General features: G+C 65.0%; 49 protein-coding genes (1 of these 49 running past the window's edge). 28 read left to right on the top strand and 21 right to left on the bottom strand.

Annotated features, from left to right (window positions below; genetic code table 11):
• The 4 genes from G6R19_RS08895 to G6R19_RS08880 form a co-directional block, all read left to right on the top strand.
• On the top strand, window positions 1–1,040 hold the 3' portion of the coding sequence (locus tag G6R19_RS08895) for an ROK family transcriptional regulator (protein ID WP_163164213.1). 151 nt of this gene lie to the left of the window's left edge; 1,040 of the gene's 1,191 nt are visible here — the last part of the coding sequence; the start codon falls outside the window, past its left edge; its stop codon occupies window positions 1,038–1,040.
• Between the two features lie 132 nt (window positions 1,041–1,172).
• Window positions 1,173–2,735, top strand: a complete 1,563-nt coding sequence (mmsA, locus tag G6R19_RS08890) for a multiple monosaccharide ABC transporter ATP-binding protein (RefSeq protein WP_163164212.1) — start codon at window positions 1,173–1,175, stop codon at window positions 2,733–2,735.
• A 43-nt stretch (window positions 2,736–2,778) separates the two neighbouring features.
• Window positions 2,779–4,068, top strand: coding sequence for a multiple monosaccharide ABC transporter permease (gene mmsB / locus G6R19_RS08885; RefSeq protein ID WP_163164211.1), 1,290 nt, complete (start codon window positions 2,779–2,781; stop codon window positions 4,066–4,068).
• Window positions 4,069–4,118: 50 nt separating this feature from the next.
• The gene (locus G6R19_RS08880) at window positions 4,119–5,216 is read left to right on the top strand and encodes a sugar-binding protein (protein ID WP_163164210.1); all 1,098 of its coding nucleotides are present in this window, start codon (window positions 4,119–4,121) and stop codon (window positions 5,214–5,216) included.
• Window positions 5,217–5,294: 78 nt separating this feature from the next.
• On the opposite strand, the gene G6R19_RS08875 is transcribed toward G6R19_RS08880, so the two are convergent.
• On the bottom strand, window positions 5,295–6,791 hold the full coding sequence (locus tag G6R19_RS08875; RefSeq protein WP_240341817.1) for a polysaccharide lyase family 1 protein: 1,497 nt from the start codon (window positions 6,789–6,791) through the stop codon (window positions 5,295–5,297).
• A gap of 231 nt (window positions 6,792–7,022) precedes the next feature.
• On the opposite strand from G6R19_RS08875, the gene G6R19_RS08870 reads away from it, so the two are divergent.
• The 5 genes from G6R19_RS08870 (at window position 7,023) to G6R19_RS08850 (ending at window position 13,059) form a co-directional block, all read left to right on the top strand.
• Entirely contained in the window at window positions 7,023–8,117 is a 1,095-nt protein-coding gene (locus tag G6R19_RS08870; protein WP_163164209.1) for a Gfo/Idh/MocA family oxidoreductase, read from the top strand.
• Window positions 8,118–8,586: 469 nt separating this feature from the next.
• Complete coding sequence (locus G6R19_RS08865) at window positions 8,587–9,246, top strand: hypothetical protein (RefSeq protein ID WP_240341816.1); 660 nt, start codon at window positions 8,587–8,589, stop codon at window positions 9,244–9,246.
• Window positions 9,247–9,335: 89 nt separating this feature from the next.
• The gene (locus G6R19_RS08860) at window positions 9,336–11,000 is read left to right on the top strand and encodes a hypothetical protein (protein ID WP_163164207.1); all 1,665 of its coding nucleotides are present in this window, start codon (window positions 9,336–9,338) and stop codon (window positions 10,998–11,000) included.
• Window positions 11,001–11,293: 293 nt separating this feature from the next.
• Window positions 11,294–12,517: a serine/threonine-protein kinase gene (locus G6R19_RS08855; RefSeq protein WP_163164206.1), complete on the top strand. Its 1,224-nt coding sequence runs from the start codon at window positions 11,294–11,296 to the stop codon at window positions 12,515–12,517.
• A 41-nt stretch (window positions 12,518–12,558) separates the two neighbouring features.
• Window positions 12,559–13,059, top strand: coding sequence for a hypothetical protein (locus tag G6R19_RS08850; protein WP_240341815.1), 501 nt, complete (start codon window positions 12,559–12,561; stop codon window positions 13,057–13,059).
• A 146-nt stretch (window positions 13,060–13,205) separates the two neighbouring features.
• On the opposite strand, the gene G6R19_RS08845 is transcribed toward G6R19_RS08850, so the two are convergent.
• Window positions 13,206–15,425 (bottom strand): NADP-dependent isocitrate dehydrogenase, encoded by a 2,220-nt coding sequence (locus tag G6R19_RS08845; RefSeq protein ID WP_163164204.1) that lies wholly within the window; start codon window positions 15,423–15,425, stop codon window positions 13,206–13,208.
• 331 nt (window positions 15,426–15,756) lie between these two features.
• Between G6R19_RS08845 and G6R19_RS08840 the strand changes: the two genes are divergently transcribed.
• Window positions 15,757–16,740 (top strand): hypothetical protein, encoded by a 984-nt coding sequence (locus G6R19_RS08840; protein ID WP_163164203.1) that lies wholly within the window; start codon window positions 15,757–15,759, stop codon window positions 16,738–16,740.
• A complete protein-coding gene (locus G6R19_RS08835) occupies window positions 16,724–16,939 on the top strand; it encodes a hypothetical protein (RefSeq protein WP_163164202.1) in 216 nt (71 codons plus the stop codon). Before G6R19_RS08840 ends, G6R19_RS08835 begins: the two co-directional genes overlap by 17 nt.
• Window positions 16,940–17,277: 338 nt before the next feature.
• Here G6R19_RS08835 and purH read toward each other — a convergent pair whose 3' ends face one another.
• Window positions 17,278–18,963 carry a bifunctional phosphoribosylaminoimidazolecarboxamide formyltransferase/IMP cyclohydrolase gene (gene purH, locus G6R19_RS08830; RefSeq protein ID WP_163164201.1) on the bottom strand — a complete coding sequence of 562 codons (1,686 nt, stop codon included), beginning with the start codon at window positions 18,961–18,963 and terminating at the stop codon, window positions 17,278–17,280.
• A gap of 141 nt (window positions 18,964–19,104) precedes the next feature.
• On the opposite strand from purH, the gene G6R19_RS08825 reads away from it, so the two are divergent.
• A complete protein-coding gene (locus G6R19_RS08825; RefSeq protein WP_163164200.1) occupies window positions 19,105–20,457 on the top strand; it encodes an MFS transporter in 1,353 nt (450 codons plus the stop codon).
• Between the two features lie 77 nt (window positions 20,458–20,534).
• On the opposite strand, the gene G6R19_RS20390 is transcribed toward G6R19_RS08825, so the two are convergent.
• The gene (locus G6R19_RS20390; RefSeq protein WP_240341814.1) at window positions 20,535–21,083 is read right to left on the bottom strand and encodes a DUF559 domain-containing protein; all 549 of its coding nucleotides are present in this window, start codon (window positions 21,081–21,083) and stop codon (window positions 20,535–20,537) included.
• Window positions 21,084–21,621: 538 nt separating this feature from the next.
• Complete coding sequence (gene purN / locus G6R19_RS08815) at window positions 21,622–22,200, bottom strand: phosphoribosylglycinamide formyltransferase (RefSeq protein WP_163164199.1); 579 nt, start codon at window positions 22,198–22,200, stop codon at window positions 21,622–21,624.
• A 39-nt stretch (window positions 22,201–22,239) separates the two neighbouring features.
• On the opposite strand from purN, the gene G6R19_RS08810 reads away from it, so the two are divergent.
• On the top strand, window positions 22,240–22,671 hold the full coding sequence (locus G6R19_RS08810) for a hypothetical protein (RefSeq protein WP_163164198.1): 432 nt from the start codon (window positions 22,240–22,242) through the stop codon (window positions 22,669–22,671).
• 36 nt (window positions 22,672–22,707) lie between these two features.
• On the opposite strand, the gene G6R19_RS08805 is transcribed toward G6R19_RS08810, so the two are convergent.
• On the bottom strand, window positions 22,708–24,018 hold the full coding sequence (locus G6R19_RS08805) for a DUF6350 family protein (RefSeq protein ID WP_163164197.1): 1,311 nt from the start codon (window positions 24,016–24,018) through the stop codon (window positions 22,708–22,710).
• Window positions 24,019–24,169: 151 nt separating this feature from the next.
• Here G6R19_RS08805 and G6R19_RS08800 point away from each other — a divergent pair, with 151 nt between their 5' ends.
• Window positions 24,170–24,631 (top strand): DUF4383 domain-containing protein, encoded by a 462-nt coding sequence (locus G6R19_RS08800; protein ID WP_163164196.1) that lies wholly within the window; start codon window positions 24,170–24,172, stop codon window positions 24,629–24,631.
• Window positions 24,632–24,917: 286 nt separating this feature from the next.
• Here the strand turns inward: G6R19_RS08800 and G6R19_RS08795 are convergent, their stop codons facing one another.
• The 6 genes from G6R19_RS08795 to G6R19_RS08770 all read right to left on the bottom strand — a co-directional run bounded on the left by G6R19_RS08795 (window position 24,918) and on the right by G6R19_RS08770 (window position 32,427).
• A complete protein-coding gene (locus G6R19_RS08795; RefSeq protein WP_163164195.1) occupies window positions 24,918–25,835 on the bottom strand; it encodes a PRC and DUF2382 domain-containing protein in 918 nt (305 codons plus the stop codon).
• 230 nt (window positions 25,836–26,065) lie between these two features.
• On the bottom strand, window positions 26,066–27,517 hold the full coding sequence (locus G6R19_RS08790) for an L-fucose/L-arabinose isomerase family protein (protein ID WP_163164194.1): 1,452 nt from the start codon (window positions 27,515–27,517) through the stop codon (window positions 26,066–26,068).
• 90 nt (window positions 27,518–27,607) lie between these two features.
• On the bottom strand, window positions 27,608–28,666 hold the full coding sequence (gene rhaS, locus G6R19_RS08785; protein WP_163164193.1) for a rhamnose ABC transporter substrate-binding protein: 1,059 nt from the start codon (window positions 28,664–28,666) through the stop codon (window positions 27,608–27,610).
• A 74-nt stretch (window positions 28,667–28,740) separates the two neighbouring features.
• On the bottom strand, window positions 28,741–29,859 hold the full coding sequence (locus G6R19_RS08780; protein WP_163164192.1) for an ABC transporter permease: 1,119 nt from the start codon (window positions 29,857–29,859) through the stop codon (window positions 28,741–28,743).
• Complete coding sequence (locus G6R19_RS08775; RefSeq protein ID WP_163164191.1) at window positions 29,852–30,901, bottom strand: ABC transporter permease; 1,050 nt, start codon at window positions 30,899–30,901, stop codon at window positions 29,852–29,854. Before G6R19_RS08775 ends, G6R19_RS08780 begins: the two co-directional genes overlap by 8 nt.
• Window positions 30,898–32,427, bottom strand: coding sequence for a sugar ABC transporter ATP-binding protein (locus G6R19_RS08770; protein WP_163164190.1), 1,530 nt, complete (start codon window positions 32,425–32,427; stop codon window positions 30,898–30,900). Before G6R19_RS08770 ends, G6R19_RS08775 begins: the two co-directional genes overlap by 4 nt.
• Window positions 32,428–32,686: 259 nt before the next feature.
• Between G6R19_RS08770 and G6R19_RS08765 the strand changes: the two genes are divergently transcribed.
• The gene (locus tag G6R19_RS08765) at window positions 32,687–33,877 is read left to right on the top strand and encodes a glycosyltransferase family 1 protein (protein ID WP_240341813.1); all 1,191 of its coding nucleotides are present in this window, start codon (window positions 32,687–32,689) and stop codon (window positions 33,875–33,877) included.
• Window positions 33,874–35,253 carry a UDP-glucose/GDP-mannose dehydrogenase family protein gene (locus G6R19_RS08760; protein WP_163164189.1) on the top strand — a complete coding sequence of 460 codons (1,380 nt, stop codon included), beginning with the start codon at window positions 33,874–33,876 and terminating at the stop codon, window positions 35,251–35,253. The genes G6R19_RS08765 and G6R19_RS08760 overlap by 4 nt, the downstream gene beginning before the upstream one ends.
• Window positions 35,254–35,302: 49 nt before the next feature.
• Here the strand turns inward: G6R19_RS08760 and G6R19_RS08755 are convergent, their stop codons facing one another.
• Entirely contained in the window at window positions 35,303–36,169 is an 867-nt protein-coding gene (locus tag G6R19_RS08755) for an HAD family hydrolase (RefSeq protein WP_163164188.1), read from the bottom strand.
• A gap of 235 nt (window positions 36,170–36,404) precedes the next feature.
• Between G6R19_RS08755 and G6R19_RS08750 the strand changes: the two genes are divergently transcribed.
• Window positions 36,405–36,674 carry a GlsB/YeaQ/YmgE family stress response membrane protein gene (locus G6R19_RS08750; RefSeq protein WP_163164187.1) on the top strand — a complete coding sequence of 90 codons (270 nt, stop codon included), beginning with the start codon at window positions 36,405–36,407 and terminating at the stop codon, window positions 36,672–36,674.
• A gap of 176 nt (window positions 36,675–36,850) precedes the next feature.
• Window positions 36,851–39,004 (top strand): EAL domain-containing protein, encoded by a 2,154-nt coding sequence (locus tag G6R19_RS08745; protein ID WP_163164186.1) that lies wholly within the window; start codon window positions 36,851–36,853, stop codon window positions 39,002–39,004.
• Window positions 39,005–39,027: 23 nt separating this feature from the next.
• Here the strand turns inward: G6R19_RS08745 and G6R19_RS08740 are convergent, their stop codons facing one another.
• Window positions 39,028–39,474: a hypothetical protein gene (locus G6R19_RS08740; RefSeq protein ID WP_163164185.1), complete on the bottom strand. Its 447-nt coding sequence runs from the start codon at window positions 39,472–39,474 to the stop codon at window positions 39,028–39,030.
• 245 nt (window positions 39,475–39,719) lie between these two features.
• Here G6R19_RS08740 and G6R19_RS08735 point away from each other — a divergent pair, with 245 nt between their 5' ends.
• Window positions 39,720–40,271, top strand: a complete 552-nt coding sequence (locus G6R19_RS08735; RefSeq protein ID WP_163164184.1) for a dihydrofolate reductase family protein — start codon at window positions 39,720–39,722, stop codon at window positions 40,269–40,271.
• On the opposite strand, the gene mmuM is transcribed toward G6R19_RS08735, so the two are convergent.
• Entirely contained in the window at window positions 40,268–41,248 is a 981-nt protein-coding gene (gene mmuM, locus G6R19_RS08730) for a homocysteine S-methyltransferase (RefSeq protein WP_163164626.1), read from the bottom strand. The genes G6R19_RS08735 and mmuM overlap by 4 nt on opposite strands.
• Before the next feature lie 99 nt (window positions 41,249–41,347).
• Here mmuM and G6R19_RS08725 point away from each other — a divergent pair, with 99 nt between their 5' ends.
• The 3 genes from G6R19_RS08725 (at window position 41,348) to G6R19_RS08715 (ending at window position 43,481) form a co-directional block, all read left to right on the top strand.
• On the top strand, window positions 41,348–41,797 hold the full coding sequence (locus G6R19_RS08725) for a hypothetical protein (protein WP_163164183.1): 450 nt from the start codon (window positions 41,348–41,350) through the stop codon (window positions 41,795–41,797).
• On the top strand, window positions 41,794–42,546 hold the full coding sequence (locus G6R19_RS08720; RefSeq protein ID WP_163164182.1) for a cyclase family protein: 753 nt from the start codon (window positions 41,794–41,796) through the stop codon (window positions 42,544–42,546). Before G6R19_RS08725 ends, G6R19_RS08720 begins: the two co-directional genes overlap by 4 nt.
• 167 nt (window positions 42,547–42,713) lie before the next feature.
• Window positions 42,714–43,481, top strand: a complete 768-nt coding sequence (locus tag G6R19_RS08715) for an IclR family transcriptional regulator (RefSeq protein ID WP_163164181.1) — start codon at window positions 42,714–42,716, stop codon at window positions 43,479–43,481.
• Here the strand turns inward: G6R19_RS08715 and G6R19_RS08710 are convergent.
• The 3 genes from G6R19_RS08710 to G6R19_RS08700 form a co-directional block, all read right to left on the bottom strand.
• Window positions 43,478–44,239, bottom strand: coding sequence for an IclR family transcriptional regulator C-terminal domain-containing protein (locus tag G6R19_RS08710; protein ID WP_163164624.1), 762 nt, complete (start codon window positions 44,237–44,239; stop codon window positions 43,478–43,480). The two genes, G6R19_RS08715 and G6R19_RS08710, sit on opposite strands and share 4 nt — an antisense overlap.
• A gap of 199 nt (window positions 44,240–44,438) precedes the next feature.
• Window positions 44,439–45,878 carry an amino acid permease gene (locus tag G6R19_RS08705; protein ID WP_163164180.1) on the bottom strand — a complete coding sequence of 480 codons (1,440 nt, stop codon included), beginning with the start codon at window positions 45,876–45,878 and terminating at the stop codon, window positions 44,439–44,441.
• Window positions 45,879–46,111: 233 nt separating this feature from the next.
• The gene (locus G6R19_RS08700) at window positions 46,112–49,081 is read right to left on the bottom strand and encodes a BTAD domain-containing putative transcriptional regulator (protein ID WP_163164179.1); all 2,970 of its coding nucleotides are present in this window, start codon (window positions 49,079–49,081) and stop codon (window positions 46,112–46,114) included.
• Window positions 49,082–49,320: 239 nt separating this feature from the next.
• Between G6R19_RS08700 and G6R19_RS08695 the strand changes: the two genes are divergently transcribed.
• On the top strand, window positions 49,321–49,848 hold the full coding sequence (locus G6R19_RS08695) for a hypothetical protein (RefSeq protein WP_163164178.1): 528 nt from the start codon (window positions 49,321–49,323) through the stop codon (window positions 49,846–49,848).
• A gap of 3 nt (window positions 49,849–49,851) precedes the next feature.
• Here the strand turns inward: G6R19_RS08695 and G6R19_RS08690 are convergent, their stop codons facing one another.
• Window positions 49,852–51,264 carry a PLP-dependent aminotransferase family protein gene (locus G6R19_RS08690; RefSeq protein ID WP_163164177.1) on the bottom strand — a complete coding sequence of 471 codons (1,413 nt, stop codon included), beginning with the start codon at window positions 51,262–51,264 and terminating at the stop codon, window positions 49,852–49,854.
• On the opposite strand from G6R19_RS08690, the gene G6R19_RS08685 reads away from it, so the two are divergent.
• On the top strand, window positions 51,263–52,243 hold the full coding sequence (locus G6R19_RS08685) for a DMT family transporter (protein WP_163164176.1): 981 nt from the start codon (window positions 51,263–51,265) through the stop codon (window positions 52,241–52,243). The genes G6R19_RS08690 and G6R19_RS08685 overlap by 2 nt on opposite strands.
• A 4-nt stretch (window positions 52,244–52,247) precedes the next feature.
• Complete coding sequence (locus G6R19_RS08680) at window positions 52,248–52,865, top strand: FMN-binding negative transcriptional regulator (protein WP_163164175.1); 618 nt, start codon at window positions 52,248–52,250, stop codon at window positions 52,863–52,865.
• Between the two features lie 108 nt (window positions 52,866–52,973).
• Here the strand turns inward: G6R19_RS08680 and G6R19_RS08675 are convergent, their stop codons facing one another.
• The gene (locus tag G6R19_RS08675; protein ID WP_163164174.1) at window positions 52,974–53,798 is read right to left on the bottom strand and encodes an SDR family NAD(P)-dependent oxidoreductase; all 825 of its coding nucleotides are present in this window, start codon (window positions 53,796–53,798) and stop codon (window positions 52,974–52,976) included.
• 144 nt (window positions 53,799–53,942) lie between these two features.
• Between G6R19_RS08675 and G6R19_RS08670 the strand changes: the two genes are divergently transcribed.
• On the top strand, window positions 53,943–54,326 hold the full coding sequence (locus G6R19_RS08670; protein ID WP_163164173.1) for a TfoX/Sxy family protein: 384 nt from the start codon (window positions 53,943–53,945) through the stop codon (window positions 54,324–54,326).
• A 10-nt stretch (window positions 54,327–54,336) separates the two neighbouring features.
• Here G6R19_RS08670 and G6R19_RS08665 read toward each other — a convergent pair whose 3' ends face one another.
• Window positions 54,337–54,981 (bottom strand): LysE family translocator, encoded by a 645-nt coding sequence (locus tag G6R19_RS08665; RefSeq protein WP_163164172.1) that lies wholly within the window; start codon window positions 54,979–54,981, stop codon window positions 54,337–54,339.
• A 141-nt stretch (window positions 54,982–55,122) separates the two neighbouring features.
• Between G6R19_RS08665 and G6R19_RS08660 the strand changes: the two genes are divergently transcribed.
• Window positions 55,123–56,706 (top strand): alkaline phosphatase D family protein, encoded by a 1,584-nt coding sequence (locus G6R19_RS08660; RefSeq protein WP_163164171.1) that lies wholly within the window; start codon window positions 55,123–55,125, stop codon window positions 56,704–56,706.
• Window positions 56,707–56,970: 264 nt separating this feature from the next.
• A partial coding sequence (locus tag G6R19_RS08655; protein ID WP_163164622.1) for a transposase occupies window positions 56,971–57,296 on the top strand: 326 nt, incomplete at its 3' end.

The following is a 57,296-nucleotide window of genomic DNA, read 5'->3' as shown; positions in this document are numbered from 1 at the left end:
CCGCAACGGTCTCCAACATCGTGAAGATCATGCTTGATTCAGGCCTGGCATCCACAGAGCCGATCACCAGTTCCGGCCGGCGGGCGCTCAACGTCAGGCTCAACAGCAATGGCGCAGTGGCAGTCGGGATTGACTTTGGCCGCCGGCATCTTCGGGTGGTCCTGGCCTCGCTGAGCTATCACGTCATTGCCGAGGAATCCGTCACGCTGCCGCTGGGCCACCAGGCCGAGGAGGGGATCCAGGCGGCAGTGGTCCTGCTCGAGAAACTCCTGGACGAAAACGGAATTGCTCGCACCGCAGTGGTGGGCGCCGGCGTCGGAATCCCAGGACCGATTGACCGGCGCACCGGCACTGTGGCCCAAGGGGCCATCCTCCCCGAATGGGTGGGCATCAGCATCCTCCAGCACATGGAGGAAAGGCTCAAAATCCCCGTCTTCGTTGACAATGACGCCAACCTCGGCGCCTGGTCCGAGGTGACATGGGGGCAGCACACCGGCGTCAGCAACCTGCTGTTCCTCAAGATCGGATCCGGCATTGGTGCGGGCCTGATCCTCAATGGGGCACCCTATTACGGCAACGTGGGGATCACGGGCGAAATAGGCCATGCCACCATCCATGAACAGGGACTCGTGTGCCGCTGCGGCAACCGCGGCTGCCTGGAGACGATCGCTTCAACCACCACCATGATCGAGCTCCTCAGCCGTGGTGAGGACCGTCCGCTCACCCCTGCGGACATCGTACGCAAGGCCCTGGCCCGCGACTCGGCAACCCTTCGGGTGCTCGACGATGCGGGGCTCGCCGTCGGCCGCGCGCTCGGCAACGTCGCCAACCTGATCAACCCTGAAGTGATCGTCGTCGGGGGACCCTTGGCGGGCCTCGGCAACCTCCTCCTGGACCCCATCAAGAGGGGCCTGGTCAGGCATGCCGTTCCTGTCATCGGGGAGACAACGGAATTGGCGATGTCCTCCCTTGGCGACCGCGCGGAGGCGCTCGGAGCGGCCGCGCTGGTGTTCCAACACGCCGGGATCCGGAAGACCTAGACCGTTTCGTTACCTGCCATATGCGTTAAAGACTTGACGACAACCGGCGTGATCCAGTTTACTTTTTCATCAGACGGCCCTGCGCTTTGCCGGCCGGACAAAGAAGTCATTGCATTGGAGGGTTAGGGCAACATGACGTCCCAGACCACGCAAAACGAGCCGATCATCCTCGAGATGCGGTCCATTACCAAGGAATTCCCCGGCGTTAAAGCGTTGGATAACGTGAGCCTGCGGGTGAAGGCCGGTGAGATCCACGCCATCTGCGGCGAGAACGGTGCCGGCAAGTCCACCCTGATGAAGGTTCTCTCGGGCGTTTACCCCTATGGGAGCTACGACGGTGACATCGTCTACCAGGGACAGGTCCAGCAGTTCAAGGATATCCGGGCCAGCGAACACGCCGGCATTGTGATCATCCACCAGGAACTCGCGCTGATCCCGGAGCTCTCCATCATGGAGAACATCTTCCTGGGCAATGAGCCCACCAAGCGCGGCGTCATCGACTGGGCTGAAGCCCGGCTGCGTTCCCTGGACCTGCTGGCCCGCGTGGGCCTGCGCGAGGACCCGGATACGCCGATCAAGGAAATCGGCGTCGGCAAGCAGCAGCTCGTGGAGATTGCCAAGGCCCTGAACAAGTCCGTGAAGATCCTCATTTTGGACGAGCCCACGGCGGCACTGAACGAGTCAGATTCGCAGCACCTGCTGGACCTGATGCTCGGCCTGAAGGCCAAGGGCATTACGAGCATCATCATTTCGCACAAGCTCAATGAGATTGAACAGATTGCCGATTCCATCACCATCATCCGTGACGGCAAATCCATCGAGACGCTGAACGTAAAGGCCGACGGCGTGGACGAGGACCGCATCATCAAAGGCATGGTGGGCCGGACATTGGAATCCCGCTTCCCGGACCACACGCCGAAAATCGGCGAAGTGTTCTTCGAGGTCAAGGACTGGAACGTGGCCCACCCCAACGTCCAGGACCGGCTGGTATGCAAGAACTCCAGCTTCTTCGTCCGCCGGGGCGAGATCGTGGGCTTCGCCGGGCTCATGGGAGCAGGACGCACCGAATTGGCCCGGTCCGTGTTCGGCAGGTCCTACGGCCGGTTCGTCAGCGGCCAGATCTATAAGGACGGAAAAGAGATCACCCTTAAATCCGTCCGCCAGGCCATTGACGCGGGGCTCGGCTACGTCACCGAGGACCGGAAATCCCTGGGACTGAACCTGCTGGACGACATCAAGACCACTACGGTGGCGGCCAACCTGCGGAAGATCAGCCGTAATTCCGTTGTGGACCCGAACCAGGAATTCACGGTGGCTGAGCAGTACCGCAAATCGCTGCGGACCAAGACCCCGTCAGTGGAGGAAGGCGTAGCCAAGCTCTCCGGCGGCAACCAGCAAAAGGTGGTCCTCGCGAAGTGGATGTTCACGGACCCTGACCTGCTGATCCTGGACGAACCGACCCGCGGCATTGACGTGGGCGCCAAGTACGAAATTTACGGCATCATCCAGCAGCTCGCCAACCAGGGCAAGGGAGTCATCGTCATCTCCTCGGAGCTCCCCGAGCTCCTGGGCCTTTCCGACCGTATCTACACCATCTTCGAAGGCGCCATCACCGGTGTCCTGAATAAAGACGAGGCCAGCCAGGAGAGCCTGATGAAACTGATGACCTCCGCCCGCAAAGCCGAAGCCGCCTGACCCTCTGGATTATCCAGACCTTCCGGACACAAGGACTGACACCATGAACGCCCTCAAGAAGCTGTTTGGCGGCAACACCCGCCAATTCGGCATGATCTTCGCCCTGGTAGCACTGATCATCTTCTTCCAGATCGCCACCGACGGCCGGACCCTCACTCCCGGCAACGTCATTAACCTCTTCAATGGCAACTCCTACATCCTGATCCTGGCCATCGGCATGGTCCTGGTGATCATCGCCGGCCACATCGACCTCTCCGTCGGTTCGGTAGCAGCATTCGTGGGCGTCACTGTTGCCCTGGCAATCCGCGACTGGGGGATCCCCTGGTACGCCGGTGTGCTCCTGGGCCTGGCGCTCGGCGCTCTGATTGGCGCCTGGCAGGGTTGGTGGACAGCATATGTGGGGATACCCGCGTTCATCGTCACCCTGGCCGGCATGCTCCTGTTCCGTGGCTTCAACCAGTTCGTCGGCAAGTCCAACACCATCCCGGTCCCCAGCGACTTCCAGTACCTGGGTGCCGGTTACCTCCCCGAAGTGGGACCCGACACCGGATTCAACAACCTGACCCTGGTGCTGGGCATCGCCGCCGTTGCTTTTGTGGTGTGGAGCGAGCTCCGCTCCCGTGCCCGTGCCAAGGCCCTCGGCGCCGAGGTCCCTGAAATGTGGGTGACTGCCCTGAAGCTGGTCCTGATCGGCGGCGCCATCCTCTACGCCACGTATCTGTTCGCCACCGGCCGGCCGGGCACCTCCTTCCCGATTCCCGGCCTCATCCTGGCGGTGCTGGTCCTGGTGTACGGCTTCATCTCCTCCCGCACCATCCTCGGCCGCCACGTCTACGCCGTCGGCGGCAACCGGCACGCAGCCGAGCTGTCCGGCGTCCAATCCAAGAAGGTCAACTTCCTGGTCATGATGAACATGTCCATCCTGGCCGGCCTGGCCGGCATGATCTTCGTGGGCCGGTCCACAGCCTCAGGCCCGTTCGACGGCGTCGGCTGGGAACTTGATGCGATCGCAGCAGTCTTCATCGGCGGCGCCGCGGTCACAGGCGGCGTGGGTACCGTCGTCGGGTCCATCATTGGAGGCCTGGTGATGGCTGTGCTGAACAACGGCCTGCAGCTCCTGGGCATCGGCGCCGACCTCACCCAAATCATCAAGGGCCTGGTACTCCTGATCGCCGTCGCCTTCGACGTCTACAACAAGAGCCAGGGCAAAAAGTCGATCATCGGCCTGCTGATGAGGAACGTCGGGGGCGGCCGCGCCGGCGGCGGACCCAGCAACCCGCTCCAGCCCGACGAGACCACCTCCACCAAGGAAGCGATCGCCAGGGAAGCCTGAGCCTTGCAGCCTGAATCGCGTTACACCACCACAAAGAAAGAGAACCAACAATGAGAATGTTTGGTAAAGCAGGAAAGGCCGCAGCGGTAGCTGCCATCGCAGCGCTGACGCTGACGGGCTGCGGCCGCTCCGAGCCCAGCACGGGCGGCGGAACCGAAGGCGCCGGTGGGTTCGAGCAGGACGCCTCCATCGCCGTCGCACTTCCGCAGAAGACCAGTGAAAACTGGGTCCTCGCCGAAAAGCTGTTCAACGACGGCCTCAGCGAGGCCGGATTCAAGCCTGATGTCCAGTTCGCGAATGCCGGTGTTTCCGAGCAGCAGAACCAAATCAGCGCCATGATCACCAAGAACCCCAAGGTCCTCATCGTGGGCGCTGTCGACGGCACCCAGCTCGGCACTCAGCTGAAGCAGGCCAAGGATGCCGGCGCCACCATCATCGCGTATGACCGCCTGCTGTTGAACACCGAGAACGTGGACTACTACGTGGCCTACGACAACTTCAAAGTAGGCGAACTGCAGGGCCAGGCACTGCTGGAAGGCCTCAAGGCCAAGAAGCCGCAGGGCCCTTACAACATCGAACTGTTCGCCGGCTCCCCCGACGATGCCAATGCAAAGGTCTTCTTTGATGGCGCCATGAGCGTCCTGAAGCCGAAGATCGACGACGGCACCCTCAAGGTCCTCTCCGGCCAGACCAGCTTCGAACAGGCCGTAACCCAGGCGTGGAAGGGCGAGAACGCCCAGCGCCGTGCCGACACCCTGATCAGTGGCAGCTACACCACCGAACCCCTGGACGGTGTCCTGTCACCGAACGATCTCCTGGCCCGCTCAATTCTGACGTCCGTGAAGGCCGCCGGCAAGCCGACTCCCGTGATCACAGGCCAGGACTCCGAGGTGGAGTCGGTCAAGTCGATCCTGGCAGGCGAGCAGTACTCCACCATCAACAAGGACACCCGCAAGCTCGTTGAGCACGCCATCACCATGGCGAAGGACCTCCAGGCCGGCAAGGAACTGGAAATCAACGACAAGGACTCCTACAAGAATGGCGTGAAGACCGTTCCTGCGTACCTGCTGGAGCCGGTCATCGTGACCTCTGCAAACGTGAAGACGGCCTACGTGGACGATCCGGTACTCGGACCGATCACCAAGTAAGCACTCTGATCACGGAGAAGCCCGGTCCCCATTTCGGGGGCCGGGCTTTTCCGTGCCCTGTCCTGGTAGTCCCCCGTCCTACTGTTTGACGGTGAGCACCCCGGGACCGGCGAACTGGAGGGCATGGTTCTTTACCGCCTGGGACGTAGTGAAGGCTTTGTAGCTGTAGACCTCCGCCGGGTCCCAGCCGACGTCGGTGGTGAAGTCCCAGCCCGTCCAGTCCGGGGCGGGTGAGCCACTAAGTTCGGCTTCCGCGAGGGCTTCGGCGCGGTTCTGCTCGAAGGACGTCTGTGCCACCGTGTTCAGGTCCGTCTCCTCGCCGTTGAACCAGGACCCCGTATCACTGAAACGGTGACCGTTGTAGCTGCTCACCATCACCGACTCGTCCGCACCGGGTCCCGTGTACTCAAAGGCATTATGCTCCGAGAAAATTTGTGACTCGTAACCCGCGCCAAGGAAGTAGCTGCTGCCGCCCTGGCCCTCGCTGATCATGGGATACTGCGGGTGATCGGTGCTTCCCACAAAGTAGTTGTTGACCACGTGGACCTGGCCGAACCGCACTCGCGGTCCCCGCTGCTGAAGGTTCTCGAAGTGATTGCCGATGTAGCTGACCCGCAGCTTTCCGCCGTCCTTGTCCACGTGTTCGTCGCCCGAGCCCAGCAGCATGGTCTTGTCATGGTTGTGAAGCTTACTGTTGGAGATCGTCACATAGTCCGTGCCGTCCTTGAGGTCCAGCAGACCGTCATGCCGGTTGGCCGGCTTGCCGCGGAAACCCATAGGTGCCTCGCTGTCCGGGTAGCGCCCATCGCTGAGCCGGACCTGGTCGATCCAGAGGTGGTCCGATGTTACGGAGGAGACTGCGTCGAAGCGGGCATTCCAAGCGCCGTCACCGTCGTCCGGCGACCAGGTGCTGAAGAAATCAACTGGTGCCTCCACGCTTAGGTTGCGCATCACGACGTTTGTTGCGCTGAGGATCACGATGTTGGCACCAGCGAATCCTGAATCCGCCCCCAGACCGATCAGCGTGGTGTTGCTGGGCAAGCTCACCTCAATTTGTCGCTTCATGTTGTTGCTGCCGGTCTGCCGCAGCTGGCGCTGCTGTTTGCAGTAAGGAAAGGTCTGGTCGCTCCAGACCTTTCCCTCAGTGCCGAAGCAGGACATGTACTTGTTGATGTCGTATCCGGGTGCATAGTCCTGCTCCCCCAGAATGCGCCCGTCCGGGGTCTGATTACCGTCGATGGTCCCCTTGATGTAAATGATCTTGGGCGCTTTGGGTTCCCCATGATTGCTTAGAGCCGCCTTGAGCCCGGCCAAGGTGCTGACTTCGTATCGGCTTTCGGCAGGAGCGCCGGCACCGCCGTTGGTTCCGCTTCCGACGGCGGCCCAGCCAGTCGGTGCCGCATCATCCGGGCGGATAATGCCCCCGCCAGTGGGTGCCGGGCCAGCTGTTGCCGGCGCGGCCACCGCCATACCAGCCGCAAGGGCAAAGGCAGATGCTGCGGCGACAACTCCGGCCCCGCGGCGGAAGTTATTGAAGGTGGGCTTGAAAGTTCGGGCTCGCGTCTCGGACGTCATTGGCCTAATTTCCGGCATGCCAAACAAACCACATGCCTTGATGTGTGCGGATCATGATGGAAAGGATTACCGGCTGAGAAAGCGGTTTCCCATGCGGCCCTTTATTCTTACTCGTCCTGTGACAAGCGTGTCAAGAGGTCTTCCGTCCTGTAGCCCCTTCCCGCGCACCCTCCCTCACTTCCCACAAGTAATATCCAAACGCTCGGACGTTGCAGTGAGAGGATGGGCACCATGAGTGCGCCTATCGCCAAGCCGTGGTTGTCCAGCCAGTCCGATCAGGATCCCCGTTCCGCCACAGGAACTCCCCTTCGCTGGGGTGTCATTGCCACTGGCGGAATTGCCCGCTCGGTGTCCCAGGACCTGGCGCTGCTCGCCGATGCAGAACTGTATGCCGTCAGCTCCCGGGGGCAGGACACAGCAGATGCCTTTGCCGTGGCGTACGACTTTGCCAGGGCCTACGGGGACGACGGCGGCGTCCGCGGCTACGAGCGGCTGCTCGCCGATGATGCGGTGGACGTGGTGTACGTGGCAACGCCGCATGCGCAGCATCATGAAGTTGTGCTGGCGGCGCTCAATGCCGGCAAACACGTCCTGTGCGAAAAGGCGTTCACCGTCAACGCCAGGGAAGCCACGGAGCTCATCGAGCTTGCCCGGTCGCGAAGGCTCTTCCTGATGGAGGCAGTCTGGAGCCGGTTCCTGCCGGCGATGCAGCGGGCTTTCGAAATTGCCGCCTCAGGCGAAATCGGGGACATCCACTGGGTGACCGCAGACCTTGGCTTCCCTGCCCCGTACTCACCCACCGCCAGGCTCTGGGCCAGGCAGGACGGCGGCGGCGCACTTCTCGATCTTTCGGTTTACCCCCTGCTCTGGGCGCTGGGAACCCTTGGTTTTCCCCAGACAGTCAGTGCCACAGGACATGTAAATGACGACGGCGTTGACGCCCAGAATGCGATGACCCTCGGCTACAACCACGGAGCGCAGGTGCAGCTCATCTCGTCGCTGCTCGCACACGGCCCACGCACTGCCACCGTCGCCGGCAGCAAGGGATTCCTGCAGAGCATCGGATCCATCAACAATCCGCGGGAACTGGTCATTGGAACAGGATGGGACGAACGCCGGGTCGAATCCTTTGACGTCGTGGGCCGTGGATACACGTACGAGCTGCGCGAGGTAACGCGCTGCATTCAGCAGGGTCTCACGGAGAGCCCCGTGATGCCGCTGGAAGACACCTTGAACACCATGCGCCTCTTTGATGGAGTACGGGCGCAGCTGGGCGTCAGCTACCCCAACGATCAGCGGCAAACGACAAAGGTGACACAGCCGTAAACTGTCGCAGCAGCAAGTCAATGCCGTGACAACGCTCCCGGCTGCTGTCACGCGAGGGAAGATAAGCAGCGGCATTTAGTCGAATTGTTTGGTGAATTTCCTAGACTTTTTGCAACATTCAGTCTTACCCTGTAGGCATCCGTCGATTTCAACGGTACTGGGGGTGGTAGGCATGGCTAAGGCTCGTTCTCCGTGGCGTGCCCTGCGTCCTGTTCTCCTAGCCGGCGCGGCCACCCTTACGTGGCTGACGTTTTCATCTCCTGCAGCTTCAGCAGATGCGCTTTCTGATACCAACTCCCTGTTGGGCGGCGTCACGAGTTCGGTGTCGTCGGTAACCGAAAAACTTGCCGGGCCTGCACCCGCCGCCCCATCTACACCTCCTGCTGCTCCATCCTCTACGGGTCTCCTACAGCCAGTGGTGGGCCAGCTGTCGGGGCTAGCGGACAATATCGTCTCGGCGGTACCGGTTGTGAACCAGGTGGTTCCGGCCAGTGCCGTTACGGCTGTCTCCGCTCCTATCGCTGGAGTTGCGGACGGGGCCACTGCGGGCCTTGTTGACGTTGTCGTTCCACCCGTTGCCGCGGCCGTTCCTGTTCTTGAACCCGTTCTGCAGCCCATCTCTGACCTGGTGACAGGCACCGCTCCCCTACCCGTAGCGGTTCCTGAACTGCCAGTCGTTACGGTCGATGCGGACACCTCCGGTGGCGCCACGGTCGTCCCAACGGATGACCCCGCTGCTGCCGGGAATTCGGGCGCAGCTTCCGAAAGCCCAACACCTTCCGGCGTGCCCGTCGTCGACGCTGTGAAAGGACCCGGTCTCGCCGCCTCCCCTGGCGGTACGGTTGCCCTTACGGGTACCGCGCCGGTTCTTTGGGTTGCAGACGCAGCATCCGGCATTGAGGCAGAGCAGCAGGACACTACGGACCCATCGCCCGTCCATGCCCAGGCTCCTGCCGCTCCCGGTTCTGGGGCGGGAAGTGGGGTCTCCGCATCCGGCTCCTCGGGTTCCGCGGCATGGTTGAGCACCTTCACGTTTGAACTTCCTATTGCCGGTGCCGTCCGCGCCGGCGAGACCTCTGAGCACGTCCCTGCGCCGGTGTCTTACGACCCCGGCTCCTCTCCTGACTAGTTGAGACCCGTCTGCCCACGTCGGGCAGAAACGCGGCATTACGGGTTGCTGACAAGCACCCTGACCTCAACTTTTCAGGAGACATCATCATGAGTTCCAACCTTCGCAGGGGGATGCTCGGCACCCTCTTTGCCGGTGGGCTACTAGCCTTCGGCTGCACCGCGGCGAACGCCGCGGACACCACCAGCGGATCGGATCTTTCCGCATCTGCCCTCATCTCGGCGGCGGCGTCCGCTGACACGGCGTCGTTGGGCCTGCTGGGTGGCCCAACGCCGTCAGAGTCAACGGGCGTCGCCGCCGTAGTCGACCTCGACCTCGGTCTCGGCAACGCTGCGGCGGCCGCAACCGCCCCAAGCGCCGATCTCGCAGTCGCAGCAGATGTCGTTGTCGACCTCGGAAACGGGACCGGCCAAACCAGCAGCCCCGACCTCTCCGCGGCCGCCGCCGTAGACCTCGGTCTCGGCAACACCGCGATAGCCGGAGCCGCCCCAAGCACCGATCTCGCAGTCGCAGCAGACGCTGCAGTCAATCTCGGGACAGTCGCAGGAACGGATGGCACCACCGGCGTACCCAACGCCGCTGTGGATGCAATCGTCGATGTCAGCCTCGGCGGCACCAACGGAACCGACAGCACCACCAGCGGACTCGACGCCGCTGTGGATGCAATCGTGGACGTCAACCTCGGCGGCACCAACGGAACCGGCACCACCGGCGCACTCGTGGACGCCCTCGTCGACGTCAACCTCGGCGGCACCACCGGAACCGGCACCACCGGCGCACTCGTGGACGCCCTCGTCGACGTCAACCTCGGCGGCACCACCGGAACCGGCACCACCGGCGCACTCGTGGACGCCCTCGTCGACGTCAACCTCGGCGGCACCACCGGAACCGGCACCACCGGCGCTCTCGTGGACGCCCTCGTCGACGTCAACCTCGGCGGCACCAACGGCACCACCGGAACCGGCACCACCGGCGCACTCGTGGATGCCCTCGTCGACGTCAGCCTCGGCGGCACCAACGGCACCACCGGAACCGGCACCACCGGCACTCTCGTGGACGCCCTCGTCGACGTCAACCTCGGCGGCACCACCGGGACCACCGGAACCGGCACCACCGGCGCACTCGTGGACGCCCTCGTCGACGTCAACCTCGGCGGCACCAACGGAACCGACGGCACCACCGGCGAACTCGATGCCGCGGTGGATGCTGTGGTCGGCCTTGGCACTGGCAGCACCGGCACCACGGGTGGACTGGCTGCAGTCGTTGACTTGGGGCTGGACCTTGGCCTCGGCCTGGGCAGTGATGGCAATGGCACGGAAAACCCGGGCACGGGCACGCCGGGCACGGAAAACCCGGGCACGGGCACGCCGGGCACGGAAAACCCGGGAACGGGGACCCCTGGTGACGGCAACACGGGAGGCACCGGCACCCTTGACCCCGGGACCAATGCTCCAGGCACGAACACACCCGGCACGGACAATGGCAACGGAAACGGCACTACCGGTTCGAACAACGGTTCTGACAACGGCACGGCAGGCGCCGGCGGCTTCTCGGCGGCACCGGCAGGTTCCACCGCAGTTGGCGGTGCCATCGCTCTCGATTCCACCCCTCGCAGCACCCCTGCGCAAGGTGGCGCCGCCGAGGGTGCCAACGCCCTGGCCAAGACGGGCGTGGACGTTTCCCTGGTCCCGCTGGCCCTGCTGCTTCTGGTGGCGGGAATCCTCCTGATGCTCCGCAAGCGCAAGGTGTCCTAGGACAACCAAGGTTTGCTGACAGCACCTGCACCATGCGCCTGAAGCGGCAGCAGCGAGCAGGCTGAGCGGAAGGAGGACCCGCAAAACACAGAACGCAACCACACGAATCAACGCAAACATGTCATCAGCACACATGTCCTTGTGGCCGGTGGTCCGGCGGCGAAAAAGTTTCAAGGTTCGCCGCCGGACCGTCGGTGTGGCACAGAACGGAAGCCGACGCCAATCGTCCGTTTACTCCACCGCCCGTATAATTTGTTGTACGACAGTGCCGCAGCGCACCGGGAGGAACGGGTATGGTGGCGGAATCGCCTAGCTCCATCAAGAATGAAGTGGTCGGCGGACGTTATCGCTTGGGTGAGGTTATTGGCCGCGGTGGAATGTCGTCCGTTTACTGTGCCCGGGACGAAAATCTGGGCCGCGACGTTGCCCTGAAGCTCTTTGCCCCACAGGCACCGGACGCCGACGAATTGAAGCGGCAGGAAGCCGAGATCCAGCTTCTGGCGACGCTGAACCATCCGGGACTGGTGACGCTGTTCGACGCCGGGATTGATACCCGCGTCCCCGACGAGCCAAGGCCTTTCCTCACCATGGAGCTCGTGGACGGCCAGGACCTGCGCACCAGGATCCGGCACAGCCGCGTCCCGTTGGAGGAACTGGCAGTCATTGGCGCAGGCATCGCCGACGCGCTGGCGTATGTCCACGGTCTTGGGATCATCCATCGCGACATCAAGCCGGCGAACATCCTGCTGGTACAGATCCGCCCCGGCGAGCCACTGCGCCCGAAGCTCACGGACTTCGGCATCGCCCGGATTGCGGACTCCACACGGCTGACCGCCACGGGAACAATGGTGGGCACTGCCGCGTACCTCAGCCCTGAGCAGGCCCTGGGCCAGCCCCTCTCCCCCGCGACCGACATCTACTCCCTCGGCCTTGTGCTGCTCGAATGCATCAAGGGCACGATTGAATATCCGGGCGGCGCAGTTGAATCTGCCGTGGCCCGCCTCCACCGCGCTCCCGAGATTCCAGAAGACCTGCCGCCTGAATGGGCTGACCTGATTCGTTCCATGACGGCCATCGAACCGCTGGAGCGTCCCGCCGCCGCGGACATCGAAACCGCCCTCAGGCAAGCCTTGGTTTCGCCGGCGTCAACTCCGGGAGAACTCGCTCCGGAGACCACGAGGGTCCTGCCGGCAATGCCGTTCCACCCGCCCTCCATCACTGCTGAAGAATCGGTGGATGAACTGCGTGAGGCGGCAGGACCAGTGGGTGATGCTTCACCGGTTGCCCCTGGGCAAGGGACGAAGGGCAAACAGCCCCGAAAGGAGCGGCCCACAGGATCCCGGCGCAGGCGCCTGTGGCTGGCAGTGCTTCTCGCGGTGGTGCTGTTAGCTGCCGCCACAGCGGCCGTGCTGGCGAGCCTGTCCGCCCAGTCCACACCCGACGTCGTGCCCTACCCCACGGTGACCGGCATCCTTGGTGACCACCTCGAGGAACTTCAAAAGAGCGTGGAGCCATGAGGACCGTGCGGCATATCCCGAGCGGCAGACAGAAGCGGGTTGTGATCTGGACGGCGGCCGTGCTTACGGTCGGGCTGCTGGCTGGCTGCTCTCCCAGCGACCCAGGCCTGCAGCCCGCCACTGCGCGTCAGCTCCAGGCGCGGGTCCTGGAAGTGAGCGAGGCTTCCTCGAGGAATGATCCCGCCACAGCCATGAAAGCCCTCGAAGGTCTTGAGGCGGAGCTGGCCGCGGCACAGAGCAAGGGTCAGATTTCGGAGGAGCGGCGCCAGACCATCACCACCATCGCAGCGGCGGTCCGCGCCGACTTGGAACAGGCTATCGCGGCGGCCGCGAAGGCAGCAGAAGACGCGAAAACCGCAGCGGACCAGGCGGCCGCAGAGACGCCGGCACCATCCACCGGGACGCCGGCACCATCCACCGGGACGCCGGCACCAGCACCGGCTCCCGAGCCCGCTCCGGCCCCCGACTCCGCCTCCCCATCCGAATCCGGAAATGATGACGATAAGAGGGACAACGAGGGCAAAGGCAAAGGCAAAGACTAAACGCTGGCCATCAACGCACGACGACGTCGCCTGAGCAGCGAGCGACGCCGTCGTTCCAGCCCAACAGCAAGGAGGCGACGCCCCAGGAATAACCCGGGGCGCCGCCTCCTTCGCGTTGCCTGGTCAGCTGCCGCCGCAGCCCTCCCCTAGCTCAGGGTGGCGAGAACCTTGTTCAGCGTCGCGGACGGGCGCATCACGGCGGAAGCCTTGGCGTCGTCCGGGTTGTAGTAGCCCCCGATGTCCACCGGCGAGCCCTGGACCTCGGCCAGCTCGCCCACAATCGTTTCCTCCTTCGAGGAGAGCTCCCCGGCGATGGAACTGAACGAGGCGGCCAGTTCGGCGTCGTCCGTCTGCTTGGCCAGTTCCTCTGCCCAGTAGCGGGCCAGGAAGTAGTGGCTGCCACGGTTGTCCAGCTCACCGGCACGGCGGCTGGGCGACTTGTTTTCCAGCAGGAAGGTGCCGGTGGCCCGGTCCAGGGTATCGGCGAGGACCTGGGCGCGGGCATTGCCCGTGGTGGTGGCCAGGTGCTCGAAGCTGACGGCCAGGGCCAGGAACTCACCCAGGCTGTCCCAGCGCAGGTGGTTTTCCTTGAGCAGCTGCTGCACGTGCTTCGGGGCGGATCCGCCGGCGCCGGTCTCGAACAGTCCGCCGCCGTTCATCAGCGGAACAACTGAAAGCATCTTGGCGCTGGTGCCCAGCTCCAGGATGGGGAACAGGTCCGTGAGGTAGTCGCGGAGGACGTTGCCGGACACCGAGATGGTGTCCTCGCCCTTGCGGATACGGTCCAGGGTAAAGGCGATAGCCTTCACCGGGGACATGATCCGGATGTCCAGGCCCTCGGTGTCGTGGTCCTTCAGGTACTCGTTGACCTTGGCGATGAGGTTGGCGTCGTGGGCGCGTTCCTCATCCAGCCAGAACACGGCGGGTGTCTGGGACGCCCGGGCGCGGGTCACGGCCAGCTTGACCCAGTCGCGGATGGGCAGGTCCTTGGTCTGGCAGGCACGCCAGATGTCACCCTCGGAGACCTGGTGTTCGATCAGGACGTTGCCGGAGCCGTCGACGATCTGAACGGTGCCCGCTTCCTGGAGTTCGAAGGTCTTGTCGTGGCTGCCGTATTCCTCGGCGGCCTGCGCCATCAGGCCCACGTTCGGCACGGTTCCCATCGTGGTGGGGTCGTAGGCGCCGTTGGCGCGGCAGTCATCGATGACCACCTGGTAGATGCCGGCGTACGAGCTGTCGGGCAGCACAGCCAGGGTGTCAGCTTCCTTGCCGTCCGGGCCCCACATGTGGCCGGAGCTGCGGATCATGGCGGGCATGGACGCGTCCACGATGACGTCGCTGGGAACGTTCAGGGTGGTAATGCCCTTGTCCGAGTCCACCATGGCCAGGGCGGGACCCTCTTCAAGGCCCTTCTTGATAAGGTTCTGCACGCCTTCGCGCACGTCTTCCGGCAGGTCTTCGAGGCTGCTCAGGATGGCGGCGAGACCATTGTTGGGGCTGATGCCGGCGGCGGCGAGCTGCTTGCCGTAGGTCTCGAAGAGCTCCGAGAAGTAGGCCTTGACCACGTGGCCGAAGATGATGGGGTCCGAAACCTTCATCATGGTGGCCTTGAGGTGGGCCGAGAACAGCACGCCTTCTTCCTTGGCCCGGGCGACCTGTGCCTTCAGGAACTCGTCCAGGGCTGCCGCGCGCATCACGGTGCCGTCGATGACCTCGCCGGCCAGGACCGGGAAGGCCTTCTTCAGGACCTTCACGGAGCCGTCCTCGCGGACCAGCTGGATGGCGATGGTGCCCTCGGACCCGATGACAACCGACTTCTCGTTGGAGCGGAAGTCGTCCTTGCCCATGGTGGCCACATTGGTCTTGGAGTCCGCGGTCCAGGCGCCCATGGAGTGCGGGTTCTGGCGTGCGTAGTTCTTCACGGACAGGGGTGCGCGGCGGTCCGAGTTGCCTTCACGCAGGACCGGGTTCACGGCGGAGCCCTTGATCTTGTCGTAGCGGGAGCGGACGGCCGTCTCCTCGTCCGAGGAAGGGTTGTCCGGGTAGTCCGGCAGCGCGTAGCCCTGGCCCTGCAGCTCCGCGATGGCTGCTTTCAGCTGCGGGATGGAGGCGCTGATGTTGGGCAGCTTGATGATGTTGGCTTCCGGCGTCTTCGCCAGTTCACCGAGTTCAGCGAGGGCGTCACCGATCTGCTGCTCGGGGGTCAGGTAGTCACCGAAAACGGCGATGATGCGGCCGGCGAGCGAAATGTCGCGGGTCTCCACCTCCACACCTGCTGTCGAGGCGAACGCCTCGATGATCGGCAGGAACGAATAGGTAGCCAGCATCGGCGCTTCGTCGGTGTGGGTGTAGATAATCTTGGACATGCGCGGGCGTCTCCCTGTGGGTCGGCTTGGTTGTGAAAATTCGGTCTATTTCACCATGTACAACTTACCCGAGGACGCCGGTTTGAACCCTACTGGGGCTTTAGGATTACCCTGCCGGCTGGCAGGATTACAGCGATGGAGAACGGCCGACGACGTCACGCGCCCCGGCGCCCTGCCGCGGCGGTTCTTTCGGTTCCGGCCAGTGACTAAAGGCGCCGGCAAGCCGTACACGATAGGTCACTAGTATTTACATACTTGTCATGTGACGATAAATTCGCTAAGTCACTCTTGGCCCGTACTGGGGGCCGCACTCCGTTCAGACAGGACAACAATGACACGCACCAGGTCTCTGGCTACTGGCTTCCTGAGCCTCTCAGCCGCCGCCGCTCTGGCACTAAGCACTGCCGGCGGGGCCGCCGCTGCACCGGCCGATTCCGAGGACAAAAAGTACCCGTCTGTAGTCAGTGAAGTCCTGGATGCCGCCGGTGTGGCCGACTACTGGACATCCGACCGCATGCGCAGTGCCATTCCCGGGGACGTTTTGGCGGGCAAGGCCCTGGAGAGGGGCAACCGTGCGAGCGCACTGCTTGTGGAAAAGGGCAAGAAGAGTGAGGCCAGGGCCACCAAGGGCAAGCCGACCATCGCCCAAAACGAAGCCCCGGTCAAGCACGTCGGCAAGGTCTTCTTCACGCTCGGCAGCACCAACTACGTCTGCTCGGGCAACGCCGTCGCCTCTGGCAACGAAAGCACAGTGGCCACAGCCGGGCACTGCCTCAACGAGGGACCCGGCGAATTCGCCACCAACTTCCTTTTCGTGCCAGCCTACGAAAACGGCACCGCCCCTTACGGAGAGTGGACCGCCACGTCATTGCACGCACCCACCCAGTGGAGCTCCAAAGGTGACATGGCGTATGACACCGGCTTCGCCGTGGTGGGCCCTAATGACGCGGGCCAGACGCTGACCGACGTCGTTGGCGGATCCGGAGTGCTCTTCAACCAGCCGTACGGCCTGAACTACAAGGCGTTTGGCTACCCCGCCGCATCACCGTTCAACGGCGAGACCCTCAAGAGCTGCACCGGAACTGCCGGCAGCGACAAACGCAATCCCCAGTTCGGTTCGCAGGGTATTCCGTGCGATATGACAGGCGGATCCTCCGGCGGCCCGTGGTTTATCCAGACGAGCACGGATACCGGGGCCACCGGATTCCAGAACTCAATCAACAGCTACGGCTATAACAACGGCTCAGCTGTCATGTACGGACCCTATTGGGGATCCGTCATCAAGGAGGCCTACGACTTTGCGTCAACACGCTGAGGAAACTCCGGAGGGCGGGGATTCCGTCAGCCACAGCGATGTAACTCAGTCCCGCGAGGAGATCCTCGAGTACTGGACACAGCAGCGGATGGCGGAAGCCAAGCCCCGGGAGCTCCGGCTTCCCGGGAAGGGTCCACGGCCCGAGCAGGAGGGTGCGGACACCGGTGAGCCGAGGTCCGGAACTCCTGACCAGGACTAAGCCTCCCAACAACGACGGCGCCCGTCCCCTTCGCGGGGCGGGCGCCGTCGTTCATTCACTGGGCCCAGGCCGGCAGGGTTCCCTGGCCGAGCTTGCGAGGTTAGGGGGCCGGTTTGGGCCCAGGCCGGCAGGGTTCCCTGGCCGAGCTTGCGAGGTTAGGGGGCCGGTTTGGGCCCACGCCGGCAGGGTTCCCTGGCCGAGCTTGCGAGGTTAGGGGGCCGGTTTGGGCCCAGGCCGGCAGGGTTCCCTGGCCGAGCTTGCGAGGTTAGGGGGCCGGTTTGGGCCCACGCCGGCAGGGTTCCCTGGCCGAGCTTGCGAGGTTAGGGAGCCGGTGGGGATCAGTGGAAGAAGTGCCGCGCACCCGTGAAGTACATGGTGACGCCGGCTGCATTCGCTGCCGCAATGACTTCCTCATCCCGCACGGAACCGCCGGGCTGGACCACCGCGCGGACACCGGCGTCGACCAGGATCTGCAGGCCGTCCGCGAACGGGAAGAAGGCGTCGGAGGCTGCTACGGCCCCGCGGGCGCGCTGGGGTGCCCCGCTGGCGTCGGTGTTCGAGGCACCGCCCGCTCCTTCGACGTCGGACTCCACATTCACGCCAAGCGTGTTGGCCCGCTCCACGGCCAGGCGGCAGGAATCCAGGCGGTTGACTTGTCCCATGCCAATGCCCACGGCTGCGCCGTCCTGGGCAAGGAGGATGGCGTTGGACTTTGCCGCCCGGCAGGCGGTCCAGGCGAAGGCCAGGTCCGCGAGGGTCTTTTCGTCAGCGGCTTCGCCGGCAGCAAGGGTCCAGTTGGCTGGGTTGTCACCGTCGGCATCAACCTTGTCGCTGACCTGGACCAGGACTCCGCCGGATACCTGGCGGATCTCCGAGGGGTAGCGGCCGTAGCCTTCGGGCAGGGCGAGAAGCCGGATGTTCTTCTTCTTGGACAGGATCTCCACGGCCTCAGGTTCGAAGCCCGGGGCGATGACAACCTCAGTGAAGATGTCCTTGACGGTGTTTGCCATGCCGGCGGTCACGGTGCGGTTGGCTGCGATGACGCCGCCAAACGCGGAGACGGGATCGCAGGCGTGGGCCTTCGCGTGGGCGTCGGCGATGGGATCGGCGGCATCCGTGGAGCCGACGGCTACGCCGCAGGGGTTGGCGTGCTTGATGATGGCAACGGCAGGTTCGCTGAAGTCGTACGCGGCGCGAAGGGCGGCGTCGGCGTCCACGAAGTTGTTGTAGCTCATGGCCTTGCCGTGCAACTGGTCAGCCTGCGCGATGCCGGCCGGAGCGGCCTTGTCCACGTAGAGGGCTGCCTGCTGGTGCGGGTTCTCGCCGTAGCGAAGCACCTCGGAGCGTTCCAGCGAGAGGCCGGCATAGGCGGGCCAGTCGATGACGCCGTCGCCGTCTTCATCCAGGAACTGGCTCGCGGTCCACGTTGCCACGGCGTTGTCGTAGGACGCCGTGTGGGCGAAGGCCTTGGCGGCCAGCCGCCGTCGGGTGTTCAGGTCGAAGCCGCCCTCAGCGGCTGCGGTAACCACCTGTCCGTAGAAGGAGGGATCCACCACAATGGCGACGGCGGCATGGTTCTTCGCGGCGGAGCGCACCATGGCGGGGCCGCCGATGTCGATCTGTTCCACGACGTCGTCCTGCGCAGCGCCGGACTTGACGGTTTCCACGAACGGGTAGAGGTTCACCACCACCAGATCGAAAGGTTCGATCTCCATCCTGGTGAGCGTCTCCATATGCGCCGGGACGCGGCGGTCGGCAAGGATGCCGCCGTGAACGCGCGGGTGCAGGGTCTTGACGCGGCCGTCCAGCATTTCCGGCGAACCGGTGACTTCCTCGACTTCCTGGACGGGGATGCCGGCCGCTGCGATCTTCTTGGCCGTGGAACCGGTGGACACCAGCTTCACTCCAGCTGCATGCAGGCCCTGGGCGAGCTCCTCCAGACCGGTCTTGTCGTACACCGAGATCAGGGCCCGGCGGATGGGAACACGGTCAATGGTTACGCGCTCATGCTGCGTGAAGCTCACAAATGTCTCCGTCTTATGTCGCGGAACAGTGCCGCGGTTGGTGGGGATACGGCCAGTTTATCGCGAAGTGCAGCTGGCCCCCGGTGCAGGCGGAAGTGTGAAGGTCAGCGGGCCCGGCTAGAGTTCTTTCAGGAGGCTGCGATGAATACTTACACCACTGTGCCGAGCGGCGAGCAGGTGGTCCAGGAACTGCCCTGGCGATGGAAAGTCCAGGGCAGGATCTTTGTGATCGGCGGCCTTGGTTTTATGTTTGATGCCTGGGATGTGACGCTGAACGGCATCCTCATTCCGCTGCTCTCCACGCACTGGGCCCTTACCCCGGGTGAAGTGGCCTGGGTGGGCACGTCAAACCTGATCGGGATGGCCCTTGGTGCTTTTGTCTGGGGCACCATCGCGGACACCATCGGACGCAAGAAAGCCTTCACGGCCACACTGCTGATCTTCTCCCTCTTCACCGTGCTCGGGGCGTTCTCCCCCGACTTCATCTGGTTCTGTGTGTTCCGGTTTATGGCGGGCTTCGGCCTGGGCGGCTGTATCCCCGTGGACTACGCCCTGGTAGGTGAGTTCACTCCCCGCAAGCAGCGCGGCAAGGTTCTCACCGCGATGGATGGCTGGTGGCCGGTGGGGGCAGCGCTGGCAGGTTTTGTGTCGGCGGGGCTTGTGGCCGTGTACGGAGACTGGCGGCTGACCATGCTGGTGATGGTCCTGCCGGCGTTACTGGTGTTCTGGGTCCGCCGGAGCGTCCCGGAGTCCCCGCTGTTCCTGATCCGTAAGGGCCGGCGCGAGGAAGCGGCCAAGGTCATCGATGGCCTGGTGGCAGCAACGGGGGCGGAAGCCCGTGCCTACAGCCTGCCCGACGCGAAGGAAGTGCCACGCCTGTCCGCCGGCAGCGCCTGGCACCAGCTGCGCCTGGTGTGGCAGTTCAACTGGAAGATCACGGCCGCGGCCTGGTCCCTGTTCTTCTCGATCCTGCTGGTCTATTACCTGTCCCTGACCTGGATGCCGCGGATCCTGATTGGTGCCGGCTTTGCCGAGTACAAGGCGTTCGTCACCACTGCGTCCATGGCTGCCGTCGGGCTGTTGGGCGTCGTTGTGGCGGCCCTTCTCGTGGAACGGGTGGGCCGCAAATGGATCCTTGCCGTCACCGGGCCGTTATCGGCCCTGACCCTGGTGATCGTTGCGATTGTGGTGGACATCCCCACGGCGGCCGTTTTCTGGCTCTTGGTGTTCGGGTTTGTGGTCCAGGTGGCCATCCCGGTGCTTTACGCCTACGTGTCAGAGTTGTACCCCACCGAGCTGCGCGGAACCGGCTTCGGGTGGGCGTCCACATTCTCCCGGCTCGGTGCAGGCTTCGGGCCGCTGATCTTCGCGAACTACTTCTGGCCCGAGCTGGGCCTGGCAACGTCCTTTGCCCTGGCCGGCGGGCTGGTGCTGATGGCCGTGCTGTGGATGGCGTTCTTCTCCCCCGAAACGAAGCAGCGCCGCCTCGAATAAACACCTCCCCCTCCCACCTTCCCAACTAGGTAGCGCTAAGTGTCGTTTTCGACCCTCGTAACGACACTTAGCGCTACCTAGTTTTCCTTGCCGGGTAACCAGCCCCGGATCAGGAGCGCTGAGCGGACCCTGGCCACCGCCGGCCGGGCATCCCTCTCCATGTGCCGCTTTGAAATCCTCACGACCAACCAGCCGGCACGGGCGAAGTCCTCTTCACGGGCAATATCGCGGACGATCTGCACCGCCTCGGAGTGGCCCTCGCCGTCGTACTCCACCGCCACCTTCTGTTCCGGATAGCTCAAGTCAGGCTCGCGAACGACGCCGGCACCCAGCTCGGTGGGCACGTTCAGCCAAGGTTCGGGCAGGCCCGCGTCCTCCAGTGCCAGCCGCAGCCTGGTTTCAGGGGCGGAATCCGATCCCACCCGCGCCCGGTCGAGGGCAACCCGGGCCTTCCTGATCCCGGGCGTCCCCTTGTGCCGGTTGAGCATGTCGTCGAGATCCTCCCGCGTTGCATGGGGTCCTGACCTGCCCTCGAAGTCCGGCCTTGGAACGCGAAGCAAGTGATCCGCCACCACGGTCAGCTCTTCGATGCTCATCTTGCGGGAGCAGTCCAGCCAAGTCCTCACCCGCGAAGTGACCAGCAGCCCGGAATGATTTACGATCTCGTCAGCGAAAAACTGCCCGCGATGTCCCTTCACACCGGGCCGACGCATGATGGCAACGGTGTCAGGCCGCGAGATGTGGAGCAGTGGCTCGTCACTGCCCGGGAGGAAGCCCGGAAACTCCCACAGGAGAAAGGCCGAGGCGTGCGAAGCGGCCGCAAATTCAGTGACCAAAGTGTAGGGACGGATACGCGGGGCGAGGTGTGATGCATCGCTGGCATCCGGCACCCGGATTCCCCGGCTTGGCCAAAGCAAGCCATGGTGACGCAGACGTCGTCGGCTGATGCCGGCGTCGACCGCTTCCTGGAACGTGAACGGCAAAGATGCCAGAGGGTCAGGCAGTTGGCTTGGAACCTTCATTCGCCCATCGTGGCAGGTGGGGCGGAATGCCGCAGAGGTTATCCACAGCCTTGCCCGCCCATGCCCAACTAGGTAGCGCTAAGTGCCGTTATGAGGGCTGAAAACGACACTTGGCGCTACCTAGTTGGGTGGGGAGGACGGTTTAGGCGTGCGTGGGGTGGGTGGCGGCGAGCGTGGCAAGGGTGGACACCAGGAGCCGGCGCTCCACCACCTTGATGCGCTCGTGCAGGGTTTCCTCCGTGTCGGACTCCTCGATGGCCACGGCCTCCTGGGCGATGATGGGCCCCGTGTCCACGCCGGCGTCGGCCCAGTGCACGGTGCAGCCGGTGACCTTCACGCCATACGCCATCGCGTCCCGCACGCCGTGGGCGCCCGGGAAGGCCGGGAGCAGTGCAGGATGGGTGTTGAGGTATTTGCCGTTGAAGGCGTCAATGAACTCCGGGCTGACGATCCGCATGAAGCCGGAGGAGACCACCACATCCGGCTCGTACGCCGCTACGGCCTCGGTCAACGCAGCATTCCACTCTGCCCGGTCCGGGTAGGCCTTGAAGTCCACCACAAACGTGGGAATGCCGGCGGCTGCGGACCGTTCCACCCCGAAGGTACCCGGCCGGTCGGCCCCCACTGCGGCGATTTCAACATCCAGTGCCCCTGCCTGAACCGCGTCGATAACTGCCTGAAGATTGGACCCGGTTCCGGAAACGAGGACTACGATGCGCATGGCACTAGCTTATGGGCAGGCTCGCGTAGGCTGGAAAACATGAACAGCACACCGGAACCGGCCGGGCGGCAGCGCACAAAACAGCCGCTCAGCGAGGCAGCCAAGGCCTCGCTCGGCAAAACCCACACCCTGTTCCGGATCTTCGTGGTGACGGTGCTGGGCGCCTTCTTTGTCTACCAGCTGGACGTCAGCTACCTCTGGCTCACCGCAGTCCTGACAGCCGCCAGCATTGCCCTCGGTGTGGTGTTGCTGGTCCGGGCCGCCCGGCTGAAGGAGTCCCGCCTTGTCCTTATCGGCACCATCTCGGGGCTGGTGGTGTCAGCGATCATGGTGCTGCTGATCCTGGTCACGGCACTGTTCTTCGACGAAGTGCGCGATTACCAGGCGTGTGTTGGCCGGGCGCTCACGGACCAGGCACAGTCGGCATGCCGGGTGCAGCTGGAGGGGTCGCTGCCCTCGCAGCTCCCCTAACGGCCGCCCCTCCCCTGCAGGCGGCAGCTCCCGAAACTACCGGACCAGTTCGGCGTCTGCTTCCTTTGCCGCCTGCTCCCGTTCCAGCCAGGGTCCCGCTGCGTAGCCAATCACGACGCCGGCGCCCACCTCCGCCGCCACCCAGACTCCCGTCCAGAACGGATCTGGACCGATGTCCGTGAGGCGCCCGATTCCGGCCGAGCCCCGTGCCAGCCAGGCCAGGCCGGCGGTCAGCAGCCCTGCAGCCAGCCCGCACAGCACGCCCAGCACCAACGTCGAAACGGTAGCTGTAAACCAGCGTGCGCGGACCTTGATGGCAAGCCACTCGTCAAAATGGTTTTCCCCTTCGCGCAGGAACCACCAACCCGCCAGCACACCGGCCAAAACCGGAACGATCAGGGCAACGAAGGCGTAATCCAGGGATCCGGACGGGATGGCAGCCAGCACCGGAATGGAAGGCAGCGGGCCAACAGCAGTGCCGAGCGGGCCCGCCTGGGAACCAAGGCCCATCGCGAAGCCGGAGCCGGATGACCAGGCCAACGCAAAGACCACCAGGTTGGGCAGGAACCCCAGTTGCGCAACGGTGAGCGCGGCACCTCCCACCGCGCCGGCGTCGAGCGCTTCATAAACCGCAACCACCAGGTTCCAGTGGATGAACAGGTTTACAGCCAGCAGCAACGCGGCCAGCGCCAGTGCTGACAGCACCGCCACAAAACCCGCCGTCGCGGCGGAAGCGAGGTAGGACCCTGCCCAGCGCGAATGCTGGCTGGTGCGGGAAATCCAGTCCACGGCGTCGACGCCGATCAGCCGGCTCCAGGAGCCTGCCTCCCGGCGGGCGCCGATCACCATGCCGAGGGCGTAGGGAATGAGGGGGATGAACATCGCGTGCCAGGGATTAATGGCGACGTCGGGCGTGCGGCAGATGAAGCCTGTTGCCGCTCCGAAGGCGGAATACACAAGCCAGGAACCAAGGAGTGCTTGCCACAGCTGGTCCGTGTAGGAGGCCCGGGCCAGCCGGCGGCCCGCGCGCCAGGCGAGCAGGAACGGGATCATGGTCAAGCCAAGCGGAAAAAGCGTGAGCAGACCAGAGCCGGAGTTGGCGGCGTCCGGGCCGACAGCAATGAGTTCCAATGGCACTCCGTGAACCAGCAGCCAGGACTGCCCGGCCAGGCGCGCAAGAAAGTCAACGGCGCCGTCCTGGAACCCGGCGGTAGCCCAGACCGCAATGATCGGAGCAAGCACCACCAGTGCCGAGATGATGGCTGCCTGGGCCGTTTCGAGGGCACCCTGCAGCCACAAGGGCATGGGAAGGCCACGGTCTCCGGTCTGATCAGCGCTCAGTTTCATCGTTTTCCATGGTGTCACGGCGGCACCGCCCGGCCCGGGACCGACAGGCGCCATGCCGGAGCGATACCTTCGATGAACCTTGCACCGGCGCTTTTCACCTGCGCCCGCCGTAAAATTTAAACCGTCCACAATTAGTGGTTGGAGGCAAGAAATGACTACCGCATCCCACCATGCGCACGGCGTTCACTTTGGACGGGCAGACGTCCAGAACGTGGGCATGGGAGTGGGAATTGTTCTAATGCTGGTGGGAGTCCTGGGCTTCATCCCGGGCGTCACCACACAATACAGCGAACTGATGTTCCTCGGACCGGCTTCGCACGCCATGTTCCTGGGGCTGTTCCAGGTGTCCATGCTGCTCAACATTGTGCAACTGGCCATCGGCGCAACCGGCTGGGCTATGTCCCGCACAGAACATGGAGCACGGAATTTTCTCCTGGGAGCAGGCGCGCTGTACATCGTCCTGGCTATCTTCGGGCTCATTGTCGGAGTGGACTCAGCGGCGAATTTCCTGTCGCTGAACATGATGGACAACTGGACGCACCTGGTGCTGGGCATCGTGATGATTGTTGCTGGCTGGCTGTTCTCGCGGAATACAACCGCGGACAGGACATAACCCGGAATCCGTAACCCGGGAAAACAGGAGCCGCGAATGAAGGAAGAACCCTAAGTTCTGAAGATATTCGTCCTACTGGCTGGTGCAGTCGCCGCTTCCCGCGCGGCTGCATCAGCATCTGGCGAGCCGGCCCGCACCAGCAGCTGGCCGGCCCGGCACAATGAGAAAGTTCCGCATGCACAACGACGCCGGGAGCCCCCAAGTGGACTCCCGGCGTCGGTCGCTGTGCGGGTGCGTCAGCGCCGGTCCGTTCAACGGCGCGTCAGCAGAACGCGAGCGGCGTGTGTCAGCGGCGCTGGTCGCGGTCGACGCCGTGGCCGTCGGCCTCGATGTGCTCCTTGCGGACTTCCTCGTTGACCGTCACGTCTTCCTGTACCACGTCCTTGTCCAGGCGGACGCGCTCCACCGGGACCGCTTCCTTCTGCACCACGGGGCGTTCCTCATGCAGGACCACCTCGTGTTCTTCCTCGCTGATGTCCGGGCCATCAAGTGCCGCGCCGCGGTTCGCGTCCGTGATCGGCTCCCGCTCCAGGCGGACCTCTTCACGCTGCACGGGAACAGTCTTGGTGACGTTTTCCGTGGTGACGTACTTGCGGAGCCTTGCCCGGCCGGCAGCTTCCCGCTCGGTACCGACGCGGAGCTGTTCCTCGGAACGGGTCATGGCGTCATCGGTGGTGGGGCCGGACGTGTCGTGGCCCACGGTCTCGCGGTCAGAAGCGTAGCCCGCGGTGCCGCGGTCAGAAGCGTAGGTGCCGGTGCCGGTGCCGGTGTCGGTGCCGGATGCGTAGCCGGAGGTACCGGCGTTGGGGGTGCCGGCGTTCAGGTCGGCGTCGCCCTGCAGATCCACATCTTCGCGGGTGTCGTCGCGTGTGTCCGAGTAGGTCCGTGCGCCGCGGTCGTAGTAGGTGTACAGGCGGTCCTCTTCCTCAGGGGTGAGGTGCCCGTCGACGTCGACACGCGGGGCGTCCTTGACGTGGTCCTTGCTGTACGGCACCACCAGGTCGTCGCCCTGGCTGTGCGCGCCCTCAACGGGGACGAAGGACTGGGACGTGCCAAAAAGGCCCGTCTTGACGGTGACCCATGTGGGCTCGCCGGTATCGTCGTCTGCGTAGAGCTGACCGATCGAGCCGATCTTCTCGCCGTCGGAACCGACGACGTTGCCGCCCTTGTTGAGCAGGCTTTCAATGTTTTCCCGATTGAGCATGACGTCTCCTTGGATGTGTCGTTGCGCGCGGTCAAGCTAGCCATGGATGTTCCGGCGCCGGTGTAACCGGCCTCGGCCTCCGCCCCCTCTGCTGAAGGCTTTCAGCTAACTGCCCCCATACCGTAAGCATGCTTAGCATCAAAAGGGAAGCCTACTTAGTAATTTTTCTCTATGTCGGACCGTCAAAACCCCGGCTGACGAGCCACTTTGTCGGAAAAAAATTCCGGCCGTTAGGGGAGCGACACGTGCCGGTGCCCGATGCCCAGCAGGGAGGCGGCAGCCTTGATGTCGGCCGCTCGATGACCAAGGCACAGGGCCCAGTGGTGGCCCGTTCCGGTCTGGCTCCACCCGTCAACCCAGAGGCCGGGATCGCCGCCAAAATCCACGCGTGATGTGGTGTTGCCAATGGCCAGCAGCGGGCCTGGCACCACAGTCCCTTCCGATGTTACGAAGACGTAGCTGCCGTCGGGGTCCTGGCCCAGGCCGAGAGTGGTGACCGGTCCGGGCTGGACGTCGAACTCCACTGAAACTCCCCAGCCGCGTTTCCCGTGGTAGACGCCGAGTCCGCGCAGGAGTGGATCCTTCGAGGAGACGGCAAGGTGGGCGGGTCCGTCATGCCCCATTTCCACTACGTTGTCGAAAAAGTTCAGCGCCTGGATCTCCGTAAACGAACCCCCTGCGCCCATGGCCTGGGCAGCAAGCATGGCGATTGAAGTCCGCAGCTCGTACTCCCCCGCCATGGGAATGCCGCGCGCCGTAAGGATGGAGGAGCCCAGAATCATGCCGGCACCCAGCCGCTCGTGTTGTTCTCCCGCAAGCCCGCGGTGGTAGTAGGCCACCGAGTCCAGGTCGAAGTCCTCCACCAGCCGGTCCAAGCCAACGGAGACCCTGGCACCCCAGGCGAAGTCGTCGTCGTTGACCGACTCATCCAGCACAAACAACTCCCGTGCCAGGTCGAGCCGATCGGACACCTCGGCGTCGGTGACAGCCTTCACGCGCTCACGCAGGTCATCGAACTCGAGCACTTCAACGTGCGAACCGAAAGTAGTGGAAACCGTGGTCAGGTCGGTGGCGACGTCAAGCATGCCCGGATAGAGGTGGCCCATCAGGCCGTGCCGCGCGTTCCGAAGCCTCGCGCGGACGCCGGCGGCGTGCACCCACCGATTTATGCGTTCCCAGGCGGAATCCTGCTGCAAATGCCCCGAGACGGACCGGAAGTCGATCCCCGCCCGGCGGAAGACGTTGGCCACTTCCGGGACCGGGCATTGGCCGCAGTAGGCGAGCCAGGCGCCCGTATCGAAGTTGGCGTGGTCCATCGCTTCCGTGGGCTGGAGGTCGATCACCAGTACCGGACTTCCGGAGCGCTGGGCCACCGGCAGAACCATCGAGGAGGTCAGGTAGGTGGCGAGGAAGATGACGATCAGGTCGCAGTCGGCCCGCCGAAGCATTTCTCCCGCCGTTACGGCCTGGGTGGCATCGGAGATGAATCCTGCGTCCACCACCTCCGCGTCCAGCTCCCTGAAGCGGGCCGTGACGTACCGGGCTGATTCCTCCAGCTGCGGCAGGAGGCCGGGGAACTGGGGCCAGTAGGCTCCCAGCCCTCCGGACACCAGGCCGATCCGGGTTGGCCGCCGCCGATGGGGCTCCAGTAAGGCAGCAGCATTCTTCTTGGTGGGCGGCATAACAACCTTCCATTCCGCTGACTCCGAGCAGCGCGGGGCACGGAAGACCGGGCGGCATGGAGGAGCCCGCCCGGCCTGGGCACCGATGCGCTAGAAGTTGTACTGGTCGATGTTCTGGGCGTTGAAGACGGTTGGCGGGCCAACAATGACCACGCCGCCTTCTTCAATGGTCCGGTCCCCCAATTCACCTGCAGTGAACGTGTCACCGGGAGCGCCGGTGATCTTTCCCTCCACAAGGGCCTTGCCGGCGAACGCAGCGACGTAACCGAGCTGGGCGGGATCCCAGAGGGCGAATTCCTTGACGGTGCCGTCCTTGACGAACGGCCGCATCTCGTTGGGCAATCCCAGTCCGGTCAGCGCAACCTTGCCCTTGTAGGCGGAGGTGGAGAGGTACCGGGCGGTGGCGGCGATACCCACGGTGGTGGGCGAAATGATGCCCTTAAGGTTCGGGTGTGCCTGCAGCAGGCCCTGGGCTTCCTGGAACGACTTGGTGTCATCGTCGTCGCCGTAGACCTTCGCCACCAGCTTGATGTCCTTGTAGGCCGGGTTGGACGCCAGGTCCTCCTCCATGAACTTGATCCATTCGTTCTGGTTGGTGGCGTTTGCCGTGGCGGACAGGATGGCGATCTCACCCGAACCGCCGATTTGGTCCGCGATCAGCTTCGTCTGGATCAGGGCCACTTCCTTCGCTACCACCTGGCTGATGAACACATCACGGCAGTCGGGGTTGGCGTCCGAGTCGAAAGCGACGATCTTGGCACCGGCGGAACGGGCCTCGCCCAAAGCCGTGCAGACGGCGTCGGGATCGTTGGCGGCAATGACGATGACGTTGGTCCCCGCCTGGGTTTCGGCGTTGATGAATGAGACCTGGCTGGACGCCGACGCTTCGAGGGGGCCAACCACCTGGGAGGAGGCGAACCCGGCTTCCTGCGCGCCGTCCTTTCCGCCGCCGAGGACAACGTCGGTGTAGGGGTTGTTCAGCTGCTTGGGGATGAACGTGATTTTCTGGTCTTCAACGGCGGCAGAGGTCTCCCCCGTTGTTCCCGTGCCGCCGCTGCACGCCGTCAGGGCCAGCGCCGCGGCGGCCGTGATGGCCACCAGCGGAGCGAAGTGTGCGCGCCTGCCGGTGCTTTTTCGGTTCAACATCATTGTTTTTCCTTTTCCCTATGCGGTCGGTTCACGGTGCGGTCGGTTCACGGTGCGGTCGGTTGGCGGTGGTCGTTTCACTGGACGCCATCAGGTGCCCTGCCGCTGCCGGCGGGTGTGCTCCGGCTGAAGCTCTGACGGACCCGCCGGGCATGCCGCCATTCCCGGACGGCGGCGCCGATGCTGGGTGCCACCACCGAGAAAATGAGCAGCAGGCCGGTCACGGTAATGAGAACGACGTCGGACACCCTCCCCAGGCGCAGGGCATAGTTCAGGCTGCCGATCAGCAGCACGCCGGCCACCACCCCCGGAATGGTGCCCTTGCCGCCGAAGATCGAGACGCCGCCGAGGAGCACAGCAGCAATGACGGCCAGCTCCAGGCCGGATGCGTTGTCGCTGCGCGCACTGGTGTAACGCAGCGTCCAGTAGATCCCGGCCAGGGCTGACACCGCGCCGGAAGCCACATAAAGCCAGAATTTGCTCCGCGCCACGTCGATGCCTACGAAGTTGGCTGCCTCCTTGCTGTAGCCCATCGCGTACAGCCCGCGCCCAAAAGGCGTGAAATGGAGCAGGACGCCGAAGAACACCATGATGAGTACGACGCCGATCATCACCGTGGGGATGCCGGTGGCGCCGAGCTTGGAGGTAAAGAAGGCTGTCAGCGGCTTGGGAAAGTTGGCTACCGCGTTGTCCCCGATGACCACCAGGGCAAGGCCCCGGAAGAGGGCCAGTGTTCCGATGGTGACCGCCAACGAGGGCAAGCCAAGGACCGCAATCAGGAAGCCGTTGAACATGCCGGCCCCTATTCCGGCCAGCAGGCAAAGGGCCAGCACCAGCCAGATATCCAGCCCGGCCGCCCAGAGCACGCCCATCAGCGCGCTGGTCAACCCGGCGATACTTGCCACCGACAGGTCGATTTCTCCGGTGACGATGATGAGCGTCATTGGCATCGCTATCAGCAGGACGGGGATGACATCCAGGAGCAGGAAGCCCGTGGTCACCGGCGAAGCGAAGCGCGGGATGGCGATGGCGGCGTACATCAGGAACGCCAGCAGGACGTAGATGGTGATGGCGTCACGGCTGGTCAGGATGCGGGCAGCACCCGTTTTTCCTTTTGGCTCTGTGGCTAGCGGCTTGGTGCTGTCGGCGACCGGCACGGCTGTGGGAGTGCTGCTGGGAGTGGTGGTCTCAGACATTCCGGGCCTCGCTTATCCGCAGTTTCCGGGCCGTCCGCAGGCTGGCCAGGCGGTCAATGACGATGGCCGTCAGGATCAGGATGCCCACGATGGCCTGCTGCCAGAACTTGTCCACCCGAAGAGCGGTCAGGGAACTGGTGATGGTGGTCAGCAGCAGGGCTCCGAGGGCTGCACCGGCAACCGTCCCGCTGCCGCCGAAGATCGCCACTCCGCCCACCACCGCCGCAGCCACCACGTCAAGTTCCATCCCGGTCCCGGTGGTGGCGCCGACTGAGTTGAAGCGGCTGGCGTAGAGCACTCCGGCCAGGCCGGCGAGGGCTCCGTTGGCGAGGAAGGCAAGGAACACGCGTTTGGACACTTTGATGCCGAGGACCTTCGCCGCTTCCGGGTCCGATCCGATGGCATACAGGTCCCGGCCGGGGCGGGTGCCCGCCATATAGACCGCAACCGCCGCGACCACCGCGATGGCGAGCAGGGTGATGATGGGGAAGCCCAGAACCGTGTCCACGGACAGCGCGCCGAATGCCTCCGGCCGGTCCCCGGCGAAGTACTGCTTGCCGCCGGCCCACGCGTTGTTCAGTCCGCGGAACACGTAGAGGGTGCCCAGGGTGATGACCAGCGCCGGCACCATGGCCACAGTGACCAGGAACCCGTTCACCATGCCGAGCAGGGCGCCGAAGGCCATGCCAAGGAGCAGGACCGCCAGGATGGGAAGGTCGGGCATTGCAGCGAAAATCGAGCCGGTGCCAAAGGCAACCAGCCCCAGCATGGAACCGACGGACAGATCGATGTTCCTCGTGATGATGAGCAGGGTCTGCCCGGCCGCCAGGATAACGATGATGGTGGCGTTGAGGAGCAGGTCCTTGACTCCTTGCGGGGACAGGAACAGCGGATTGTTGAGGAAGGTGATGAGCACCAGCAGCGCCAGCGCAATCAGGACGGGAAGTTCACGCAGGCGCAGCAGCGAACCGAATCCGCCGCTGCCGCCGCCGGCGCGGGCCGCGGTCGTGCCTTTTTCCTCGTGCCTCAGCGTGGAACTCATTCCGTAACTCCTGTCGAGGAGGTGGCCGCGTGCATCACGGATTCCGGATCCGCATCCGCCCTGTCCAGCTGGGCGGTAATCCGGCCCTCGCGCATCACGAGGACACGGTCTGCCATGCCCAGGACCTCGGGGAGCTCGGAGGAGATCATCAGGATGGCGATGCCACGGCCGGCCAGGTCGGAGATGAGGCGGTGGACCTCACTCTTGGTGCCCACGTCGATGCCGCGGGTGGGTTCGTCGATGATGAGCAGCTTCGGGTCCGTGGCCAGCCACTTGGCGAGCACCACCTTTTGCTGGTTGCCGCCGGAGAGCGTGGACACCGCGTGCTCCTGGGAGCCGGCCTTCACCTGCAGCCGTTTGCTCCACTCCTTTGCGGCAGCACGCTCCTTGCCGCCGTTGATGAGCCCTGCGGTCACGAATTTGTTCCGCAGGGTGAGCGTTACGTTCCGGGCCACCGACAAATTCATCACCAGGCCCTGCTTGCGCCGGTCTTCCGGCACAAAGCCCAGGCCTGCGGCGATGGCGGCCTGCGGGTTCCGGGCCTTCAGCGGCTTTCCCTCCACCGAAACCTGTCCCGAGTCGTAGGGGTCGATGCCAAACACGGCGCGGGCAACCTCGGTCCTGCCTGCACCCACCAGGCCGGCGAGGGCAACGATCTCACCGGCCCGGACGTCGAAGCTGATGTCACGGAAAACTCCGGACCTGCTGAGGCCGTCAACTTTGAGGACGGTGTGCCCGATGTCCGCCTCGGCCTTGGGGAAGAGGGTTCCGATGTCGCGGCCCACCATTTCCCGGACAATCTTTTCAACGGTGACCTCGGCGGTCCGGTGGGTTGCAATGTAGCGCCCGTCCCGCATCACCGTGATCCGGTCGCAGAGATCGAACACCTCATCGAAGCGGTGCGAGATGAACAGGATTCCGGTCCCTTTGTCCCGCAGGGCGCGGGCTACGGCAAAGAGCCGCTCCACTTCCACCCCGCTGAGTGCGGCGGTGGGCTCGTCCATGACCAGCACCCTGGCGTCCAGCGAAATGGCCTTCGCGATCTCGATGATCTGCTGGTCCGCAATGGAAAGCCCCTCCGCCGCGCGTGACGGATCAATGGGGACTCCAAGCCGGCCGAACAGTTCACTGGCCTGCCGCCGCATCTCGGCACGGCTGATCAGCCGCGACCGTCCCTTGGGCTGCCGGCCGATGAAGATGTTTTCCGCCACTGTGAGGTCCGGGAACAGGGTGGGCTCCTGGTAGATCACGGAAATGCCGGCGGCCTTGCTCTCTGCCACACTGCGAAAGTGGACGGGCTCGCCGCTGAGCCGGAAGTCCCCGGAATCGGGGTGATAAAGGCCGGCGAGGATCTTCACCAGGGTGGACTTGCCCGCGCCGTTCTCCCCCACCAGCGCGTGGATCTCCCCGGCCCGGATCTCCACTGTGCCGTCTGCCAGGGCCACCACCGGGCCAAAGGTCTTGGCAGCGCCGGTCAGCGAGAGCACCGGCTCGTCCTGCCGGGTCCCTTGACCGGGCTGCGGCATTTCACTGCGATCTTGCTGCATAAAGGAACCGCGTCTCTGAGGTTTATGCTTCGCCAATGAATCGTTTCACAACATCCAAGTGACCTGAATCATAAATCCCGCTGAACAGCACGGTCAATAGAATTGGCGGGCCCCGGAGTATTCGTGATTGATCCGTGCTCAAAAAGGTAGGGACCGGCGTCCTGATGTTTCCCAAACTTTTCCCCCGGCGTCACATCCGGTCCCCCGCGCGGCAACGCCGCCCGCCCACCGTGGAGGGGTGAGGATCGCAATTGTCGCTGAATCATTCCTGCCGCTGATGAACGGCGTAACGCATTCCATCCTGCGCGTGTTGGAGCATCTCGAGGACCGGGGCGATGACGTCCTGGTCATCGCGCCCTCCACGCTGGACGGGGAAGCGCCGGAGCGCGTCAAGGGCGCGGAGATCCACCGGCTGCCTGCGGTGCCGTTGGCCGGATATACAAACGTCAGGGTAGCGATGGGTGGTGTGTACCGGGTCAAGCGAATCCTTGCCGACTACGCGCCGGACGTCGTGCACCTGGCCTCGCCTTTCGTCCTCGGCTGGCGGGCTGCCCAGGCGGCCCACCAGTTGGGCATCCCCACCGTGGCCATCTACCAGACCGAAGTTCCCAGCTACGCGGCCCGGTACGGTGTGCCGTTCCTGGAGAACTGGGCCTGGAACCGGGTGGAAAACATCCACCTGCTCGCCACCCGCACCCTGGTGCCGTCCACGTTCGCGCTGAACCAGTTGCGCGGCCGCGGCATCCCGAGGGTGCAGATGTGGCGCCGGGGCGTGGACACGGCCCGGTTTTCGCCGGAAAAGCGCGACGACGGGTGGCGGGCTGCCGTGGCTCCCGGCGGTGAGCGGATCATCGGCTACGTGGGCCGTCTGGCCGTGGAGAAGCAGGTGGAGGACCTGGCTGCCCTGGCCGGAGTGCCCAACACCAAACTGGTGATTGTGGGCGACGGGCCGCAGCGGGCGGCACTGGAGGAAGCCTTGCCGGCCGCAGTTTTCACCGGGTTCCTGGGCGGCGCGGAACTGGCACGTGCTGTTGCATCCTTTGACCTGTTCGTCCACCCCGGCGAGTTCGAGACGTTCTGCCAGACAATCCAGGAGGCCATGGCCTCCGGTGTGCCGGTGGTGGCCACCGGCCGCGGTGGGCCCCTTGATCTGGTGGAGAACTCCCGGACTGGCTGGCTCTACGAACCCGGGGACCTGTCCGGCATGCGCGCCCGCGTCCTGGACCTGATGGGCGACGACGCCAAGCGCCGCGCGTTCGCGGCAGCGGCCCACGCCTCCGTGCAGGACAGGACGTGGCCCGCGCTCTGCAGCGAACTGGTCCGGCATTACCACTCCGTGACCAGTAGTGAGCCGGTGGTTGCGCCGGGCCCACGCCCGCCGGGTTCCCTGGCCGGGCCTGCGAGGTTAGGGCACGGGTGGGAACTGTGAAAATTTCCGTGATCGGGTGCGGCTACCTCGGCGCAGTGCACGCCGCCACACTGGCGTCCATGGGCCACACTGTGGTGGGCGTCGACGTCGACCCCGGCAAGGTGGAGCAGCTTGCACGCGGCGCGGCCCCCTTCCACGAACCCGGGCTGGACGAACTGCTGCAGGACGGGCTGGCGACCGGCAGGCTCAGCTTTGCCACAACTGCGGCTGCCGCCAAGGGCGCCCAGGTGCACTTCCTGTGCGTGGGCACGCCCCAGCACAAAACGTCCGACGCCGCCGACCTCACCTACCTGGTGTCCGCCGCGGAGGCGCTGCTGCCGCACCTCGCGGCGGGCGCCGTCGTCGTTGGAAAATCCACTGTGCCCGTGGGCACGGTGGACATGCTTCGCGGCCTGCTGGCCGCGCGGCCCGATGTGCTGCTGGGCTGGAACCCCGAGTTCCTGAGGCAAGGCACCGCGGTGAAAGACTCGTTGGTGCCGGACCGGCTGGTTTACGGCGTGGAAGGCGGCCGCACCGCCGCGTTCAACCTCCGGACCGGGGCGCCGCTGGGCGTCACGGCCGCCCTGGACGCGGTGTACGAGCCGCTGCTCGCCGCCGGAATTCCCCGCCTGGTCTGCAACTTCGCCACCGCGGAACTCATCAAGTCAGCGGCGAACGCTTACCTGGCCACCAAAGTCAGCTTCATCAACGCCATGGCCGAGCTGTGCGACGCTTCGGGCGCGGACGTGGCGGAATTGAGCGAGGCAATGGGGATGGACCCGCGGATCGGCGGGCGGTACCTGCACGCCGGGCTGGGTTTCGGCGGCGGCTGCCTGCCCAAGGACATCCGCAGCTTCCGGTCCCAGGCATCAGCCCTCGGCGTCGCTGCCGTGGACGACTGGATGCGGCTGGTTGATACCGTGAACCTGGGCCAGCGCGGGCGTGCCGTCTCCCTGGCCGCTGAACTCTGCGGCGGCAACCTCGCAGGGCGCTCCCTTACCGTGCTGGGTGCGTCCTTCAAACCGGACACGGACGACATCCGGGATTCCCCCGCCCTTGACGTTGCCGACCGTCTCGCGGCTTCCGGTGCGCATGTGACGGTCACGGATCCCAAGGCAGTGAACCACGCCTGGCGCCGCTATCCCCGCCTTCGATTCGAGGCCTCCACCGAACGGGCGCTCGAGGGCGCCGAGCTGGTACTGCTGCTCACCGAGTGGGACGAATACCGCCGCCTTTCCCCGGCCATTGCGGGCGGGCTGGTACGACGGCGGGTGGTGCTGGACGCGCGCAACGTCCTGGACGCTGCGGCCTGGCAGGCCGAAGGCTGGCTGGTCCGGGGCCTTGGGACAGGACGCACGGAAGATCAGGCGCTGGAGAGGGCTCTCCCCCGGGCCTAGCTCAGGAGGGAGGCCCAGCTCAGGGGGAGGCCCAGCTCAGGAAGGAGGCTCAGTTCAGGAGGCCGAGCTCGGCGAAGGCGAGCGCCACGCCGTTTCCGGATGGTCCGGCGGTAATGCGGTCAGCAACCGCCAGCACAGCCGGGTGCCCGCCTTCCACTGCGATCCCCACAGCGGCGTACTCAAGCATCTCAATGTCGTTGGCGCTGTCTCCGATGGCCACGATGTCCGCACGGTCAAGCCCGAGGTGCGCCTCTACCACCTGGATGCCTACGGCCTTGTGGGTTCCGGCCATAAAGATTTCCCCGGCCCTGTCGCCCAGGGCGGAGAGGGAACTGGGGATCAGCCCAACCTGCGGCCCGAGCCCGTCCACCAGCTGCCGCAGCGGCACCGGCGAATCGAAGCAGGATATTTTGGCGTACGACGTTGTGCGCAGGTTGTCGCTGTACTGCATGGGGCCCAGGATGTCCTCCAGGGGATCCACATCAGTGCTGAGGATTCCGTCGTGCTGTGGGCGTCCGGCGAAAATGGGTCCAAGCACCTCCCGCAGCCTCTGGTCCACGCCCGTGCGGCCGTGCAGGGCCTCGGGTGCTTCCAGGATGTAGGCGGCGTCATGGGCGTCCAGCGTCTCCACAATCCTGGCGGCCAGCTCCGGTTCGAATCGTGTGTCCTTCAGGACTTGTCCCCCACACTCCACCCGTGCGCCGGCTCCGGTGATGCTGCCGTCAAAACCGGCTTCCAGGATATGGCCGGGGACCATGGACAGCGGCCGCCCGGTGCAGACGAAGACCAGGTGTCCCAGCCGACGGGCGGTGCGGACGGCCTTCACATGGGCTTCCGGGGCCAAACCGTGGTCAGCGTAGGTGCCGTCGATATCGAGGAAGATGGCGCGCGGGCGGACGGTCTGCTGGCTGGACATGCCGGAGCTCCTAGTTGGATAGCGGGATAGTCAACTCTATCGAAGAGCGTTCACACCCGCGGAATCCCTGATTTCGCTGCTGCTTCCCCAGCCCTGCCAAGAAGCTGCATTCCCACCGCCCAAACTGACAGCCATCCCGTAATAAACAAGCCTTGAAGTGTAGTAAGCACACTGCTTGAATTATGGAACCGGAAATGGGGGCCCGGCACAACTTAACTGATTAAGGAGTGACAACATGGGTATTCTCGGATTTCTCATTTTGGGCCTGATCGCCGGAGCTATTGCAAAGGCCATCCTGCCGGGCCGTCAGGGGGGAGGATGGGTGATGACCCTGGTCCTCGGGGTTGTCGGCGCTATTCTGGGCGGCTGGATCGGCTCCCTGATCTTCGGTGGCGGACTGGCTGAATTCTTCGATATCCGCACGTGGCTGCTGGCCATTCTTGGGTCGATTATCGTGCTGCTGGTTTACGGTGCAGTCACCAACCGCAGCCATCGCCGGGTGTAGCCGCCAAACACATTTCATAAGGGCAGGCGCCGTTCTCCGCAAGCGGAGGGCGGCGCTTTTGCTTGCCCGCCTGCCCCGAGCGGTCCGCGGCAATATCTCCGGTTCGGGAAACTGCTTCCGCCCGACCCAACAATTTCCCGCGTCCGCACTTTATGATGTGCGAGGGGGGTGGTGACATGGCTGATTCACGGAGCCAGAGCAAGAGTTTCACAGCACAAGCGTTTGGGGCAGTGCTGGACGCCAGCCCGGACGCACTCCTCGCACTGGCACCCGACGGCACCGTTACCATGGCCAACGCCGCCGCCGAGTGGCTTTTCGGGGCCAGCCGGGAAGAATTGACGGGCCGCAACCACCAGGTGCTGCTTGCGGAGGGCTTCCGCGACGAGGTGGACCAACTCCTCCAGCAGCTTCTCGCGCAGCCCGGGAGACACCCTCGGCCGCGGGAGGTTTACGGGGTGCACAGCAGCGGGAGCGAGTTTCCGGCGGAGGTAACCGCATCGCTGGTCCCGGACCTTTCCGCCACCAGCAAAGGCGGCAGCCAAGCAGCACCACAGCTGCTGTTGTCCGTCCGCGGCACGTCGCACCGGAAGTCAGCGGACGAGGACCTGCGTGAGGCTATGTCCCTGCTCGCTGCCACGTTGGAGTCCACGGCCGACGGCATTTTGGTTATGAGTGCCGAGGGCCGTGTGGCCGGTTTCAATGACCAGTTCCTCCGAATGTGGGGCATCCCGCCGGAACTGCTGGACGGTGACAGTGAAGAACCGATTATGCGGCTCGTTGTTGCCCAAGTGGCAGATCCGGTCGCTTTTATGGGCCGGGTCAACGAGTTGGAGGACAACCCGGCAGCTGAAAGCCACGACGTGGTGGACTTCAAGGACGGCCGCACCTTCGAGCGGTATTCGCGCCCGCAGCGCGTGGGCGACAACATTGTTGGCCGGGTGTGGAGTTTCCGGGACGTTACTCCGCGACGGAAGGCCCAGGAGCAGGCGCACCAGGCGATGCTCGACCTCGCTGCCCAGGCTGAGAAACTGCGCACCATGGCCTTCCAGGATCCCCTGACCGGACTTGCCAACAGGGCCGTCTTTAATGACGGACTGGTGGACGCACTGACAGAGCCGCGGCTGAAGGCAGTGGACGTCCTCCTGCTGGACCTGGACGATTTCAAGGAAGTCAACGACATCCTGGGGCACCAGGCCGGCGACGACATGCTGATCGAGGTGGCCCGCCGGCTGCGTGGCTGCGTGCCCACCGCCGATGTGGTGGCCCGGCTCGGGGGCGACGAGTTCGTGGTGCTTTTGACGGCCTGCCCGGACCCGGATGCGATTGCTGCCTGCATTGTCCGGTGCCTGCACGTGCCCGTCACCATCAACGGCACTGTGCTTCGGCCCAGCCTTAGCTTGGGGCTGGCGTCCCTGGGCCAGGAAAGCGTAGGAGCCTCAGAGCTGCTGCGGCACGCGGATATCGCCATGTACGCTGCCAAGGCTGCCGGCAAAAACCGCTTCCTGAGGTTCCACCCGGACATGATGGCGGCCCTGGTGCAAAGGACGGACATGGAAAGCGGTTTGCAGTTGGCCGTGGCGCGGGGGGAAATCTCGGTGGACTTCCAGCCGATTGTCTCGCACCGCATGGGCCAGGTTGTTAAGTTCGAGGCGCTGGCGAGGTGGGACCGGGGCGGCGAGCGCGTCCCGCCGTCGGTATTCATCCCGCTGGCCGAACGCACCGGGCTGATCGGCGAGATCGGCGCGGAGGTGATGGCCCTCGGCATGGTGCAGTTGGCCTCCTGGCTCAGCGAGGACCCGTCCCGCTCCCTGTCCGTGAACGTTTCAGGCGTCCAGCTGCAGGAACCGGATTTCGCCGAGCAGGTCCTCCGCCTCGCCGAAGCCAGCGGAGTGGCCGCGTACCAGCTGGTGCTGGAGGTGACTGAGAGCGTGTTTTTCGACGCCGACTGCAGCCTGATCAAACAGCTCAGCACGCTGCGGGATGCGGGAGCCCGGGTTGCTTTGGACGACTTCGGGACCGGCTATTCCTCGCTGGGCCGGCTGCAGGACCTGCCGGTGGACACGGTGAAAATCGACAAAACATTTATCTCGATGGTCCGTACGGGCGCGGAGCGGCTGCCCATCCTCAGCTCGATGATCAATATGGCGCACAGCCTGGGGCTGACAGTGACGGCCGAAGGCGTGGAGACGGCTGCCCAGGCTGACTATCTGGCTGCACTGGAGTGCGATTCGCTGCAGGGGTACCTGTTCTCATTGCCGGAACCCGGTGAGCGGCTGGAGTATGCCCTGCGCCACGCGGAAGAAGCGCTTATCGCTCTCAAGGCCCGGTAGGGCGCCTCAACCGAAGTACGGCGTTACGCGGCCTGCTTGCGTCCCGCCTGCTTGACGCTCTTCTTCGGTGCGGCGGATGTGGCGTTCTGGCCGGGCCGCGGCGCGGAGGCGGGTGACGCCTGCTGGTCCGGCACCGGCTCAGCGTGCGCTGCTTCCGCGGTCTGGGCTTCTTCAACTGCAGGTTCTTCTTCAACGGCGTACGCTTCTTCAGCCGCGTAAGCTGCTGCGGCGGCCCGGTTTCGCTTCCAGCGCCGGACCAGGTCAACGGCGGCCAGGGCACCGGCCAGCGGGGTGAGCACTGCTGCCCCGTAGACGAACAAAATCCAGGTCAGGGTGGTCAGCGGAGGCTGGTTGTTGTGCAGGAGCGACAGGCCGCCAAGGAGCCCAACGGCCCAGAAAAGGACCACTGCGGCGAGTACCGCGGCGGCTGGGAAATACTGGTTGGACACGATTTTTTTCAGGGTTTCCATGCACTTCCTCCTGCCTGGCCGGGGCACGGCAACAGCCGCTCAAAACCAGTATGGGGCTGCCGGGCCGTGAATTCGGGCAACACGCAGGCGGTGGTGATGAACCTAACGCCGGGGCCGCCGCAGAGTCCCGTCGGCGGTTCAGCCGGCAGCCCTCTTCCCTGCCGCGGATGCAGCTAATACGGTGGACCTGTCCGGCCACCCGGAGCCGGCTTGCCCGTACCGATGGTGCCAACCTGGAGGTTCCCATGCGTAAAGTCACAGCCGGTCTGTTCCACTCCGTGGACGGCGTGGTGTCGGATCCTTACAAGTTTCAGTTCGACAGCTTTGATGATGAACTCGGCGTGGGCCTGACCCGGATGATGGAAACGGTGGACACCGTGGTGTTGGGCCGGGTGAGCTACCAGGAGTGGGCGGGCTACTGGCCCAACGCCTCCGTGGACGAGGACTTTGCAGGCTTCATCAATCCCGTGGAGAAGTTTGTGGCTTCCCGGACGTTGAAGGAACCGCTGGAGTGGCAGAATTCGCAGCTGATGGACGCACCGCTGGAAGAGTTCGTGGCCAAGTTAAAGGCGCGCGACGGCGGTGAGATCGCCGTGTGCGGCAGCATCTCGGTGACGCGGCAGCTGTTGTTCGCCGGGCTGCTGGATTCCCTCACGCTGATGACCCACCCGGTGGTGGCCGGCAGCGGCCGCCGCCTCTTTGAGGACGGCGACCCGACCACCCGGCTGGTGCTGCAGGACCAGTATCGGACCAGCAAGGGCAATGTGGTCAGCGTGTACGGGCGACTGGAGGGCTAAGCGCCCCGCATGGCAGCTGTGACGGCGGCAATATCGCCGGGCGTCGTTCGGCAGCAACCACCGATGATGCGGGCACCGGCTCCGCGCCAGGCTGCGGTCCCCACGGCGATGCTGCGTGGCTGGGCAACGCTGCCGGCGGCGGGAACCGACCCGCTGCTTCCCGTTGTTGAGGCGGGTGCCCAAGTTTTCGTGACGGGATCGTAGGTTTCGCCGGAGTTGGGATACGCCACCAACGGTTTGTCAGTGGCCTCGCGCAGCGCGGCGAGCGCGGGCGTCACAAGCTGCAGCGGCACGCAGTTCACGCCGATTGCGGCCACAAGAGGCTGCGCGCCCAGGAGTCCGGCCACGGCTGTCAGCGAGGTACCGTCACTGATGTGCCTGCCATCCCGCAGCGAGAAGGAGAACCAGGACTCGACGTCATACTCCCGGGTGAGTGCAAGCAGCGCCTCAGCCTCGGCAAATGACGGCAGGGTTTCGCATGCGAGGAAGTCCACGCCGGCTTCCACCAGCGCGGCAATGCGGGGACGATGGAAGTCCCGGAATTCGCCCGGCGTCAGGGTGTAGTCCCCGCGGTACTCGGAGCCGTCGGCAAGGTACGCACCGTACGGGCCGACGGAGCCGGCAATGAGCAATGGTCTGGCGTCCGGGGCGGCGGCAAGGTGCTCCTGGCGGGCTTCGTCTGCCAGCCGCACCGACAACGCCACCAGCTCCAGCGCCTCCTGCTCCCCGATCCCCCGCGCGGCAAAACCCTGGGGCGTGGCCTGGTAGCTGGCGGTCGTTGCAATCCTGGCACCGGCAGCAAAATAGTCGCGGTGGACGTCCTTGATCAGGTGGGGCTGTTCGAGCAGGACCTTGGCCGACCACAAGGGATCATCCAGGTTGCAGCCGCGGGCCTCGAGCTCGGTGGCCAAGGCACCGTCCGCGGGCAGGTCCCCGCCGGTTTCCAGCAGGGATGACAGGAACGCATTCGAAGGCATGCCAGTCATAATACGCATTTCCTTATGCTTGTAATGATTATTTCTTTCTGTCACGATGGCAGGCAACCGTCAGCCCGGCGGGAGGAAAGAGGACAGGCCTTGAACGTTCAACTGCACCCGGTACGCAAGCTGCGCGTGCACTGGCCCATCAGCGGCACCACCTTTGCACAGCTCGCCAAAGGCAAAGCCAGTGCCTTCCGGGACGACCCGGGCATCGCCCATCTGCTCCAGGCCCTGACACAGTTCCGGGAACTGGGCGATTTTGGCAATTACAAGCACGTGTTCGAATCCGGCCTGGGGTTCGAAGGGTTCACCACGGCCGAGGGCGCCAACCCCACGCTGGGACGCGTGGGCGAGCAAACCCTGTCACCAACCTTCGTTTTCACTACCTACTTCGATGCGTCCCTGGAGGACGCCGCCGTCGAACGCTTTATGCGCCAGATCGTGGAGATCCACCCCTGGGAAGTGCCTGTCATCGAACTCACCGGACCCATCAGCGTTTCCAGCAGTGCGCTGGCACCGATCACCGAAGGGGCTGCTGCATCATGACGGACACCGCCACCGTTTCCCTCTGGGAGAGCCTGCAGCCGCTGCTCTCGGGCAGGAAGTTCGTTGACCTTACGCACGCCTTCCACCCCGGCCAGCCACACTTCGCGGCCTTCCCGGATGAGGAACGCGAAGCACTCTTCGACCTCGAGAAGGGTGACGGGTTCACGGCCCACCGGTACACAATCGTTGGCCAGTGGGGAACACACGTGGACCCGCCCTCCCATTTCATCCGCGGCGGCAGGAGCCTGGACCAGATCCCGGTGGAGGAGATGATCCTTCCGCTGGTGGTCCTTGACATCACCTCGCGGGTGACCGGCAACCCGGATGCCACCCCCACCCTGCAGGACGTACAGGACTGGGAACGCCGGAACGGCACCATCCCGGCGGGCGCTTTCGTGGCCCTGCGCACCGGCTGGAGCAGCCGCTGGCCGGACCCGGACGCGATGGCCAACCGGGACGAGGACGGATTGAGCCACACGCCAGGCTGGTCCTTCGAGGTGCTGTCCTTCCTGGTCAACGAGCGGTCGGTCGCAGCCGTAGGCCACGAGCAGACGGACACGGACCCCGGCCTTGCCACCTCCCGCCAGGACTTCAGCCTGGAAACCTACGTCCTGGAGCAGGACCGCTGGCAGATTGAACTGCTGGCCAACCTGGACGGGCTTCCGGAATCCGGTGCCGCCGTCGTCGCAACCTGGGCCAAACCGCTGGGCGGCAGCGGTTTCCCGGCGCGGGTGTTTGCCATCTGCTGATGTGGCTTTACGGACCGGTATTCTGCTCAGCTGCGCCGTGGTCGCCGGAACAGTGCGGGGTCGCCGGAAATTCCAGCGTCCTGGCACTGTCCGGCGATTCCGGCGGCCAGCCGGTGAACCCCTGCCCGCAAAACCTGGCGGGAAAGCCGTCCACTAGACTCGACTCCATGCCTAAAACCTCCAGCATGGGCCGCGGCATCATGGCCGTCCTTGCTGTTGGCGCGCGCCATGCAGCGGGACACCCCGGCGGAACAGTGGCTGACGTCGCTCAGGACCTGGGTAAGGACCGCAGCCAGGTGTCGCGCAACCTGCGCAGCGGCGAGCAGGAGGGCTTCCTTAGCCGGACCAGCCAGCGCACCTACACCCTGGATTGGTCTGTGCTCACCGACGCGCAACTGCTGACGGAACGCCGCTTACACTCCGACGGCGGCACCGCCCTGGATACGCTGGCCCGTGAGACCGACGAGGCTTGCTTCCTGGGGGTCCTCCATGGCGACAGCACGGTGACCATCGGCGAAAGCGTTCCCCCCAGCAGCAACCTCGTGGGCTCCTGGCTGGGCCGGCCCTACCCCGCCTACTGCAGCGACGCCGGCCAGGCAGTCCTGTGGGAGGCGTCGGAGGCAGAGGTGCGCACCGTTTTCGCGGATATGGATTTCGTCCGCCACGGCCCGAACACGCCCTCCAGCGTGGAGGACTTCCTGGTGCGCCGCGAAGCCGCCCGCGCACGGGGTTACACAATCGTGGACGAGGAGGCCGAACCAGGGCTGTACTCGCTGGCCGTCCCCATTCGGGACTTCAAGGGTGACGTGGTGGCGGCGCTGCAGATCGTCGGCATCAGGGAGCGGCTGGAGCCGCGACAGCAAGAATGCGCCGCCGCGCTGGTGGCACAGGGCAAGTGGCTCGAACAAAGGCTCGGCTACAACCTGCAGGACTAAGCCCGAAAGGCTCCGAGCCGTTCCGCAGCCTGGCCAAGTACTGCAGCAAAAGAGCCCGCATCAGTCCCGATCGCTTCACGGCTGCCCAGCACGCTGAGCGAGGCCAGGATTGCGCCGCCGGCGTCCCTCACAGGCACCGCGAGTTCCACCACCTCGTGCTCGAATTCCTCAGCGGCGGCAATGAACCCTGCGGCGTGGTCCCGCGTCATCAGGTCCCACACCTCCCCGGTGGAGTGGGCAGCACCCGGGCCCCCGATGCCGATGTAGTTCACGTCCCGGAGCAGGGCATCCAGGGCGGGCCGGTCGTGATCCCACAGCAGGGCCCGGCCGGCGCCGGTGCACCAGACGGGAGTCACCATGCCCGGTTTCACGAAGCTTCCGGGAACGGCGTCGTTGCTCGAACTCCGGAGCAGGATCACGCGGTAGCCGTCGCGGACTGAGAGCCGTGCCCGCAGTCCGAGTCTGGCAACCAGCGCCTCGAGTTCGGTTCCAGCTTCCCGGACCCAGCCGGTGTTCATTGACGCGGCGAGGCTGAAGAAGCGCTGGCCGGTCCGGAACGGGCCGCGGTCCACCCGCTCCAGCAGCCCGAGGTCGCACAGTTCCTGGGTCAGCCGGGAGACGCGGCTTTGGTCCATTTCCAGCTCGGCGGCGAGCTGCGAAACACCCAGCAGCTGCCGGCCCCGCTTCTCCCGGTCGGCCACCAGCCGCACAATCCGCAGGCCCTGCGCCATTGATGACGCCTCAGCGGACGAATCCACGCTCATTGCCCCTCCCCGCCGGAAACCTCGCCCTATTCTTCCACGGCACCCGCCCCGAAAGGCGCGGCAGGACGGGCGCCGGAAAGAACGACGCCGGCCCTCCGGGAAGGTGCGTGACGCCCCTAACGCGGGCTGGCGCCGTCGTTCGCTCCCGTTACGTGGCGGCCCGCTACGTGGCGGACAGCTACTTCGCGGCCAGTTACTTCGCGGGCACAGCCTTGCGGCCGTGCCGGAAGTGGAACCAGAGGTAGCAGGCGGCCACAAACGGGATGCCGAAGTAGAGCGCGGCGGCCTGGGCGGGGTCGAGTGCGATGCCGATCAGGGAAACCACGCAGAGGGTGAACGCCAGGATGGGCACCAGCGGGAACAGCGGCGCTTTGTAGGCGAGGGTGGACACGTCGCCGCCGTTGCGGACGAAGGCGCGGCGGTGGAAGAAGTGCGAGGCGGTGATGGACATCCAGACGCCCACCACGGCGAAGCCCGCCACCGAGACCAGCACCAGGTAGACCGTTTCCGGGGCAACCACACTGCTGATCAGCGACGCGACGCCGCCCACCATGCTCACCGAGAGCGCGATCAGGGGAATGCCCCGGCTGGTCAGCTTTTTGAAGGCGCGGGGTGCGTGGCCTTCATCGGCGAGTGAGTAGAGCATCCTGGCACAGGAGAAGAGGCCGCTGTTGCCGGCGGAGAGGAGGGCGGTGATGATGACGAAGTTCATGATGTCGGCGGCGAACGGGAGGCCGATGGCGGAGAAGACCGTCACGAACGGGCTCTCGTCCAGGCCCACCTCGGTGTACGGGATGGTGGCGGCGATGACGGCGATGGCGCCGACGAAAAAGATGAGCAGGCGGAGCACGGTGGTGCGCATAGCCTTGGGGATGCTGGTGGCTGGGTCCTTGGTTTCGCCTGCTGCCACGCCGATGAGTTCCGAGCCGGAGAAGGCGTAGAAGACGGCGAGGACGGTGACCAGGACGCCGGTGAAGCCATTGGGGAACAGGCCGGCCTCGGTGGCGAAATTCTCGAACAAGAACGGGTGCTCTCCCCCGCCGACGAGCGGGCGGAAGCCGAACAGGGCAGCGCCGCCCAGGACGATGAGGCCGATAATCGCGGCCACCTTCACAATGGCGAACCAGAACTCGGACTCGCCGAAGAACTTGGAGGAGACGGCGTTGAAGCCGAAGAGGATAGCGGCGAACACCAGGCACCAGACCCAGACCTCAACGTCCGGGAACCATCGCTGCATCAGCAGGCCCGAGGCGGTGAATTCGGAGCCAATGGCCACCGCCCAGCAGAGCCAGTACAGCCACGCGGTGGCAAAGCCGGTGGCGGGGCCGATGGAGCGGGCGGCGTAGATGTGGAACGCGCCGGACACCGGGTAGGCGATGGCGAGTTCACCCAGGCAGGCCATCACCAGGTACACCACAAAGGCGCCCACCAGGTAGGCGATCACGGCGCCGAGCGGGCCGGCCTCCGAGATGGTGTAGCCGGAGCTCAGGAACAGGCCGGAACCGATGACGCCGCCCATGGCGATCATCACCAGGTGGCGCGGGCCCATCGAGCGGCGAAGTCCGGACTCCGCTTGTTGCGTAGCCGGGCTGGTTGACTGTTCATCCAGCGTGAGCGGTGCTGAGGGTTCCACGGGCGTCTCCAATGTGGGGGGTCGATCGGTGCGATGGGGCGCGCACAATCCCTGGTCCCGCTCCCGGGAAACGAAGAAGTGCACGTCGACAGTGCTGAAAGTAGCACGCAAGCCGAATTTCCAATCATCAAAGACATATAGCAATGCTTATATTGCACGTTGTTACTTCGGGCGACCACCCCGAGTAACGCCCGACGGCGGCACTCGTTGGGTGCCGCCCTCGCCGTCTGCAGTCAGGACCAGGGAGCCGGACTAACAGCACTTTCCGCTGCGGCTCGGGCTGTAGGGGCGGACTCCCCAGTAGACGTCACCGAGGATTCATTCTGGCGCCCGCCCTGGAGCACTTCGTTCGCTGCCTGTGTAAGGGTCAGCGCCGCGCCGCTGGCCCAAGCGAGGCCAAAGCGGACGGGTCCGGCCTCGGCCCTGGCCCTCGCGCTGATTCCTTCGACGCGTTTGCGTTCTTCCCCATTTAGTAGCGATCCGTGCTCCGTGCGGTAGGCGTCAGCGGCAGCGAGCAGCCGGATGGCTGAATCTATACTGTTCTTCGCTGCGTACACACCTGCCAATGACTCGAGATAACCGACTACGTTGCCGTATGCACCGAGCTGAAGGGCATCGCCAACCACTTCGAGGAGCAGGCGCTCGGCGCCGTCGTAATCGCCGGCCTGTTCCGTGCTTTCTGCAAGGTTTGTGAGCACCACACCGAGGAGCCACCGGTCTCCAAGCGGCCGGGCAGAGTCCGCACACAACTGCGACAGCTCAAAAGCCCGCGGATGATCCCCCGCATAAAAGGCGAGACGTGACAGCACAACTAAGGCGGCAACGCGGGCACGATGGCTGGCGCCGGGGTAGGACAAAGCTTCTACTGCTAATCGCTCGGCATTATCGCGGTCATCGTTTTGCGCAGCCTGGACGGCAAGGCACATGGTGGTCCAGGCGACCCCCTTGCTGTTGCAGGTGAGCCTAAATGCATCAAGGGCTTGCCGGTGGAGGTGGGCCGCCTGGTCATACCGGCCCAGCGTCCAGGTCAGCGTAGCGGCGCCGCTCAACGCCGGCGCCCGAAGCTCCGGTGGGGCGCCAGGTGTTCCGTCGAGCAGCTTCAGGGCGACCCCGCACTGTTCGGCCACGTCGCCGGTCAGCTCCCAGTAGTGCCAGAGTTGCCCCACCAGACCGAGCGCTACATCTTTGGAGCCGTCGGGTCCCGCCGCCCAACGCAGTGCCGCCCGGAGGTCGAGGGTGTCGGTGTGAAGTGTCCGGAACGCGTCAACCTGATCCTCTCCCCACAACTGCGGCCCGGCTGCTTCCGCGAGGGCAAGGTAGTGCTCGGCGTGCCGGCGCCTGATTTTGGATTCCTCCGGGAGCAGTGCGAGCCGGTCCCGCGCAAACTCGCGGATCGATTCGAGCATTGACACCCGTTCCCGCCCTGCGTCGTCAGTGTAGCGCCGCAGCAGGCTGTGACCCGCGAGCGCAGACAGCAGGACTTCTGTGGACGTTTTGTCAGCTGCGGTTAGACCACAAACTGCGTGAGTCGCCGTCACCGTGGGATCCCCGGCGAAAACGCCGAGTCGATCGAAGACCACGCGTTCAGGGTCCGGGAGCAGCCGGTAACTCCACTCCATCGTGGCGGTGAGCGTCCGCTGCCGGTCCGGGAGGTCCCGGAAGGTGTCGGGCAACGCGGCCAGGCTGACCTCCAAATCATCCAGGAGGTCGCGCTCATTGAGGCGGCGCAGTTGGGCTGCGGCCAGCTCGATAGCCAGCGGAAGGCCGTCTAAACGCTGGCACAGACGAGTTATTACGGCGGCATTGTCATCGTTGACGTCAAACTGCGGGCGAACTGCCCGGCCTCGGTTCAGGAGCAGCTTCACGGCCGGCACGGCGCGTAGGTGGCGCGGTGGCAGCGGCGGGTCGACTGGCGGCACTTCAAGCGGTGCCAGCTCAAATTCGTACTCGGGACGGAGCCCGAGGCGCCGCCGGCTGGTGGTGAGGATCCGTAGGTCAGGAGCGGCGGTCAGCATGTCCAGCACCACCGGCCATGCGTCCTCCAGATGCTCGAAATTGTCCAGAACCAGAAGCAGTCGGCGGGTGTGCAGGAATCGGGAAGCTATTTTCAGCGGATCCTCCCCGGCACTCGCCTCCAGTCCGAGTGTCGCCGCGATAGCGCCGGGCACTTGCTGAACCCGGGTGAGTGGTGCCAGATTGACCCAGCCCACGCCGTCGGCCATGCGCTCGCCCAGCCGGGCAGCAGCCGCCAAAGCCAAGCGGGTCTTCCCCGTTCCTCCCGCACCCGTCACCGTAACCAGCCGGCAGCCCTCCGAGCGGTACAGCGAACACACCTCCCCCAGTTCGGCCTCCCGCCCTACCAGCGGAGTGAGGGCAGCAGGCAGGTTCTCGATGCGCTGCCGGCTCCGGTGATGTCCGTTAGCGGCCGGAGCACCGAGTGACGGGTCCTGTTGGAGCACCAGTCTTTCGAGCTCCTGCAGATGCTCGCCGGGATCAATGCCAAGTTCCGTTGACAGGGTTTTCCGCGCCTCCCGGCACGCTGCCAGGGCATCTGCTTGCCGGTCTGCACGGTACAGCGCGAGCGCGAGCGATGCCCATAGCCGTTCCCTGAAGGGATGCTCCGAGACCATCCGCTGCACCTCCCCCACCACAGCGGTATGCCTGCCCAAGGCGAGTTCGATGTCGAAGAGATCCTGGTACGCGTCGAGCCGCGCTTCTTCCAGCGCGTCCAGGTCCGGTGCCAGCAGCTCGATGTCGCCAAGGTCGGGGAAGGCCGGCCCTTTGAACAGGTCCAGTGCCTGACGCAGCCGGTCCGCACCTTCAACCAGCTTGCCCGTCTGCACCGCTTGTTCACCGGTGGCGACGTACTGGCGGAACTGGAGCAGGTCGAGTTCATCGTCCCCCACTGCCAGCAGATAGCCGCCCGGCCTGCTGGCAAGTCGATGGGAGGCGGAGCCTTTAGGCCGGCCCGGTTCCAGCAGGCCCCGCAAATTGGCCGCGTAAACCTGCAGCTGCGGTAGCGGATGCGCGGGCGGCTGGCCGGCCCAAACAGCCTCGGCCAGAAAGTCGGTGCTGACGACGATGTTTGGCCGCAGCGCCAGGCATTCGAGGACGATCCGCAGTTTCCTGCTGGTCACGGGAACCGATGCGCCGTCGGCTATGACCTCCAACGGACCCAGAGCCCTGATCCACAGTGCGCCCATCCCCGAGCACCCCTCACCGACCGGCTGCGGAAACGGGCCACGCCCGTCCCGCAGAACCCTCAACCAGCGACCCCTAGCGCCCGCCCTTCACACACGATGTGCCCCTGGGGGCAACATCAAAGCCCATCATGCTCCTGGCTCCGAGGATGGTCCAGAGTTCCGGCGCAGATTAAGGGCGGCTTAAGCCCCGGGAGTCAATCTTGAGCCACTCATCCGAGTACATCTGAAAGGAAGATCCCATGAAAACTACTATCGCCCGTGCATTCGCCCCGGCTGCATTGGCTGCAGCCGCCCTTGTCGCACCGGCGCCAGCGGCCGTTGCGGAGGACGTGTCCTTTATCCTGCCGGTCAAGACAGGGTGTGACTTCAGGCTTGGCGTCTCTTGGACCGGAGGGAATCTACAAACCAAGGAATTCGTGGATGAGGACGGGAACACGATTCGGCTACTGGTTTCGGGCAAGGGCACCGTTATCACTTACACGAACTATGGATACAAGCCGGGACGCAACCCGACGCCAATTGACTCCCTTACGATTCGAACTGACGGCTCAGTGACTGAGACGGTTACGAATCCGGACGGCACACAAACAGTTACCGCTACCGGCCACAACGGCCTCATCTTGTTCCCCACCGACGAGCCAGAAGGTCCGTCCACCATTCACTACACCGGAAAGATCGTATACAACGTTGACCCCGCCACTGGTGTTTTCACCTTGCTAAGCACCTCCGGCCAATCACTGGACGTCTGCGCCGAACTGGCCAGCTGACACCTAAGCCAGGTTCCGCTCCAGCATGTGGCCGATAATCCGGGCGCCCTCGGGGAAGGCGCCCGGATTCGTTCCCGAGTAGTTGAGCCGGATGAAGGGACCCGCCGGTTCGGCTGGGAACCACTCGTTTCCCCCAGCGATGATTACGCCCGCGGCCTCACAGTCCCGGGTGAGCCGCTCAAGGTCGGTTCCGTCGGGCAGACGTACCCACAGGTTCAGGCCGCCCTTTGGCACCTGCACGAGGTGCGCCGCGGGGGCGTGCTCGCGCAGGCTGGTGACCAGCAGGTCGCGGCGGGACTCCAACTGGTGCCGCAGGCTGCGCAGGTGCGTCTGCCACCCCGGCTGCGTGACGACGTCGAGCGCTGCCGCCTGCAGCAGCCCGCTCACGTACATCGATTCGGCTGCGCGGTCGGCAAGAATGCGCTCACGCGCCGGACCACGGGCGATCACCCCGGCCACCCTGATGGACGTGGACACACTCTTGGTCAGCGAGCGCAGGTACACCACGTGGCCGGAGTCGTCACGGGAAGCGACAGGAACGGGGTTGGAGCTGATGCCGAAATCGTGCGCCCAGTCGTCCTCCACCAGGAAAGCTCCCTGGGCACGCACCACGTCGAGGACCTGGTCGCGCTTCTCAGCCGACCACTGCGCGCCCGTTGGATTCGCGTAGTTGGGCTGGGCGTAGAACACCCTTGCTCCGGTCTCCTCAAACGCACGTGTCAACTCCGCCGGGTCCGGCCCGTCCAGGCCCGTGGGCACCGGGACAACGTGCACGCCAGCCTGCGCCGCGGCGAGGATCGCGCCCCAGTAGGTGGGCGATTCCAGCAGGAGCGGCTGGCCCCTGCCCACCAGGGCGCTGAAGATCGAGCTCAGTCCGCTTTGGCTTCCGGGGAGTACGACGACGTCGCTTGGGTTGGGCGGTGTGGTGCCGGCGGGCGTCGACGCGCCAAGTTCATGGGCGAACCACGATTGCAGTTCCGGCATGCCGGCGGCCGGCGGCCGCGACAACGCCGCGTCCCCCCGGGCGGCGCGGGTAAGCGCGGCCCGCACGAGCCGTTCAGGCAGCAGTTCACGCGCCGGGTAGCCGGAATGGAAAGAGATTGCATTGAGCGGCACGTCCCGCATGGTTGAAGAAGCGGGCGGCAGTGCCGCCAGCGGTGACCGGAGCGCCGCCGTTTGCCAGCCGTAGTCCGACGGCTTCGCAGTCCTGGCGGCACGCACGAACGTCCCCACACCGGGCCTGCTCTCGATGAGGCCCTGCGCAGCGAGTGTCTGCAGCGCCTTCTGCACCGTGACGGGGCTGGCCTGGTATTCGGCCACCAGGGAACGGGTGGAAGGCAGCTTCGCACCGGGCGCGGCTGCAGCCATCCACGATTTCAGGTGCGCCACGATCCGGGAACTGCTATCGTTGTTCATGAAAGACAATAGTAGCGCTACTCTTTCGAAGCGCACAGTGATACCGCTTTCGCAGCCCTCCGGATTGTGGCTGGGCCTTCTTGGCGTCGCGGCATTCTCCTTCACGGTCCCGTTCACCAAGGTGGCTGTCGACGGCCTGTCGCCGCTGTTCATCGGCTCGGGCCGGACGGTAGTAGCGGCAGTGCTGGCGGGTGCCGCCCTGGCACTTACCCGGCAGCGGCTCCCCCGTCCGATGCAATGGGCACGTCTCGCCGTGGTGGCAGCCGGCGTCGTGATCGGCTTTCCGCTACTGACGTCCTTTGCCCTGACCAGCACGCCGGCGAGTCACGGTGCCGTGGTCATAGCGCTGCTCCCCGCCGCAACGGCTACCGCGGCTGTTCTCCGCGGGCGCGAGCGTCCTCCGTTCGCGTTCTGGCTTATCACCGCCGTGGGCGCCCTTGCGGCGATCGTCTTCGGTTCCCTGCAGTCCGGCGGCCTCGGCCAGCTCCACTGGGCGGACCTGTTGCTCCTCGCTTCGGTGGCTGCTGCTGCGATCGGCTACGCGGAGGGCGGCCTGCTGGCCCGTGAGCTCGGGGCCTGGCAGACCATCTCCTTGGCGCTGGTCCTCGCTTCGCCGTTGATGCTGGTCCTGGCCGCGCTCTCCGTCGCGGCGCAGCCACCATCCGCCTCCCCGGCGCAGTGGCTGGCCTTCGCCTACCTCGGCGTGGTGAGCATGTTCCTGGGCTTTTTCGCCTGGTACCGCGGCCTGGCGATTGGCCCTATCGCCCAGGTCAGCCAGATTCAGCTCATCCAGCCCGTGCTGAGCATTGGCTGGGCGGCTCTCCTGTTGGGAGAAACGCTGAGCTGGGCCACCATAGTCGGCGGCCTGGCTGTGATCCTATGTGCCGGCGCCGCAGTTCGGGTGCGGCTCAAGCCTGCCCCGGCACGGCCCGTCCAGCTTCTTCATTCCACCCCATCCCTTCAGCCCGCAAAGGACTAGCACCATGTACACCCCAGCCCATTTCGCTGCCACCCCGGAGACTGTCCGCGGTCTGCTTTCCCGGCCGGGCGCCCTTAACCTGGTCACCATGACCTCGCAGGGCCTGCTGGCAACGCTCCTGCCGTTTGTCTTCGACCCCGACGCCGGGGAGCACGGCGCGCTGCAGGGGCACCTCGCCCGGAACAACATTCAATGGTCCGAACCGGCCGTCGGGGAAGCGCTGGCCATCATCCAGGGCGCAGACGCTTACGTTTCACCCTCCTGGTACGCCTCGAAGGCTGAGCACGGCCGCGTTGTGCCAACGTGGAACTACACCACCGCCCACGTCTACGGGCGGCTGGTGATCCATGATGATCCGGTGTGGCTGGAGCGCCAGGTACGGCGGCTCACCCGCGTGCACGAAGCCGGGTTTGAGCACCCGTGGAGCGTGGACGATGCCCCTGGGCGCTTTATCGCCGGCCAACTGCGGGCCATCGTCGGCGTTGAACTGGTGATCACCAGGATCGAAGCGAAGGCCAAGTTGAGCCAGAACCGGCCCGAAGCTGACGTTGACGGCGTGGTTGCCGGGCTGTCAGCCCGGGGGCACACGGAGGCTGCTGCCGACGTCGAGCGCGTCCGCTGACGGAAATGCGTAACTTTTGGGCACCAGCCCACCCGCGAAGCCCGGTATGGAGCGGGTTGTGCGGGCAAGGAAGTCTAAGAGTTACGCATTCCGGCCAGGCCGGCAGCGTCAGGAAGAAGCCCGGACCAGCTCTTCGCTCTTCTCCCACAACCCGCGCGCCAGTTCGGCATCATAGGCCTGGGGGTTGGCCTTGGACATGGCGCGCTTGGCGTAGAAGGCCCCGGAGAACCAGTCCTTGCCCGGGGTGCCGTTGATAAGCCACAGCATGGTGTCGGCGCCCTGGTCCGGGGTGAGCATGAACCTGTTGAGCAGGGTCTTGTACGCGTGGCGGAAGGGGCTGGTGGACTCCGCGGCGAAGTTGGTGCGGACCACGCCCGGGTGGAACGCCGCCGTCGTAATGCCCCGGTCACTGTAACGGCGGTCCAGCTCGGCGGTGAACAAGATGTTGGCCAGCTTGCCGGTGCCGTAGGCGCGGTTGGTGGAGTAGCTGCGTTCGGCGGCGAGGTCCGAGAGGTCCAGCCTGCCAAAGCCATTGGCGGCACTGGACGTGTTGATCACCTTGGCCTGGCTGGCAACGAGCGTGTCCATCAGCAGGGTGGTGAGCAGGAACGGCGCCAGGTGGTTGATCTGGAAGGTGGACTCGTTGCCGTCAACAGTGAGGGTGCGCTTGCCCATGATGCCGCCGGCGTTGTTGGCCAGGACGTCGATGCGCGGGTAGTCGGACTTCAGCTGGGCGGCAAGGGTGCGGACCTGCGCGAGCTCGGAAAAGTCGCTGACGAAGTAATCGGCGTTAAGCTCCTTGGCAATGGCGCGGGTCTTCTCGTCGGAGCGGCCGACGACGACCACCTGCTCCCCTGCCTTCACCAGCGTCCGCGCGGCTGCTGCGCCGATGCCGTCGCTGGCGCCGGTGATCACGATGGTGCGAGAGGTCAAGGAGTGTCCTTTGGTCGATGGAACGTCAGGCGCGAAGCTGGAGCACGCCGCCTCTGGCACAACGACGCCGGCAGACCAAGTGTTCCCTGCCGCCCCTGCCACGGCATATCCTGCAGACACCAGCCGAGCCGAGGGAGGACCGTCATGGAGATGCCAAAAGCAACGGACGGGGACAAGGAGCGCTTCAGGTCCCTGGTTCCGGACCGCCCGGACGTTGTGGTCAAGCCAATGTTCGGGAACCTCGGCGCCTTTGTGAACGGCAACATGTTCGCCGGGCTTTTCGGGCCCACCATCGGCATCAAACTCTCGCCCGGGGACCGGCAGGAACTCGAAAGCGCGGAGCGGACCGTCCCGTTCGGCCCCGCGGAGCGCCCGATGGGCGGCTACACCGGGCTCCCGGAGATGTGGAACGAGGAGGGCGACGGCGACGACGCACGCGCGAAAGCCTGGATCCACAAAGCCTTCGAGTACGTGGCGGGGCTGCCGCCAAAGGAACCCAAGACTCCGAAAGCCCGGGCAGCGAAGTAGTGCGGGTAAGCTAATGGGCCGGTTCGAGGGCGAGCCTGAGGCCGAAGCCCACGAGGACGGTTCCGGTGATGCTGTCGATGATGCGGATGCTGCGGGCACCTTTGAGCCAGCGGGAGGCATGGCCGGTGGCGAAGATCAGAAGGGTGAACCAGGCCATCGCCAGGATGCAGTGGATGCCTGCCAGCAGGATGCCCACCAGCAAGGGTGATGCCCCTGCCGGAATGAACTGCGGGATGGTCGCGATATAGAAGACGCCCACTTTCGGGTTGAGCAGGTTGGTGCCGGTCCCGGTCAGCCAGCCCTTGACCATGCCGTCCCCGCCTGCAGGCACCGGATCGTCGCCCGTCGGCGCAGCCTTGCCGTGGCGCAGGCTCTTCCACAGCAGCGACAGCCCCAGCCACATCATGTACGCCGCCCCGGCGATGGTCAGCATCCGGTAGGCGAATTCAGAGGCAGCCAGAAGTGCGGAGACGCCGACCGCCGCAGCAACTCCCCAGATCATCGCCCCAGTGCTGACGCCCAGCGCCGTGGCGAAGGCGAAACGGCGCGACTTGGAAATGGACGAGCGCAGGACAAGAGCAGTGTCCAAGCCGGGAACCAGCGTCAAAAGTCCGGCAACCAAGGCAAACGACACAACAGCCTGAAGGAGAGTCACCGTCCAAGGATATGGGGGCCAGGCATCGGGGCCCATGATCGGGAACGCCAACAGAAGCCGCGACTGTTTTTGTCACGCAGTTAACCACCCATTCACGTCGTCCTCAGGGCCTGTCCAACCGGCCTCCATACGGTCGAGGGCATGGATAACATCTCACGCAGATCCCTGATTTCCGCCGGCCTCGGGGCCGGCCTTGTTGCCGCCCTGCCGGGTGCCGCCGTGGCGGTTTCCACAGCGGACGACGCCGGCCTCCGCACTGATCCGTTTATGCTCGGCATCGCGTCCGGCGAGCCGTGGCCGGACGGCTTCGTAATCTGGACCCGCCTTGCCCTGGATCCCCTGGCCGAGGACGGCCTGGGCGGCATGCCCTCGCGGCAGGTCCCCGTCGCCTGGGAAGTCGCAGAAGACGCCAACATGCGCACCGTAGTAGCCCGCGGCGTCGAACACGCCCGGATCGAAACCGCCCACTCCGTGCACGTTGAGCTGAAGGGCCTGAAGCCCGGCCGCGAATACTTCTACCGGTTCCGCAGCGGCCGCCACATCAGCCAGGTGGGCCGCACGCTGACCGCACCGGCACCGCACGAGACGCCGGCCGCCCTGGCCATGGCCTTCGCCAGCTGCTCCCAGTACGAGCACGGCTACTTCACCGCCTACACCCGCCTGGCCCAGGACCACCCGGACCTCGTGCTGCACCTGGGCGACTACCTCTACGAATACAAGAAGGACAGCTATGTGATCGGCGGCGGCAACCCGCGCGACCACCAGGGCCCGGAGACCACCACGCTGCAGGGCTACCGGCAGCGGCACGCCCAGTACAAGTCCGACGCCGACCTGCAGGCGGCGCACGCGATCGCGCCCTGGCTGGTGGTATGGGATGACCACGAGGTGGACAACAACTGGGCGGATGAGGTCCCGGAGAACCGGGACGCCGGCCAGCTCAACGACACCACGGAGCGCTTCCGCCAGCGACGGGCGGCCGCGTTCCAGGCCTACTACGAGAACATGCCGCTGCGTGCCTCGTCAGTCCCTGCCGGGTTCGACATGAAGATCTACCGCACCATCCAGTGGGGCCAGCTGGCCAACTTCCACATGATGGACACCCGGCAGTACCGCGACGACCAGCTCGCCGGCGACGGCTGGAAGAAGAACGTGGCCGAGCGCCTCGCAGAGGACCGCACGATCACCGGCGCCGAGCAGGAGAAGTGGCTGCTGGACGGGTTCAAGAACTCCACCCAGCGCTGGGACATCCTGGGCCAGCAGGTGTTCTTCGCTGAGCGGGACCGCGCCCAGGCACTGGACGTGGACGACGTCTCGATGGACGGCTGGGACGGGTACGCCGCCTCCCGCCGCCGCATCACGCAGGGCTGGTTGGACGCGAAGGTGCGCAACGCCGTCGTACTGACCGGTGACGTGCACCGCAACTGGGCCAACGACCTCAAGGTGGACTACAGGGACCCCGCATCCCCGGTAGTGGGTTCGGAGTTGGTGTGCACGTCCATCACGTCCACCGGCAACGGCACGGGCTCCACCACGGACCCGACCATGGCATGGAACCCGCACCTGAAGTTCTACAACGATTCGCGCGGGTACGTGAACACCAGGATCACCAAGGATGCGATGACCGCGAACTTCCGGGTGCTTGACTACGTCACCACGCCGGGCTCCCCGGTCAGCACGAAGGCCTCGTTCCGGATCCAGGACGGAGTGCCCGGCCTGCAGGCGTAACTTGCCCGCCTCTTAAAGTAAGTAGCCTTTGTGTCCCTTGCGGGGCGCCCGTTCCGGGCTGAAAATGTGCGTGTGGTCGCCTGTCGAAGCCGTGGTTCTTTGGTTCCTTGAGGCCGTTAGGTAGCCAGGTGTTGGGGATCATGACGTGAGCCCTTTACTGTTTCCGTTGTTGAGAACGAGGACTAGATTTTCCTTTCCCTCGTGATTCCCCAGGCGGCCGCTGTTATGTTCGGCGGGCGCGTTCGGGAGGAGATGACGGAGTCCATGCTGGCTGAGTCCCAAGATGAGGAAGAGATTATTGCCAGGGTCGCTGCACTGGATATCGGCAAGGCCGAGCTGGTGTGCTGCGTTCGGATTCCCGCAGAGGGAAACCGGAAGAAACGCTTGCAGGAAGTGAGCACGCACTCGACCATGACACGTTCGCTGGGAGAGCTGGCGAACCGTCTGGTCGGGCTTGGTATCGAGCGGGTGGTGATGGAGGCGACCGGCGACTATTGGAAGCCGGTGTTCTATCTCCTCGAGGCCCACGGGCTTCAGCCGTGGCTGGTGAACGCCCGGGATGTCAGGCACCTTCCCGGACGGCCCAAGAC

It is taken from the genome of Arthrobacter sp. Alg241-R88 (assembly GCF_900537115.1).
In the GTDB taxonomy this organism is placed as follows: domain Bacteria; phylum Actinomycetota; class Actinomycetes; order Actinomycetales; family Micrococcaceae; genus Arthrobacter.
Note: the sequence above shows the minus strand (reverse complement) of the source record. Positions and strands in the feature narration are given on the sequence as shown.

Excerpts from the sequence above, each read along its gene's own strand:
- mmsA (WP_163164212.1), top strand. The coding sequence starts at position 1,173 with ATGACGTCCCAGACCACGCAAAACGAGCCGATCATCCTCGAGATGCGG.
- mmsB (WP_163164211.1), top strand. The coding sequence starts at position 2,779 with ATGAACGCCCTCAAGAAGCTGTTTGGCGGCAACACCCGCCAATTCGGC.
- G6R19_RS08880 (WP_163164210.1), top strand. The coding sequence starts at position 4,119 with ATGAGAATGTTTGGTAAAGCAGGAAAGGCCGCAGCGGTAGCTGCCATC.
- G6R19_RS08875 (WP_240341817.1), bottom strand. The coding sequence starts at position 6,791 with ATGACGTCCGAGACGCGAGCCCGAACTTTCAAGCCCACCTTCAATAAC.
- G6R19_RS08870 (WP_163164209.1), top strand. The coding sequence starts at position 7,023 with ATGAGTGCGCCTATCGCCAAGCCGTGGTTGTCCAGCCAGTCCGATCAG.
- G6R19_RS08860 (WP_163164207.1), top strand. The coding sequence starts at position 9,336 with ATGAGTTCCAACCTTCGCAGGGGGATGCTCGGCACCCTCTTTGCCGGT.
- G6R19_RS08855 (WP_163164206.1), top strand. The coding sequence starts at position 11,294 with ATGGTGGCGGAATCGCCTAGCTCCATCAAGAATGAAGTGGTCGGCGGA.
- G6R19_RS08845 (WP_163164204.1), bottom strand. The coding sequence starts at position 15,425 with ATGTCCAAGATTATCTACACCCACACCGACGAAGCGCCGATGCTGGCT.
- G6R19_RS08840 (WP_163164203.1), top strand. The coding sequence starts at position 15,757 with ATGACACGCACCAGGTCTCTGGCTACTGGCTTCCTGAGCCTCTCAGCC.
- G6R19_RS08825 (WP_163164200.1), top strand. The coding sequence starts at position 19,105 with ATGAATACTTACACCACTGTGCCGAGCGGCGAGCAGGTGGTCCAGGAA.
- purN (WP_163164199.1), bottom strand. The coding sequence starts at position 22,200 with ATGCGCATCGTAGTCCTCGTTTCCGGAACCGGGTCCAATCTTCAGGCA.
- G6R19_RS08810 (WP_163164198.1), top strand. The coding sequence starts at position 22,240 with ATGAACAGCACACCGGAACCGGCCGGGCGGCAGCGCACAAAACAGCCG.
- G6R19_RS08805 (WP_163164197.1), bottom strand. The coding sequence starts at position 24,018 with ATGAAACTGAGCGCTGATCAGACCGGAGACCGTGGCCTTCCCATGCCC.
- G6R19_RS08800 (WP_163164196.1), top strand. The coding sequence starts at position 24,170 with ATGACTACCGCATCCCACCATGCGCACGGCGTTCACTTTGGACGGGCA.
- G6R19_RS08795 (WP_163164195.1), bottom strand. The coding sequence starts at position 25,835 with ATGCTCAATCGGGAAAACATTGAAAGCCTGCTCAACAAGGGCGGCAAC.
- G6R19_RS08790 (WP_163164194.1), bottom strand. The coding sequence starts at position 27,517 with ATGCCGCCCACCAAGAAGAATGCTGCTGCCTTACTGGAGCCCCATCGG.
- rhaS (WP_163164193.1), bottom strand. The coding sequence starts at position 28,666 with ATGATGTTGAACCGAAAAAGCACCGGCAGGCGCGCACACTTCGCTCCG.
- G6R19_RS08780 (WP_163164192.1), bottom strand. The coding sequence starts at position 29,859 with ATGTCTGAGACCACCACTCCCAGCAGCACTCCCACAGCCGTGCCGGTC.
- G6R19_RS08775 (WP_163164191.1), bottom strand. The coding sequence starts at position 30,901 with ATGAGTTCCACGCTGAGGCACGAGGAAAAAGGCACGACCGCGGCCCGC.
- G6R19_RS08770 (WP_163164190.1), bottom strand. The coding sequence starts at position 32,427 with ATGCCGCAGCCCGGTCAAGGGACCCGGCAGGACGAGCCGGTGCTCTCG.
- G6R19_RS08755 (WP_163164188.1), bottom strand. The coding sequence starts at position 36,169 with ATGTCCAGCCAGCAGACCGTCCGCCCGCGCGCCATCTTCCTCGATATC.
- G6R19_RS08750 (WP_163164187.1), top strand. The coding sequence starts at position 36,405 with ATGGGTATTCTCGGATTTCTCATTTTGGGCCTGATCGCCGGAGCTATT.
- G6R19_RS08745 (WP_163164186.1), top strand. The coding sequence starts at position 36,851 with ATGGCTGATTCACGGAGCCAGAGCAAGAGTTTCACAGCACAAGCGTTT.
- G6R19_RS08740 (WP_163164185.1), bottom strand. The coding sequence starts at position 39,474 with ATGGAAACCCTGAAAAAAATCGTGTCCAACCAGTATTTCCCAGCCGCC.
- G6R19_RS08735 (WP_163164184.1), top strand. The coding sequence starts at position 39,720 with ATGCGTAAAGTCACAGCCGGTCTGTTCCACTCCGTGGACGGCGTGGTG.
- mmuM (WP_163164626.1), bottom strand. The coding sequence starts at position 41,248 with ATGCCTTCGAATGCGTTCCTGTCATCCCTGCTGGAAACCGGCGGGGAC.
- G6R19_RS08720 (WP_163164182.1), top strand. The coding sequence starts at position 41,794 with ATGACGGACACCGCCACCGTTTCCCTCTGGGAGAGCCTGCAGCCGCTG.
- G6R19_RS08715 (WP_163164181.1), top strand. The coding sequence starts at position 42,714 with ATGCCTAAAACCTCCAGCATGGGCCGCGGCATCATGGCCGTCCTTGCT.
- G6R19_RS08700 (WP_163164179.1), bottom strand. The coding sequence starts at position 49,081 with ATGGGCGCACTGTGGATCAGGGCTCTGGGTCCGTTGGAGGTCATAGCC.
- G6R19_RS08695 (WP_163164178.1), top strand. The coding sequence starts at position 49,321 with ATGAAAACTACTATCGCCCGTGCATTCGCCCCGGCTGCATTGGCTGCA.
- G6R19_RS08685 (WP_163164176.1), top strand. The coding sequence starts at position 51,263 with ATGAAAGACAATAGTAGCGCTACTCTTTCGAAGCGCACAGTGATACCG.
- G6R19_RS08690 (WP_163164177.1), bottom strand. The coding sequence starts at position 51,264 with ATGAACAACGATAGCAGTTCCCGGATCGTGGCGCACCTGAAATCGTGG.
- G6R19_RS08680 (WP_163164175.1), top strand. The coding sequence starts at position 52,248 with ATGTACACCCCAGCCCATTTCGCTGCCACCCCGGAGACTGTCCGCGGT.
- G6R19_RS08670 (WP_163164173.1), top strand. The coding sequence starts at position 53,943 with ATGGAGATGCCAAAAGCAACGGACGGGGACAAGGAGCGCTTCAGGTCC.
- G6R19_RS08660 (WP_163164171.1), top strand. The coding sequence starts at position 55,123 with ATGGATAACATCTCACGCAGATCCCTGATTTCCGCCGGCCTCGGGGCC.